Source organism: Stenotrophomonas sp. SKA14 (genome assembly GCF_000158575.1).
Classification (GTDB): domain Bacteria; phylum Pseudomonadota; class Gammaproteobacteria; order Xanthomonadales; family Xanthomonadaceae; genus Stenotrophomonas; species Stenotrophomonas forensis.
The window spans coordinates 3995455-4050994 of sequence record NZ_DS999412.1; the positions used below are offsets into that span (position 1 = coordinate 3995455).

General features: G+C 64.0%; 59 protein-coding genes (1 of these 59 cut by a window edge). 12 read left to right on the top strand and 47 right to left on the bottom strand.

Annotated features, from left to right (window positions below; genetic code table 11):
- Positions 1-84: 84 nt before the first annotated feature.
- Entirely contained in the window at positions 85-1467 is a 1383-nt protein-coding gene (locus tag SSKA14_RS18085; protein ID WP_197697522.1) for a YbhB/YbcL family Raf kinase inhibitor-like protein, read from the top strand.
- A gap of 44 nt (positions 1468-1511) precedes the next feature.
- Here SSKA14_RS18085 and SSKA14_RS18090 read toward each other — a convergent pair whose 3' ends face one another.
- Positions 1512-1889: a response regulator gene (locus SSKA14_RS18090; RefSeq protein WP_024957536.1), complete on the bottom strand. Its 378-nt coding sequence runs from the start codon at positions 1887-1889 to the stop codon at positions 1512-1514.
- Positions 1890-2050: 161 nt separating this feature from the next.
- Between SSKA14_RS18090 and SSKA14_RS18095 the strand changes: the two genes are divergently transcribed.
- Both SSKA14_RS18095 and SSKA14_RS18100 read left to right on the top strand, forming a co-directional pair.
- Positions 2051-3193 carry a PAS domain-containing sensor histidine kinase gene (locus SSKA14_RS18095; protein ID WP_008267080.1) on the top strand — a complete coding sequence of 381 codons (1143 nt, stop codon included), beginning with the start codon at positions 2051-2053 and terminating at the stop codon, positions 3191-3193.
- 1 nt (position 3194) lies between these two features.
- Entirely contained in the window at positions 3195-3557 is a 363-nt protein-coding gene (locus SSKA14_RS18100; RefSeq protein WP_008264577.1) for a response regulator, read from the top strand.
- Between the two features lie 39 nt (positions 3558-3596).
- On the opposite strand, the gene SSKA14_RS18105 is transcribed toward SSKA14_RS18100, so the two are convergent.
- Entirely contained in the window at positions 3597-4049 is a 453-nt protein-coding gene (locus SSKA14_RS18105; protein WP_040008429.1) for a BLUF domain-containing protein, read from the bottom strand.
- A 144-nt stretch (positions 4050-4193) separates the two neighbouring features.
- Here SSKA14_RS18105 and SSKA14_RS18110 point away from each other — a divergent pair, with 144 nt between their 5' ends.
- Positions 4194-5027 carry a hypothetical protein gene (locus SSKA14_RS18110; RefSeq protein ID WP_008267208.1) on the top strand — a complete coding sequence of 278 codons (834 nt, stop codon included), beginning with the start codon at positions 4194-4196 and terminating at the stop codon, positions 5025-5027.
- Here the strand turns inward: SSKA14_RS18110 and SSKA14_RS18115 are convergent.
- The 3 genes from SSKA14_RS18115 to SSKA14_RS18125 form a co-directional block, all read right to left on the bottom strand.
- Positions 5024-7225 (bottom strand): fimbria/pilus outer membrane usher protein, encoded by a 2202-nt coding sequence (locus tag SSKA14_RS18115; protein ID WP_040008432.1) that lies wholly within the window; start codon positions 7223-7225, stop codon positions 5024-5026. The genes SSKA14_RS18110 and SSKA14_RS18115 overlap by 4 nt on opposite strands.
- Before the next feature lie 9 nt (positions 7226-7234).
- Positions 7235-7891 (bottom strand): fimbria/pilus periplasmic chaperone, encoded by a 657-nt coding sequence (locus tag SSKA14_RS18120; RefSeq protein WP_157635963.1) that lies wholly within the window; start codon positions 7889-7891, stop codon positions 7235-7237.
- A gap of 116 nt (positions 7892-8007) precedes the next feature.
- Positions 8008-8505: a spore coat U domain-containing protein gene (locus SSKA14_RS18125; RefSeq protein WP_008266871.1), complete on the bottom strand. Its 498-nt coding sequence runs from the start codon at positions 8503-8505 to the stop codon at positions 8008-8010.
- Between the two features lie 352 nt (positions 8506-8857).
- Here SSKA14_RS18125 and SSKA14_RS24350 point away from each other — a divergent pair, with 352 nt between their 5' ends.
- Both SSKA14_RS24350 and SSKA14_RS18130 read left to right on the top strand, forming a co-directional pair.
- Complete coding sequence (locus SSKA14_RS24350) at positions 8858-9130, top strand: HNH endonuclease (protein ID WP_322888679.1); 273 nt, start codon at positions 8858-8860, stop codon at positions 9128-9130.
- Positions 9117-9938, top strand: coding sequence for a GIY-YIG nuclease family protein (locus SSKA14_RS18130; RefSeq protein WP_040008437.1), 822 nt, complete (start codon positions 9117-9119; stop codon positions 9936-9938). The genes SSKA14_RS24350 and SSKA14_RS18130 overlap by 14 nt, the downstream gene beginning before the upstream one ends.
- Before the next feature lie 89 nt (positions 9939-10027).
- Here the strand turns inward: SSKA14_RS18130 and SSKA14_RS18135 are convergent, their stop codons facing one another.
- On the bottom strand, positions 10028-10495 hold the full coding sequence (locus SSKA14_RS18135) for a hypothetical protein (protein ID WP_040008438.1): 468 nt from the start codon (positions 10493-10495) through the stop codon (positions 10028-10030).
- A gap of 369 nt (positions 10496-10864) precedes the next feature.
- Positions 10865-11377 (bottom strand): H-NS family nucleoid-associated regulatory protein, encoded by a 513-nt coding sequence (locus tag SSKA14_RS18145; RefSeq protein ID WP_040008444.1) that lies wholly within the window; start codon positions 11375-11377, stop codon positions 10865-10867.
- Positions 11378-11551: 174 nt separating this feature from the next.
- On the opposite strand from SSKA14_RS18145, the gene SSKA14_RS18150 reads away from it, so the two are divergent.
- The gene (locus SSKA14_RS18150) at positions 11552-12043 is read left to right on the top strand and encodes a hypothetical protein (protein WP_008266996.1); all 492 of its coding nucleotides are present in this window, start codon (positions 11552-11554) and stop codon (positions 12041-12043) included.
- A 38-nt stretch (positions 12044-12081) separates the two neighbouring features.
- Here the strand turns inward: SSKA14_RS18150 and SSKA14_RS18155 are convergent, their stop codons facing one another.
- From SSKA14_RS18155 to SSKA14_RS18260, 23 genes are all read right to left on the bottom strand, one after another.
- Complete coding sequence (locus SSKA14_RS18155) at positions 12082-12900, bottom strand: hypothetical protein (RefSeq protein WP_040008446.1); 819 nt, start codon at positions 12898-12900, stop codon at positions 12082-12084.
- A gap of 75 nt (positions 12901-12975) precedes the next feature.
- Complete coding sequence (locus SSKA14_RS18160; protein ID WP_008264601.1) at positions 12976-15627, bottom strand: DEAD/DEAH box helicase family protein; 2652 nt, start codon at positions 15625-15627, stop codon at positions 12976-12978.
- A gap of 2 nt (positions 15628-15629) precedes the next feature.
- Positions 15630-17147, bottom strand: coding sequence for a site-specific DNA-methyltransferase (locus SSKA14_RS18165; RefSeq protein WP_040009802.1), 1518 nt, complete (start codon positions 17145-17147; stop codon positions 15630-15632).
- Positions 17148-17322: 175 nt separating this feature from the next.
- Positions 17323-17736, bottom strand: a complete 414-nt coding sequence (locus tag SSKA14_RS18170) for a hypothetical protein (RefSeq protein ID WP_181503439.1) — start codon at positions 17734-17736, stop codon at positions 17323-17325.
- Between the two features lie 65 nt (positions 17737-17801).
- Positions 17802-18113, bottom strand: a complete 312-nt coding sequence (locus tag SSKA14_RS18175) for a hypothetical protein (RefSeq protein ID WP_152906578.1) — start codon at positions 18111-18113, stop codon at positions 17802-17804.
- 68 nt (positions 18114-18181) lie between these two features.
- A complete protein-coding gene (locus tag SSKA14_RS18180) occupies positions 18182-18496 on the bottom strand; it encodes a hypothetical protein (RefSeq protein ID WP_100437272.1) in 315 nt (104 codons plus the stop codon).
- On the bottom strand, positions 18493-18813 hold the full coding sequence (locus SSKA14_RS18185) for a hypothetical protein (protein ID WP_040008455.1): 321 nt from the start codon (positions 18811-18813) through the stop codon (positions 18493-18495). Before SSKA14_RS18185 ends, SSKA14_RS18180 begins: the two co-directional genes overlap by 4 nt.
- Positions 18814-19000: 187 nt before the next feature.
- Entirely contained in the window at positions 19001-19210 is a 210-nt protein-coding gene (locus tag SSKA14_RS18190) for a hypothetical protein (protein WP_008266166.1), read from the bottom strand.
- On the bottom strand, positions 19210-19794 hold the full coding sequence (locus SSKA14_RS18195; protein ID WP_024957517.1) for a hypothetical protein: 585 nt from the start codon (positions 19792-19794) through the stop codon (positions 19210-19212). Before SSKA14_RS18195 ends, SSKA14_RS18190 begins: the two co-directional genes overlap by 1 nt.
- Before the next feature lie 106 nt (positions 19795-19900).
- On the bottom strand, positions 19901-21661 hold the full coding sequence (locus tag SSKA14_RS18200) for an ankyrin repeat domain-containing protein (protein ID WP_080354581.1): 1761 nt from the start codon (positions 21659-21661) through the stop codon (positions 19901-19903).
- 361 nt (positions 21662-22022) lie between these two features.
- The gene (locus tag SSKA14_RS18205) at positions 22023-23036 is read right to left on the bottom strand and encodes a zincin-like metallopeptidase domain-containing protein (protein WP_008264731.1); all 1014 of its coding nucleotides are present in this window, start codon (positions 23034-23036) and stop codon (positions 22023-22025) included.
- A gap of 66 nt (positions 23037-23102) precedes the next feature.
- Positions 23103-23348, bottom strand: a complete 246-nt coding sequence (locus SSKA14_RS18210; protein ID WP_040008462.1) for a hypothetical protein — start codon at positions 23346-23348, stop codon at positions 23103-23105.
- A gap of 62 nt (positions 23349-23410) precedes the next feature.
- The gene (locus SSKA14_RS18215; RefSeq protein ID WP_008265409.1) at positions 23411-25060 is read right to left on the bottom strand and encodes a phage/plasmid primase, P4 family; all 1650 of its coding nucleotides are present in this window, start codon (positions 25058-25060) and stop codon (positions 23411-23413) included.
- A 46-nt stretch (positions 25061-25106) separates the two neighbouring features.
- The gene (locus SSKA14_RS23860) at positions 25107-25277 is read right to left on the bottom strand and encodes a ribbon-helix-helix protein, CopG family (protein ID WP_140222693.1); all 171 of its coding nucleotides are present in this window, start codon (positions 25275-25277) and stop codon (positions 25107-25109) included.
- 499 nt (positions 25278-25776) lie between these two features.
- Entirely contained in the window at positions 25777-26439 is a 663-nt protein-coding gene (locus SSKA14_RS18220; protein WP_049451765.1) for an N-6 DNA methylase, read from the bottom strand.
- On the bottom strand, positions 26432-27220 hold the full coding sequence (locus tag SSKA14_RS18225; protein ID WP_146256385.1) for a hypothetical protein: 789 nt from the start codon (positions 27218-27220) through the stop codon (positions 26432-26434). The genes SSKA14_RS18220 and SSKA14_RS18225 overlap by 8 nt, the downstream gene beginning before the upstream one ends.
- Positions 27213-27902 carry a phage N-6-adenine-methyltransferase gene (locus tag SSKA14_RS18230; protein ID WP_229298517.1) on the bottom strand — a complete coding sequence of 230 codons (690 nt, stop codon included), beginning with the start codon at positions 27900-27902 and terminating at the stop codon, positions 27213-27215. Before SSKA14_RS18230 ends, SSKA14_RS18225 begins: the two co-directional genes overlap by 8 nt.
- Before the next feature lie 86 nt (positions 27903-27988).
- Positions 27989-28555, bottom strand: coding sequence for a hypothetical protein (locus SSKA14_RS18235; RefSeq protein WP_008267292.1), 567 nt, complete (start codon positions 28553-28555; stop codon positions 27989-27991).
- Positions 28556-28717: 162 nt separating this feature from the next.
- Entirely contained in the window at positions 28718-29146 is a 429-nt protein-coding gene (locus tag SSKA14_RS18240; protein WP_146256386.1) for a hypothetical protein, read from the bottom strand.
- A 59-nt stretch (positions 29147-29205) separates the two neighbouring features.
- Positions 29206-29559, bottom strand: coding sequence for a hypothetical protein (locus tag SSKA14_RS18245; RefSeq protein WP_040008476.1), 354 nt, complete (start codon positions 29557-29559; stop codon positions 29206-29208).
- Between the two features lie 383 nt (positions 29560-29942).
- Complete coding sequence (locus SSKA14_RS18250; RefSeq protein ID WP_049446852.1) at positions 29943-30488, bottom strand: hypothetical protein; 546 nt, start codon at positions 30486-30488, stop codon at positions 29943-29945.
- A 168-nt stretch (positions 30489-30656) separates the two neighbouring features.
- On the bottom strand, positions 30657-31427 hold the full coding sequence (locus tag SSKA14_RS18255; protein WP_008266608.1) for a nucleotide-binding protein: 771 nt from the start codon (positions 31425-31427) through the stop codon (positions 30657-30659).
- Complete coding sequence (locus tag SSKA14_RS18260) at positions 31414-33243, bottom strand: integrase (protein WP_229298516.1); 1830 nt, start codon at positions 33241-33243, stop codon at positions 31414-31416. The genes SSKA14_RS18255 and SSKA14_RS18260 overlap by 14 nt, the downstream gene beginning before the upstream one ends.
- Before the next feature lie 317 nt (positions 33244-33560).
- Between SSKA14_RS18260 and mutS the strand changes: the two genes are divergently transcribed.
- From mutS to SSKA14_RS18275, 3 genes are all read left to right on the top strand, one after another.
- The gene (gene mutS / locus SSKA14_RS18265; protein WP_008266274.1) at positions 33561-36116 is read left to right on the top strand and encodes a DNA mismatch repair protein MutS; all 2556 of its coding nucleotides are present in this window, start codon (positions 33561-33563) and stop codon (positions 36114-36116) included.
- 324 nt (positions 36117-36440) lie between these two features.
- Entirely contained in the window at positions 36441-37952 is a 1512-nt protein-coding gene (locus SSKA14_RS18270; protein ID WP_187299810.1) for a catalase, read from the top strand.
- 108 nt (positions 37953-38060) lie between these two features.
- Positions 38061-38663 carry a DUF937 domain-containing protein gene (locus tag SSKA14_RS18275; protein WP_008267370.1) on the top strand — a complete coding sequence of 201 codons (603 nt, stop codon included), beginning with the start codon at positions 38061-38063 and terminating at the stop codon, positions 38661-38663.
- Positions 38664-38735: 72 nt separating this feature from the next.
- On the opposite strand, the gene SSKA14_RS18280 is transcribed toward SSKA14_RS18275, so the two are convergent.
- From SSKA14_RS18280 to SSKA14_RS18290, 3 genes are all read right to left on the bottom strand, one after another.
- Positions 38736-39923: a cellulase family glycosylhydrolase gene (locus tag SSKA14_RS18280; RefSeq protein ID WP_008265848.1), complete on the bottom strand. Its 1188-nt coding sequence runs from the start codon at positions 39921-39923 to the stop codon at positions 38736-38738.
- 113 nt (positions 39924-40036) lie between these two features.
- Complete coding sequence (locus tag SSKA14_RS18285; RefSeq protein WP_008267691.1) at positions 40037-40444, bottom strand: RNA-binding S4 domain-containing protein; 408 nt, start codon at positions 40442-40444, stop codon at positions 40037-40039.
- A 9-nt stretch (positions 40445-40453) separates the two neighbouring features.
- Positions 40454-40693 (bottom strand): hypothetical protein, encoded by a 240-nt coding sequence (locus SSKA14_RS18290; protein ID WP_008268326.1) that lies wholly within the window; start codon positions 40691-40693, stop codon positions 40454-40456.
- Positions 40694-40755: 62 nt separating this feature from the next.
- On the opposite strand from SSKA14_RS18290, the gene SSKA14_RS18295 reads away from it, so the two are divergent.
- Entirely contained in the window at positions 40756-42228 is a 1473-nt protein-coding gene (locus tag SSKA14_RS18295) for an MATE family efflux transporter (RefSeq protein ID WP_008264555.1), read from the top strand.
- A gap of 116 nt (positions 42229-42344) precedes the next feature.
- On the opposite strand, the gene SSKA14_RS18300 is transcribed toward SSKA14_RS18295, so the two are convergent.
- From SSKA14_RS18300 to ffh, 10 genes are all read right to left on the bottom strand, one after another.
- A complete protein-coding gene (locus SSKA14_RS18300; protein WP_008268147.1) occupies positions 42345-42755 on the bottom strand; it encodes a DUF1801 domain-containing protein in 411 nt (136 codons plus the stop codon).
- A 38-nt stretch (positions 42756-42793) separates the two neighbouring features.
- Positions 42794-43228 carry a DUF1801 domain-containing protein gene (locus SSKA14_RS18305; protein ID WP_008267627.1) on the bottom strand — a complete coding sequence of 145 codons (435 nt, stop codon included), beginning with the start codon at positions 43226-43228 and terminating at the stop codon, positions 42794-42796.
- 80 nt (positions 43229-43308) lie between these two features.
- Positions 43309-43689, bottom strand: a complete 381-nt coding sequence (locus SSKA14_RS18310; RefSeq protein WP_008265027.1) for a DUF6404 family protein — start codon at positions 43687-43689, stop codon at positions 43309-43311.
- A gap of 82 nt (positions 43690-43771) precedes the next feature.
- A complete protein-coding gene (rplS, locus tag SSKA14_RS18315) occupies positions 43772-44173 on the bottom strand; it encodes a 50S ribosomal protein L19 (protein WP_005408597.1) in 402 nt (133 codons plus the stop codon).
- A gap of 154 nt (positions 44174-44327) precedes the next feature.
- Complete coding sequence (gene trmD, locus SSKA14_RS18320; protein ID WP_008266530.1) at positions 44328-45086, bottom strand: tRNA (guanosine(37)-N1)-methyltransferase TrmD; 759 nt, start codon at positions 45084-45086, stop codon at positions 44328-44330.
- Positions 45087-45094: 8 nt separating this feature from the next.
- Positions 45095-45607, bottom strand: a complete 513-nt coding sequence (rimM, locus tag SSKA14_RS18325; RefSeq protein ID WP_040008492.1) for a ribosome maturation factor RimM — start codon at positions 45605-45607, stop codon at positions 45095-45097.
- Positions 45608-45651: 44 nt separating this feature from the next.
- On the bottom strand, positions 45652-45912 hold the full coding sequence (gene rpsP, locus SSKA14_RS18330; protein ID WP_005415733.1) for a 30S ribosomal protein S16: 261 nt from the start codon (positions 45910-45912) through the stop codon (positions 45652-45654).
- Between the two features lie 130 nt (positions 45913-46042).
- A complete protein-coding gene (locus SSKA14_RS18335; RefSeq protein ID WP_008268012.1) occupies positions 46043-46825 on the bottom strand; it encodes an aminotransferase class IV family protein in 783 nt (260 codons plus the stop codon).
- On the bottom strand, positions 46822-47940 hold the full coding sequence (locus SSKA14_RS18340; protein WP_198283633.1) for a nitronate monooxygenase: 1119 nt from the start codon (positions 47938-47940) through the stop codon (positions 46822-46824). The genes SSKA14_RS18335 and SSKA14_RS18340 overlap by 4 nt, the downstream gene beginning before the upstream one ends.
- A 48-nt stretch (positions 47941-47988) precedes the next feature.
- Positions 47989-49365 carry a signal recognition particle protein gene (gene ffh, locus SSKA14_RS18345; RefSeq protein WP_005408591.1) on the bottom strand — a complete coding sequence of 459 codons (1377 nt, stop codon included), beginning with the start codon at positions 49363-49365 and terminating at the stop codon, positions 47989-47991.
- Between the two features lie 122 nt (positions 49366-49487).
- On the opposite strand from ffh, the gene ccsA reads away from it, so the two are divergent.
- Positions 49488-50282 (top strand): cytochrome c biogenesis protein CcsA, encoded by a 795-nt coding sequence (gene ccsA / locus SSKA14_RS18350; protein WP_008265949.1) that lies wholly within the window; start codon positions 49488-49490, stop codon positions 50280-50282.
- A 101-nt stretch (positions 50283-50383) separates the two neighbouring features.
- On the opposite strand, the gene SSKA14_RS18355 is transcribed toward ccsA, so the two are convergent.
- The 4 genes from SSKA14_RS18355 to radA all read right to left on the bottom strand — a co-directional run.
- The gene (locus SSKA14_RS18355; RefSeq protein ID WP_040008497.1) at positions 50384-50848 is read right to left on the bottom strand and encodes a hypothetical protein; all 465 of its coding nucleotides are present in this window, start codon (positions 50846-50848) and stop codon (positions 50384-50386) included.
- A 92-nt stretch (positions 50849-50940) separates the two neighbouring features.
- Complete coding sequence (locus tag SSKA14_RS18360; RefSeq protein WP_008264630.1) at positions 50941-53247, bottom strand: tetratricopeptide repeat protein; 2307 nt, start codon at positions 53245-53247, stop codon at positions 50941-50943.
- A 48-nt stretch (positions 53248-53295) separates the two neighbouring features.
- Positions 53296-55152, bottom strand: a complete 1857-nt coding sequence (locus SSKA14_RS18365; RefSeq protein WP_008267744.1) for an ATP-binding protein — start codon at positions 55150-55152, stop codon at positions 53296-53298.
- Positions 55153-55327: 175 nt separating this feature from the next.
- Positions 55328-55540 carry the final stretch of a DNA repair protein RadA gene (radA, locus tag SSKA14_RS18370; RefSeq protein WP_006425111.1) on the bottom strand. 1164 nt of this gene lie beyond the right edge of the window, so only the last 213 of its 1377 coding nucleotides appear in the window; its start codon lies beyond the right edge, outside the window — the gene reads right to left on this strand; it ends in the stop codon at positions 55328-55330.

Genomic DNA, 55540 nt, shown 5'->3' on the forward strand with positions numbered 1-55540 from the left:
ACCGAAGGTGGTCTTCTCACGTCCAGGAGCGCACGGGCTGGCCATCGCCAACGGGCAGCTGTATGTCGCCACGGCCAACGACGCGTGTATCGCGCCCCCATACGCCCGGACGGCACGTTGGGTCCAGAGGAACGGATCATCAACGACCTGCCCGATGGCGGTCAGCACCCCAACCGCACGCTGGCCTTTGGCCCTGATGAGATGCTCTACATCAGCGTGGGCTCGTCCTGTAACGCGTGCAACGAGACCAATCCCGAGCATGCGGCGCTGCTGAGGTCCTCGCCGGATGGCAAGAGCCGGTCCATCTTTGCCAGCGGCCTGCGGAACACCATCGGCTTTGCTTGGAACTCCAAAACGGGGGAGCTGTGGGGGATGGATCACGGCATCGACTACTTGGGCAACGATGAGCAGCCCGAGGAGCTCAACCGCATTCAGAAAGGAAAGAAGTATGGTTGGCCCCACATCTGGGGCAAGGACGGGGTGAATCCCCAGAGCACCCCGCCAGGGCAGATCAGCAAACAGCAATGGGCGGCGACAAGCGAGCCCATGGTGCTCGGCTACACCGCCCACGCGGCCCCCATGCAGATGCTGTTCTACACCGGCCAGCAGTTCCCGGCAGCTTACCGGGGGGACGCCTTCGTGACGATGCGCGGTTCCTGGAACCGCAAGCCTGCGTCGGGCTACGAGGTGGTGCGGGTTCGTTTCAACGCCGGCAAGCCGGTCGGGTTTGAGCCCTTCCTGACAGGCTTCCTGGTCGACAACGGCCAGGCGCATATCGCAAGGCCCGTCGGTCTGGCGATGACGAAGGGCGGTGCACTTTTGGTCGGCGACGATGCCAACGGCGTCATCTACAGAGTGACTTACGGCCCAGGCCAAGCGTCCGCCTCCCCCGCGACCGCAGTGCCTAGCGGGCCCTTGATGGCCCAAGTCAATCAAGGCTCGGGCGTGCCGTTGGCCAAGGATCGGATCGGCAAAGCCGCCACGTTCGAGTTCCGCTCCCCGTCGTTCTCCTCGGGCCAAGCATTGCCTCCCCGCTTCAGCGCGTATCACGACGATGCATCGCCCGCTCTTTCTTGGAGCCCGGTGCCTGGTGCCAAGTCCTATGCGCTGATCATGGAGGATCCGGATGCAGCCAACGTCAAACCCTTCGTTCACTGGGTCGCTTACAACATCCCAGCGACCACGCAATCGCTGCCGGAGGGCCTGCCGGTCGATCCGCGACTCCTGAAGCCGGAGGGAATGCTGCAGGGGGTGAACAGCCGGGGGTCTGTGGGGTATTTCGGCCCCAAACCGCCAGTGGGCGATCGACCCCACCATTACCACTTCCAGCTGTTGGCCTTGGACACCGTGCTTGATATGAAGGCCGGGGCAACGCGGGACGAGGTGCTGAAGGCCGCGAAGGGCCACATCCTAGGCGTGAGCGAGACCGTGGGCACCTACCAGCAGGTCGAGGCCCCGCTGAAATAAAAAAGGGACCCGAAGGTCCCGACCGGTGCCCAAGGCCCGGAAACTCAATGAACCTCCAGTTCCTGGCAAAGGGACTGGAGGGCCGCGGCGATCTCTTTTAGGCGAAACGGCTTTTCAAGGAAGGGCGTGCCTTTGAAGCGTTCGGGCAGCCGGTTGGCCCCAAGGCCGGTCGTAAACAGGAACGGCACCCCCAACTCGACCAAGCGATCGGCCACGGGGTAAGACTCGACCCCGTTCAAGTTGACGTCCAGCACCGCAACATCGAAGGCCGCCTCCTCGGCGCATACCAAGGCTGTGGGCAAATCTTCGGCCGTCTTGGAGACGTCGTAGCCGACTTGGGCAATGGCCTGCTCCAAGACCATCATGAGAGTGGGTTCGTCCTCTACAAGAAGAACCCTTACTGCTTTGCCGTCCAATCCCATGACTTTCTCCCTACAAGCGCTCTGAGTGGATGTGCCACGATTGGACAGTGTGGCCCGAGGGCTCGCCCGATTTGTTAAGAGGGCGCAAAAGGATGACGGCCGTCGCTCTTCTACACTGCGCACTCTGTCGCCCTTCGGTGGCCCTGCCGAGAGGATGACCCATGAACCAACCAGCGAAAGCGAAAACCGATTTGAGGGACGAGAGCCGGCAGTTTGCCCTGCTGGTGAACTCGGTCACCGACTACGCCCTATACATGCTCGACCCCAGCGGGGTGATCCAGACCTGGAACCCGGGTGGGCAACGAATCAAGGGCTACCAGGCTGCCGACGTGGTCGGCACCAACTTTTCCCGCTTCTACCTGCCCGAGGAGGCCCAAGCCGGCCTACCAGAGCGAAACCTGCGGACCGCGGCCTTAGAAGGGCGCTACGTCGCCGAGGGCTGGCGATTGCGGCAGGACGGGACCCGCTTTCGTGCCAGCGTCGTGATCGATCCCATCTGGGAAGACGGGGAACTGGTGGGGTTTGCCAAAATCACCCGCGACATCACCCAGCGCCACGAAGCGCAGGAGCAGCTGCTCCAAGCCCAGCGCGATCTCCTGCAGGCGCAGAAGATGGAGGCCATCGGCAAGTTCACGCTCGGCTTGGCCCACGATTTCAACAACCTGTTGACCATCGTGGCCAACTGTTTAGACCTCATCAGCCTGCGGGTGAAAAACGGAGGCGTGGCCAAGCTCATCGATACCGCGCAGCGGGCCGCCGAGCGCGGGGCCCTTCTGACTCGGCAGTTGCTGACCTTCGGCAAGGGACAAACCTTGGTGCCAGAGGCAGTCGACTTGGCCGCCTTGATGGCCGAATGCGAAGCGATGCTGCGCCGCTCCGCCGGCGACGCGATCGCATTGACCGTCGAAGTTTCCCGGGGCCTTCCGACCCTGTCGCTGGACAAGGCACAGCTGGAGGCCGCAATCCTTAACCTGGTGTGCAACAGCCGCGACGCCATGCCGAAGGGCGGAACGATCCTCATCACGGCGTCTGCGCGGCAAACCCGTGATCCTACGTTGCCCAACACCAGTGAAAGACCTTACATCTGCCTGAGCATCCGAGACGACGGTTCAGGGATTGAGGCAGACCAGCAGGCCAGGGTATTTGAACCGTTTTTCACCACCAAACCCATTGGAAGGGGCAGCGGGCTGGGCTTGAGCCAAGTGTTTGGCTTCACGGCCCAGTCCGGCGGGTTCACCGAGCTCCAGAGCGAGCTTGGGAAGGGAACCCGCGTTAGCCTTTGCTTCCCCGCACCAGAGCATTGAGATGCCGATCCACGTGTTGTTTGTTGAAGACGAAGACGATCTCCGCAGCGTCGTCGTCGAGGCCCTGACCTCTCAGGGCTTCCAAGTCACTCCCGCCAGCAACGGGGACGAGGCCCTCGTCCTCCTGCGCGGCAGCGCCAAGTTCGCGGTGGTAGTGACCGACTTCAACATGCCGGACAGCGCCGACGGGCTGGAGGTCGCGGCGGAAGCCGCGGTTGCTCAACCCCAGGCCCGCGTCATGCTCGCGTCTGGCCTTCAACGCTCGCAGCTGCCCCCGCTGCCCGAGAACGTTCGATTTCTCCCGAAGCCTTACCGCTTCCGACAGCTTGTTACGGCGATCCACGAAGACTTGGGCTGCACGTAGGGGGCGGATTCCTTGCGCGGCCAGGCGGTCGCCACTGGTTCATCGTCCTACCAGTGCGCGTCTGCTCACTAGGAACAGCAGCCGGTCGATCGCCGTTGCGTTCAACGCTTCTCCATCCCCGCGCACCTTGAAACCAGCCCAGTCGCCCACCGCGACCTCGCTCAACTCTTTGACTTCCACAGGCAACCAGCGCATAGGCCAGTAAGGCAAGCGGCGATCCTTGATCGTCCCTCTTTGCAGTTCGATCAGATCGTGATGACTCGAGGCTCCGAGCACCCTTGAGAACGCCACGTCCAACCCGTCCGGGGGGCCTTCCATGTATTGGAGGAAGCGCGTGCCGTCGAACAAGAGCACCCCACTGACACCTGCGTCCCGGTTAAATCGAGTTGCGTCGTCGACCAGCTCCTGGAGCTTGCCGCTCCGGAGGCCAAGCAGATCGCCGCGCAACGCGTCGGATGCCTCGCTGACATACACCACGGCCCTGATGGGCATTGGGCGCTCCTTCTCAACTGGTCTGGCCATCCCCCCTTCCACGAACTCTAGTCCCGCCCACGCATTTAGGCAATCTCGTTGGGAGATAGTGCCTACAGGCGGCTGTTAACTTGATCCCGAGTTCCAATCGAGTAACCTTTGATTATGGCCCTTTACAACATCGCGGAACGTTTAAGCACGGCTAAAGAACTAATCAGCAGGGGCGATGACGCGTCATTCATCTACGCCGCGCTGGAACTACGATTCTGCTTGGAATCTGTGGCTTATCAGAACTTGGCTGCATACGGTGAAGACGTTTCCACCGAGCTTGCTCGCGAATGGCGACCGGACCAGATCATCAAAATGCTGGCCACGTTCGACCCCAACTCTGATCAAACAGCCAGCTTTTCCATCTCGGTCACGCCGCTGCCCGAAGACCTCGATTTCGCCTCAACTGACTTGAAGGCCGCTTTCAAGGACAAGGATTTTTTGCCGATAGGCGAGGCCAAACGCATTCCTTGGGGCAAGTTTCGCAGTTACTACAACTCGTTGGGGAGCTTTCTCCATTTGCGCAAAGATCTGACGAACGCACGGCCGAAGATCGAAAGGCTCCGTGTTCTCATCGGTGAGCTGGAAGAGGTTGCGAGCTCGACGCTGATCGCTGCCGGCAAGGATCTCGCGACGGGCAAATGCGTCGACTGCGGCCATGTGCTGATTCTCGGCCCGGCAGAGCAAGCGGGGGACAAGCCCGTTTTCTGCCCGAATACCAAGTGCAACTCGAGCTATTTGGCCATCAAGGGGGACCCGGAGCGACGGGTGCAGAAGGTCGAAGCCCTGGGGCTGCGCTGCGAATGCGGGGCCATCGTTCCTATCTTGCCAGAGAGGCTCCTCAAGCCTGCGGTTTGCCCGGAATGTGGGTTGACCGTTTGCGCAGTCATTGCTGCAAAGGCAAGAGTGCTAGGGGTGCCGCCCACTCGCGAGGGAGATCTGAGCGGCTAGTTGCACCTTAACTTCGCCACTTCGTCCACGCCCAGCAGTGGAGACGGCAACACGGCTTTGCACACGTCCGACACCTCAACGGCCATCCCCGGCTCGGGGTGTTCCAGGTAGAGCGCTCCGTCGTAGCCCACCATTGCTTGTTCGTTCGGCGTAGATGCCAGGGTGCCCGGCGCGATGCTGGCCCCTGTCAGAGTGAAGGCCCGGGCGTTCTGCGTCAGCACGGGGAAGGTCACCCGCACACCGCCTTGGCGGGGGGCCACCGATTGCTTTTCGGTCTCCCCGATCTCCACGCCCACCGGCAGCTCCTTGTCCTTGAGGCTGACGGTGGTGGGCAGCAAGGAGGGAACGTCGGTCACCAGCACGCGGCCTTGCTTGTTGGTCTGGCCGACCGGCGCTCCGTTGACCCGCACCGGCACGCCCGCCTGGCCCGGCACGTCCACGACCGCGAAGCTGGCGTAGGCAGGCCTTCCGAAGGCCACACCGCGATGGTCCAGGAACGCGGAGCCAGAGAAGTTGGCCGCCACCTGGGTTTGCCCGTCGTAGCGGTCCAGCATGATCCGGGCGTCGCCGTAACGGGTCATCGCGTCGGCCGTGGCCCGGGTGCTGCCCAGTTCGCCCTCAGTGTGCTCTGCAGCCAAGCGAAGGCCGCCCTCGGTGCGGTAGGTCGCTCGGGTGGTCAGGGCATCCTGGCCTGGGGCCTGGCGGGCCCGCACGCCCACGCTGGCCTTGCTGCCGAAGCGGTAGGTGTAGCTGGCGGACACTTGAAGATCGTCGCCTTGAAGGTCTCGGAGCACGTTGGCGGACACCTGGCCCGCGGTGCCCAGGTTCGCGCTCACGCTCAGGGAGGCGAAGGCCAGGCTGGAGCGCCCCGTGTCGATGGCGCTATAGGTGCCACGGACGGTTAAGCGGCGATCTGGGCGATAGGAAACGCTGGCTTGGGTGCGCGACGCGATGGGCAGCGCGGTCTCGCTCTGCAGTCGCCAGAACCCGTCGTTTTCCTCGTGTTCCAATCGCACGCCAAACGTGGGCCCTTTGTAGCCGTAGGCAACAGCCCAGCGCGTCCCGCCGTCGCTTGAGCGACCCACCTCGCCGTCGAGCACGCCCCAGGTGCCCGGGGCCCAGGTGGAACCAACGGTGACGTTGCCCTTGCCCTTCTCGTCCACCTGGCCACCGGCTCGGATGGTCCAGCGGTCGTTGACGCCCCTGGCCCAGGAAGCGCTGACGCCGGCCGTGCCGTAGCGGTTTTCGTCTTCGCGGACCTGGCCAGCGGCGATTTCCCACGCGGAGAGGCCCCGACGCAGCAGGGTCGGGGCGACGTAGAGCCGTGCAGTGGAAACGGCGGTTTCCCGGCCGTAGGCGTCACGCACCACCACAGCCGTTTGGCTGGCCCCCAAGGCCACGTTTCGCCCGTCCACGGTGAAGGGGCCGGCGTTGACGTCCTGGCGCGTGATTTCGGCCTGGTTGGACAGGACCTTGACCTGCCCCGGATCCAACGCGATGCCCCCCAAGGTCGGGACGGGCCACGTCGGCGTGAGCGGATCCAGCGCTGCCGGGTCCTTCGCGAGGCGAATGCCGCCCAGCGCCACCGGGCCGATGCGGGGCGTCGCGTAGACATCGCCGGCTTGCCAAGTCCGTTGGCGCGGCAGGTCGTCTTTCTGCCAAGCGGTCATGCCGCGGCGCATGCCAAACCCGTTGGGGGATTGGTTGAGCTGCCCGGTGGTGGAGACCACGCCCCAACGCCCTCCGGTGCGCGCGTCCAGTGCCAACGACGTGGCTTGTCGGCCGCCTGCAATCTGGGTGGCGAGGTTGTAGTTGACCAGCACGCCCCCGATGGCGGGCGACACCTGAGAAACCGGGGTGCCTCGTCGGGTGAGCTGCTGGGCTGGCTTGCGGTCGGCGGGGATGGTGAGCCGGACCGTGGCGTTCTCGGGGTTGTAAGCCACCGAGACGCCCAAGGCTTGGTCAGTCAGGTCGTGCCCCTCTTCGCCCGGGCGAAGGGTCACGCCGAGCTGCTGCCAAGTCGTGGCTTCCGCGACCCAAGCCCCGTTCTGCTGCCAGAGCAACACGGGGTCTTTGGCGGGCTGGCCGTTGGCCAGGATAGCCGCTGCAAGCACGGGTTCCACCCCGTCTGGGATGGCCGCGTGCGCGGTGCCGATGGACAGGGCCAGCGCGAGGCCCAGGACGCTTCCCCGCCGCATGCGTTGCCCTTAGTCTGCGGGGACGGTAGCGGGGGACCCGTTGGCCGTGATTGAGAGCGTGGACGCTTTCAAGCCGGGCTTGAGCTCAACCAGCTTGCTCTGACCAGGGAGCACCCACCCCAGCGCCCCTTCGCGCCATGCCGGCATGCCTTGAGGACCGACGGCGGTCAGGCGCGCGGCGGTCGAACCGGTGTTGGTCAGCAGAAGGCCGTCGGCGGTGAAGCGGGCCGTGAGCACCGGAGGACCGGCCTTGGCGTCTTCAAACCCCACCGGCAGGTTCTGGTGGATCAACAACTGCACCTGGCCCGCCGTGGACGGCTGGGGCAACTGGCGCAGCAGCACGCGGTAGTAGCCGGGCGTGCCGACGCCCTGGGTGCGGACCAACCGCACGGCCCGGCGGGACCCAGGTGGGATTTCGACAATGGACGGTGCCGCGATCACCGCCTTGGCGGGGCCGGTCACGTCCTGCCCGCTGGGATCTTGGGACCAGTCCAGCACCGTCACCTGAAAGCGCTCGGGGGTTTCCCCATGGTTTTCCAAGGTCAACGCCCCTGCCTTTTCTCCAGCCGGGGCCACGATGCTTGTGGGAAACAACGACACGTTGCCCGCCCACGCAGGAGCGGCGCACAGCATAAACAATGGAACCACCAACAAACGCTTCAACATCATTCCTCCAAATCGATCACCTCCTTTGATCCAACCAAAACATTTAAAGTTGTCAACCCACCCTCAAAAGAAAACCCCCGGAGATATCCGGGGGTTTGGTAGAAACCCTTTAAGGGTCAGTAAGTCAGGGTCACGGCGATGGTATCGGAGAAGGTCCCGCCGGGCACCTTGTTCAAATCATAGAAGGCATAACCGATGCCAATCATCTGCTGCTCACCGGTTCCCACGCCCTCCCAAGCGTCGGCCCCACTGCCCCACACTTGACTGGCACCAGGATCTTTGAAGAGGCCGTAGGCGACGAAGTTTCCGGCCCCATCGGACACGGCGCGGTGATTGGGACGAGCAATCGCGGCGCCGTAGTTCAACCCATCGCCAGGCACGATGCTGAAGGCGGTGCCTTGGTTGCAGCGAACCATCAACGCACCATTGGAATAGCCCTGCGTGCCGGACGCCAAGCCGTTGTATTCACCGCCGCCCAGCTGGGTCACGAGCAGGCTGCACTCGTTGTTCACGGTCGCAGAAATCATCAGGTCTTCGGTGACGTCAGCGGCGGACGCCGAAGTGGCAGAAAACGCGGCCATCAAGGCCAGAGAAAAAGAAAGGGTCTTGCGCATGAAAAATCCTCCTCGGATATTGGGGAAAAGGGATATGGCCCGGCTTGGGCTTACTTCACCAATACTCGATAAATCTATTTCCGCAAGAGGATCTGACAACACGATTTTGCAGATGCCAACCCAAGCGCTTGCACCGAAGACACGAGTAAGCTAAAAAGCAATCGCCGGTCGCAGAAGCGTCGGTGTTGTGCCCGCATAGCCAATAGGCTCCGGGTGCCCGAGGTCCACCCAATGGGGGCGCGGGAATCTTTTTTTGATTCCGGAGCCATCCATGACGACCAAGCGCCGCAAATCCCTCCGCACGTCTGCCTTCCATGCCCAGTTCGGCCGCTGCTACTACTGCGGCCTGCCGATGTGGCTCGCAGCTCCTTCAGAGCTCGGGCTGAAGCCCAGCAAGGCTCGAGCCTTTCAATGCACCGCGGAGCACCTGGTCGCCCAGCAGGATGGGGGCCGAGACGTATCCGGGAATGTGGTGGCCGCGCATGCCCGATGCAACCAGTGCAGGCACAAGCGAACGGGACCAGCTCCCTCCCCTGAAGCGTTCCGGGCCTTGGTTCAGAAGCGGCTGGCAGTGGGAAGATGGTGGTCCAGACTGCCGCCAGGGATTGCGCATGCTCCTGTATGACCTCATCAAGCTCTACGAACCCTCGTTTGAGCCGGCTCGCACCAAGGTTCACTTGGCCCGAAACAATAAGATCGAGGATCCGATCGATGTTTGGCTGGACGGCCGGTTTGACGACTGGCAGTGCTGGCAGCGGCAGCGGAACTTCGACCGGGACATGGTCTTGTCCCTCATCCAAATCCCCAATACCTACCGTTGGATGTTCGCCGGCCTCTTCCGATCCGTGGGAAGCAGGCCCGATGTGGATGCCAACGGAACGCCCCACGTTGACTACACCTTGGAACGCATCGACAGCACACTTGCGTTAGAAGGACGCCTCTTCGTGACAGGGAAATACGTCAGCCGCACTTCCTACCTCAGAGGCGAGACCCTCTCGGGGGACATGGTGGTGCACGAACTTCTGGCAGAAAAGCTGGGAGACGGAGAGTTCCCTGGGTTCGGTCAAGTGGACATCGACAAAGGCACCCTGGACCGCATCGTTGCCAGCGGCAACAACTCTTGGCGTGCGGCTCTTTCCAGTGTCAAAGGCATCTATCTCTTAACGGACAGCAAGACCGGCCTGCTCTACGTCGGAAAAGCAGACGGCGACGCCGGCATCTGGGGACGCTGGTGCCAGTATTCGAGCACAGGGCACGGCTGGAACAAGGCCTTGGTCCAAGAGTTCGGCATCAAGGCCACTGACCGTCAACGGGATCTCCGCTTCTCGATCCTCGAAGTCATGGACCGGCGCTCCCAAGAGAGCCAAATCGACAAGAGGGAGTCGCACTGGAAGCGGATCTTGATGTCCCGCAACGGCTACAACCGCAACTAGCAATGTTCAGCGGAGCCGCAGAGAACCGCCATCTTGTGATCGTTAGCGGCATGCCCGGGGCATGCCGTTCTCGGCACACGAATGCTCTTTCAGACAGGCAGGCGCTCGGCGATCCAATCCATCCATTCGGATTGTGCAGCCGTCGCATTGGCACTCAAGGGTCCACGCCCAGGGATGAGCTCAAGGGCGTCTGCTTCGGCGCGGAACTGAGGGAAGAACGGGCCGTTGACGCCCGTCACGAAGTAGTCACCCTGTAATACGCCGCAGGCTTGGCAATGGTTGGCCCAATAAGTGGCATTGGCGGTTTCCGAGCGCCCTGGCTTGAGCCAAGGCGCCGCCTCGCGCACATGCGCAGCGACTTGATCGTCCAAGTCCTGGATACCATGCAAAGTGGCCGCATCGCCTGCTTCCGGCTCGTCCCCCGGCTCATCTACGTCTGCGTAGTCCACGAAGGACGGCACCCACACCGACGTGACCGGCGTTGCCTCGCCGCACTTCCAACACTCCACGCTGGCCTGCAGGAGTGCATAGCTCGGAGCGGACAAGGTTCGTTTCATTTGAGCTGCCCCACGGCCGCCGCTCGCACCTCTTGAAGACGCGGGGACAGCTTGCTGCCAGACAACTTCCCTCCGCGGCTGCCCCACGCCTCACCGACGACCGCCAGGGCCATGACCACGGCGTGGAGGAGATCCGATTTCGTCCGCCCCTGCTCGCTCCACTCGCCCGGAAGGGCAGCCAATGCAGCGACCGCGTCCTTCCCTGACAAGTATTGGACGCACGTCAAGGCGGACCAGTGAAGTCCAAACTCAGTGCGCAATCGCGTTCCCGCCTCCTCTTGCAAGAGCGTTCCGTCGGCCATGTCGAGCAACACGTGTGCAGCGGCCAACGCCTTGGCACGGGCATTCGCAGGGCCTTTGTCCACGGGATTAAGCAGCCGGCTTCGGCTTGGCCTTCTTGGCAGGTTTCCGAATCGGCTTTGCCTTCCCTGCCTTCTTGGCGACTTTCCCCACCCTCGCAGCTCCCTTAGACGCGGCCTTCTTCACCTTCCCAGCGGCGGGCGGGAACTTGGCCCCAGGGTTGGCTTGCGCCCACGCCTTGCCCTCGACCGACTTGGCCCATGCCGTGAAAGCCTTGGGTGCCAGCCCTCGGCCTGCCCAGGTCTCTCCCGTCGGGAGTCGATACTTGGGGGCGACTTTGCCGAGCTTTCGGCCTTTCAGCGGCCCCGCAGAAGATTTCGGGGAACGCGCCGGCTTGACGTCGATGGCCTCGCCAATGAGCTTGGCAACCTGACGACGCTGGGCGGGACTGAGAACCTTCGCATACTTCTGAAGCACCGCAATCGCCTTGGGCACCTCCCCATCGCGCTTCTCGACCAGCCGCTTTTGGGCTTCGAGCTGCTTGATTTCCGCGTTGATCGACTGGAGGGTGGTCAAGGCCAAGGGAAATACTCCGTTGAGGGCAAGCAAGGGTTATAGCCCATTGGCGGGACAAGGGCCAATGCAGGACCGACCCGTCGACCCGCTTACTCACAATAGCGCCACCTTCCCAGCGACTAATCACGCGTTGCCGGGCCCTTTCATATTGGGATCGTAGGGCCGAGATATGATGCCGGCATGCCCGTTCGCCCTGACCTCGCCTACGATCTGCTCAAGACCTTCAGCAAACTGGAGTTCCAGCTTCGACGGCATGGAGATTTCTTCCGGAAGGATAGGCAAGGCGATCCGATTCCCGATGTGGCTTGGCGCAAAGTGGAAGACCGCGCCCGCTCGCTTGGCGACGCCTTTTTGGAAGAAGTCCCCGAATGGGCACGCAAGCGCCTTCTTGGTCAGCGCGACGAACGCCCCATGAAACAGAAGATCGTGGAGGAAGACGGGCGCCTGGTGGCCCGTTTCATGCCTAGCCCCTTGGATGCAGACTCAGATGCGGTGGCGCTGGTCCAGGCCATGCAACAAGTCCGCAACAACCTCTTCCACGGGGGAAAGGAAGATTCGGAAGAGGATCCATACACGGAAGACGACGACTGGGTGTATGCCGCGACTCAAGTTGCCCTCGCCCTCCAACGCGCGTTGGTGAACGGATGGCTCGATAGCAGCGGGGAGCAATAACTCAACGACCAGCCCCATGCCATCAACGGCTCGGCTAGTCAGGGGGAGTGGGGAGCGGTCTGCTGCGTCATGAAGGTCGGACACCCGTCTTGCCGCATTGCTTTGGCGTAGAAGGATGGAAGCTCCAAAGCAGTCACCCCCTCTTCCACTGCCAGTTGAAGGGGGATGGCCTCCCAGAAGCTCACGATGGCATTTGAGAAAGCATCCAAATGCTCCTCGGTCACGCACATGTGGGTGTAGTCCACGTAGCGCCACGACCCCTCATCTGACTCCAGTTGGGGAACGAATCGAGGGAAACGCTGCTTCAAGGCTTCGAAGGCCGGGCCTTCGCCATGCTTGAAGACGTTGACGACCAGCCGCAAGGCCTCGAGGTCTTGGTAGTGCGGCACTGACGGCACATCCCACCCGAAAGCGACCAACAGCGCCTCCAGCTGAGTCCATTCGCACCGCCAGACCTGATCCCGGGTCTTCTCTCCAATGACCCACCCGGCCTGGCGCAGTTCGCGAGCGACGCGGACGCGAAAGCTCTTTTCGAAGTGGTGATACATGCCAGCGGCGATACCCAGCAGGGTGCGCTCTCGCATTTCATGGAGCAGGTCGTAATGTTCGAGGCTCTGATGAAAGGCCGCCTCGTAGACCATGGACATGTCCCATTGCTCGGGGTCGAAGCACTCTGGCGGATTCTCCAAGCAGTCCTGCTCCATGGCTTCCGCCTCTGCTTCGATCGCAGCAAACGGCGTCAGGAGGCGGGCTTTGGCTTGAGCCAAATAAAAGCGCTGCTCTTTGACTCGCAAAGCGATCTCTTCTGCCATGAAGCAGAAGACGCCTCTGCGCCTGCGCGTGACCAGGACTTGCATTGTCGGCACCGTTTTCCCTTGAGGGCTTATGGGGTAGAACGTGAGGTATAAGGCCGGTCTTCCATGACTGCTTGCTTACCTCTTTTCCCGAATGGCAGCCTGAAGTTGCTCGGTCACGCTGTTGCCCTTCTCGTCCCTCAGCTGGGCCATGAGGTAAATCCCCCTGCCCTTGCTCTTGGTGGCCCAAAGCTCACCGATCATGCGCTTCTCCCTCTCGGAGTCCGCCGTGTATCGGTCGCCGCCCTTGTATTCGACGACCAGCAGGCGACCGTCCTTGAGCTTTGCTACAAAGTCAGGGTAGGTCCGCTGCTTGGACGTCGGCATCCAGAACTGGCTTTTGTCCACCAGGTTGCGGACCCAAAACTCCACCTCGTCCAGCTGATCGATGGCCTGGGCGCAGAGGAACTCCTCGCCCACCTTGCCCCCGGCGGTCTTCCATTGAAGATCGCCCACGAAGGGGTAGTAGTGCTTGCGGAAGCGATATGTGCCGCCTTGGTAGTAAGAATGCGCTGGATACTGGGTCATGTCCGCCGGATAGGTGAACATGGCATCGGGCTCGTCGCTGACCACGATCTCTGCGTCGGCACCAAACAGGGCCTGCTGGAAGCCATCCTTGAGTGCTTCTGCCTTGGCGATCTGGAGCTGTTCGCCGAGCTTCCGTCGGAGCACGAACTGGCCATTGAGCAGTTGCGATAGCGAGAAGCCCCGATCTTCGGACAGCCCGCTGATGGACCGGCGCAACCACTCCCGCAGCACGGGCTGCTTGACCGCCGGATCGCGGATCTTCTGGTCCAGCCAGCCGACCAAGTCCGCTTGAGTGCGGTCCTTGGCGAAGCCTGGCAAGTAGGTGTTCACGTCGTCATCAATCGGCGTGTAGCTGACCTTCTCTTCCACCAAATCGACTTCAAAGGTCTTGCTATCTGCGTTGAACTTGAGGCTGGTCAAGTCCGGGGGATAGGCCAGCAAGTCCCAGGTGAAGCCCGGCGGCGTGGCGCCGCTCTCCACGAACTCCAGCTCGCCCTGCTCCATGACGCCCAGCCGCGGCACGCTGAACACTGCGCCGTTCTGGCTGGGTGCCTTGACGGCCTTGGCGGCGATCTGGTGCCGCTGGATCGTAGCCGTCGCTTCCTCGCGCTCCTTGGTTGGCACAGCCTTGGTGATCGCTTCCACGGTGGACTCGTCCACCTCGCCCGTGATCTCCACCGAGCCGCCCTTGCCTTCCTCGTTCGGAGTGAAAACAACGCTGGCCTGGTCCCGAGCAGGGATGCCGGTAAGATCAGGCTGTTTGCTCACAGCAATGGTGGCCCTGGGCGTCACGGGCACCGGATTGACCTTGCCGCCTTGCAAGTCCAAGCCGGGACCAGGGGTGGGATCCGGCAGCACCGCGCCCACGGCCTCCAGAGGGTTGAACCCGATGTCGATGAGCGACTTGGTGAGCTCTGCAGCAGCCAGATTGAACGCCGCAGTGGTGACGTGCGCGTAGGCCTTGTTCATGGCCTCCTGCTTGCGGCGGGTGGCATACGGCATGCGCAGCACGCGGCCCAGCAGCTGCTGGATGTCCTTGTCGCTCTTGACCTGGGCCACCGAGCAAAAGACGTAGGCAAACGAGCAATCCCACCCTTCCTTGAGCGCTTGCTTGGTGATGATGACCTCGATGGGGCAGTCCTTGGCGAACAGGTCCACCCCGTCGATCTCGCGCTGATCGCCCGTGGCGATGGCGATGGCTTTTTCGGGCACCTTCTCGTTGTCGATGAGGTGCTTCTTGACCTCCTCGACCGTGGCAGTGCCCTTGGCGTTCTCAGCCTGAATCAGCAGGATGGGACGGATATAGTCCGGCTCGCCCAGCGCGGTCTTGCCCAACTCGTTGCGGCGGGCCACGGCGCTGCCCACGGCCACCTCCCATTGCCCGACGTGCTCCTTGAGCACGACCGGGAACTTGATCATGTTCGCGTTCTTCAGCTCAAACGCGCTGACGCTCACCAGCACGTTGCTCTTGCTGGCCTCGGGCGTGGCGGTGAGTTCCACCACCACCTTGGCGCCCAGGCGCTCGTAGACCTGGTAAGACAACGGCGTGTTGGCGTTGTGGGCTTCGTCGGTGATGACCAACGGGCCGTGGAGCTTGAGCAGGTTGGCAAAGGACGCAATGGCCTTGCCGGCTTTGTTCTGCTCCAGGTAGGCCAGATCGGACACGCTGCCGGCGAAGTGCGCTTCCAGGTCCTCGTGGTGCTCGTAGACCTTCCGGCCTTCCTGGTTCTCCACGCGCAACGCGGCCATGGTGGTAATGACCACGCACACCTTGGTGCCCAGATCGGCGGGGCGGATGTGGGTGAAGTCTTCCACGTCGAACACCGCGACCTTGCCCCCGAACGCCTCGTCCAGTTCCTGGCGGTAGGGATGGCGGGGATTCTTGAAGGCCTCCAGCGTCTGGGTCTTGATCTGGGTGGTGGGGACCATCCACATGACCAGCGGAAACTCGCGCTCGAGGTAGGCGTCGCCTGCCGCCTGGATGATGTGCGCGCCCATGACGGTCTTTCCGCCGCCCGTGGGGATGCGTAGGCACACGTAGGGCGAGGCCTCCAGATGAGGCATGGGTTTGTATTGGGTGACCAGACCGGCATCCGCGTTCTTCTCAAACGCGGATGCGGGGCCGGTCAGCCGGGCGTCTTCGAGGAACTGGGCCAGGCTGGACAACGCCCGCTGCTGATACACCTTGAGGGAAAGAGCCATGCTTAGCGTGCCTTGATGTCGTAGGGGGTTTGCTTGAAGGTGATCTGGAGCTCCTCCAGCCGCTCTTTAGGCAAATCGCAGGATTCGCCGTAGATCACCTTGGGACCCTCGAAGGTCTGCAAGCCTTTCAACACCCGCTTGGTCAGCACGTTGCCGCCGGTCTTGCTCTCATCGCCCAAAATACCGTTGAACAGCAGGTAGTAGCCGACCCCGTGGTGCTCGCCCAGGAACGGCTGCTTCGGTGCTCGAGTGGAGCGTGCGGCGCCAGTCTCGGCGAACCAGACGTGGGCGGCCAGGTGCTCGAACTTGATGCCCTCGCGGATGTGGCCCGCATCATCGAACACGGGCACACCGAGCTTGTAGAAGCGGAAGCCGCCACCGCCCCTCCAGTCGGCACTTTTTGAGATGCCTCCTTGCTCACCATCAACAACCTTTTTCATCCTGGGTTGACCAAGCAACCGAGCGTGCTCACCGACTTCTATCCCAATCCATTTCCGGCGCATCTTGTGAGCAACCGCAGAAGTAGTCGCAGAGCCTAGGAAGCTATCCAAAACAAGATCCCCCTCTTCAGACGCTATGTGAATGACACGTTGAAGGAGACGTTCAGGCTTCGGCGTCATGAAGTTTTCACTACCAAAAAGTGCGACGACCTCTTTTTTCGCTTCCTGCGTATTTCCGACATCTGAGTTCATCCAGATCGTCTGAGGAACTACACCTTGCTTGACTTCCGAAAGAAATCTTTTTATTCGAGGAGCGTTGTTCCCTGCAGCGCCCCACCAGATCCGCCCATCGGAATCCATTTCCTGAAACTTCTCCTTCGACACACGCCAATACATTCCGTTTGGAGGGCCAGGTATTACCCTGCCACTGGGGCAAGTAATCGGATATGTTCCAGCGCCATAGAAGTTGCGCGCTGAAAGGTCGCCTGAGGTCCACGGACCACGCGGATCTTCATCGGGGTTCTTGTATGTGGCAGTTTGCCTCTCAGACCGAGGCATGTCGTTCGGGCGCCAAATATCTGCGTCTTTTGCATAGACAAACAGATGATCATGGTCGACGGAAAGATGTCGAGCACTGTTCTTCGGAGAGAAGACCTTCTGCCAAATCGCGTTTGCAATGAAGTTCTTACGGCCGAACACCTCATCTGCAATGACTTTGAAGTAATGGGCCTCATTGTCATCCAGGGTTATCCAAATCGATCCATCTTCAGCCAACAGATCTCGCAACAGCTCTAGGCGCGGATACATCATCGACAGCCACTTGGCGTGCTCAAGGTTGTCGTCGTAATGATCAAAGGCGCTGCGAGTGTTGTAAGGCGGATCGATGAAGATGCACTTCACCTGCCCTGCGTAGTAAGGCAGCAACGCCTTCAACGCATCCAAGTTGTCGCCTTCGATCAGCATGTTCGGAGAGTCGACCTCCCCATAGGACAAGCTGGCCACCGGCTCCAGAAGGCGGTAGGGCGTCAGGGCGGAACGGGTCAGGTCTTCATCACGGTTAGACCAGTTGAGCAGCGGCATCGAATACATCCCATCGAACAGGCACCAAGTATCGTTCAGAGGGTGCATTTCGGCCAATGCTCCAAAGCCTAACGGCGGCTAAGCCTTTGATCGAAATGACCTTCCCGTGATCGGAGCCTGATCGCGAACTATATGCTGGGCCACTTAACGACCGCCGGGCCAAGAGGCAACTAGGCTACGGACGGCTGAGGCCCACCTTCCCGCAGTAGCGATAGACAGCCGAGCTGCTCACCCCAAGCTCCCGCGCCAACTGAGCCCGGCTGACCACCTTCAAGCGATCCCGAACCTGGTCCAGGCCCAGCCCCCGGAAGCTGCGCTGCTCCGGCCTTTTCAGGACACGCCCTAACCGAAGGGCTTGGCGGTCCAGGCCGATGGTGGCCGGCGACACGCCCAAGCGCTTGGCCACCTCGGCGGATGTGAGCCCGGCTTGGATCAGCCGCTGCACCTGCTGGCGGCGCTCGATGAGCTCGCGGGCTTGGCGGGCCCGAAAGGTCTGCCGTCCGGAACCCGCCAGGCGGTGCCGCCGGACAAAGCGGTTCACGGCTTGGTGGGTGACGCCCAAGCGTTGGGCCAGGGCGCGCTGGGTCATCCTTTCGTCCAGCAAGGATTGAACCTGGGCCGGGGATCGGCCGCCGAGGAAGCCTTTGCGTGGACTCATCGATCCATCGCCGCCAAGTCGCCCTGAATCTCGGAGGGTGACACACCAAGCGCCTGGGCGATGGCCCCAAGCGTCAGGCCTGCGGTCATGCCGGCGCCAATCGCATACCGCCGCTGACGTTCATAGGCTTGGCGACGAGCCTCCGGGTCGATGGGCATGGCATCGGACGGGTCTACCCGTCGGGCGTGCTCGATTTGATCCCGCTCACCACACGTTTGGCGGTGCGCGGCTAGGGCGTCGTCCACGTCCTTGCTGAAAGGCGTGTTGCGTTGGGCTGCGTCGTAGAGGGCCTGGATGTCCGGAGACATGGGGAGCAGCTCGAAGCTGCCCGGGCCGGAGAGAGGGCCTGGCTCAAAAAGGGTGGAAAGCTCGCGTGTCATCGGCCCACCCAGTAGCCCAGTCCCGCGCTAAGCAAGGTGGCCGCGTATAGAGCGGCGTCCTCAGCGCTGGAAATGTTGAGGGCCATTACCACCGCCCCGAATGCGAGCGTGAGGACGCAACCCGCGAAGATCCCCCCAAAAATCGCGAAATCCACGTAGCGCGATGCGTCGCGCTTCCCGGCGCAGAATAGGGCCAGCGATTGCTTTACGGTCGGGTAAGTCAACGCGATCATAAAAGAGAGAAACGCCGCCGAGCAGAGAAACACAGCAAGGACCAGCATGGAAAGGACCAGCATCGTCAACGCACTCATCCGCGCGACCTCCCCTTGCCCCAGAAAAAGGCCAGCAGACAGAGCACCGCGACCGTGCCGAGGACAAACAGGCCTCCCCCGGTGGCGAGCTGGTGCCAGACGCTGAAGGTGGCTTGGGCCAAGAACGCGGCGATGACCACCATCCCAACTCCAAACAGCCCGCCATGGATCACGACGCGGCCGTGCGTGCGAGCGTCTCGCTCACCGCCCCTCACCCGTTGCCAGGCTGCCTTGGCGTCGGCAAAGCGCTTCAGCGTCCAGAGAGGGACCAGGACCATGAGGCCGAGCAGGGTCAGCAAAAGAATCGCGCTCACCATGGGCGGCCCCCCGGGTGACTTCTGAGAGGGCGCGCTTGGAAGGTGAGAGGTTGGCCCCACTGGCTGGGCTTGAGATTCCACGCCATTGGCAGGTGGTGCAGCTCGTGAGGTTGCGCAGGGGAGCAATCCATGCCGTCTAGAATGAGGTGACCGTAATGGTGGGCAATGCTTTTGAATGTGGCTCCCATTAGCGCCGCCCTTTGCCGGTCGTTGCCGCGTTGGCAGAGCGCACGCCCCAGCCCTTGGCTTGGCGCAACCGATCGATCTGGGCTGCTGCTTCGTGAGAAAGGCCCAGGTATCCGCTCTCGTCCATCAAAACGTGGCCTGGAGATTGCTTGAAGTCCTCGATGCTCAGCGCGGCATCGGGGCGCTTGCGGAAAAATGCGAGCCATTTCATCAGCGCTGCCCTCCAACGGCTACATTTTCTCTGCCCGCACCGATGACTACGGATACGGAAGCTGCCTCAAGCTCTGTAATCACTGGCTGCGCGGTCCCTTCGGAGCGGAGAAAAACTTGATCCCCCACCTCAAAAGCCCCCTGCTCGTCGCCCTGCATGTAGAACGGCAGAATGCGGCCAGCGATGCGCAGCGCACATACGCTGTCATCCACACCGTTGTTTCGCGTGTCGCGGCATGGGACGCGCTCATACGTCACTCGGAGCGTGTAGTAGCGCTGCGCCTCGTCAATCACCCACAGCGTGACGCTTTCGCGTGTTGCGGGGTTCTTCTTCAAGATTGAGTTGTAAGCCGCGTATGGGCCACGGCCCGGCGCTTCCATGGGTTCGAAGGACTGAACCCCGGTGGCGGTTTCCGTGGGGGACGCCTCCCAGGCGTGTGTGACCCTTACTGCGATGGTGTGCGGCGTGATCACGGTGGCATTCACCCCGACGGCAACGGCGACCGAATCGCTACGGGGCTCGGCGGCGCTGGCGGCAAGGGGGAGCAGGCTGGCAAGGGCCAGAGAAAGAATCAACGCGCGCATGAGGCCTCCTTTTTTGAATGGGTTGCACTACCCATAACAAACGGTTTGGTTTGCGCAAGGGGATCGGGAAAAGAAAAGGCGGCTTTCGCCGCCCTTTCCCTTGGCCTTAGAAGCGCGCTCGCAAGCGAGGGGCTTCCAGGGTTTGGCCGTCCTGCCCATGGGCCTTCATGGCCGCACCGACCTGCCGTTGGGCGTCGGCCCCAAACCCGCCTTCCGGTGGTTTCCAAGCGTTGGCAGCGGGAAGAAGCTCGTCCAAGAGCTTGGATCGGTTGTGGCATCGCAGCTCGTTCTCAGCGTTGCTCAAGAACGACTTGGTCTCTCGTTTGCTCGCAAAATCGATGGGCTTCATGCCAGGCTCGTTTCGAAAGCCGTTGACGTAGTTGTCAAAGCCTTGCTCGCCGACGAGCTTACACTCTTTGTTCCAGTCCGCCCCTGCGAACACCAGTTCTCGGCAGAGTTCCGTGTTCCCCTGCTTCGCCGCTTCGTGAAGGACGCTGTAGCCGGCATAGTCGTTGTAAGCCCAGCCCTCGTCTCCGTCGATGTTGAACGTTCGGTTCCGACTGACCAGTTCTTCGTTGGGATCCACCTGCTCCAGCAGACGTTTGGCGTCGCCGGCCTCAATGAGTTCCACAATGTTGAACACGCGGTCTTGCGCCTCCTTCGTCTGCTCCGCCTTTTCCGCGGCCTGCTCTTTCGCTTCGGCATCCCAATACCGAGCCTCGTGGTAGTGATCCCGGGTCGCATAAGGGGTTTCCCCCCTGTCGTTCTCCACATGGTGTTGCGAAACGCCTCTCCCCACCCCATCGACCAACTCTTCCATCGCGCGCTCGTCCGCGGTATGGGCAGGAATGTTTCCCTCCATGTCTTTTGCGTCAACCTGGGCCCCGGCCAACACCAACGCCTGCACCATCTCCCCCGTTTTGACGTAATGAAGCGCGGTTCGGCCCAGCGCATCGGTGTCCCTCACACTACCGCCCTGCCCCAACGCAGCGACAAGCTCGCTGGGCGTCTCGGCCAGGAAAATCGGGTCGGTCGCCGCATCGACGCGCTCACGCGGCGAAAAATCGTCTCGGTGGTTCCGAATACTTTCTCGATAAAGCATAGGATCATGTTTTAGCGCTGGCTCGCCATTCGAGTTCAGCAGGGAGGGATCGGCCTTGGCATCCAGCAAGCGCAGCACAACGCTTGGGTCGCTGGCCAGGTGGAGCGGGGTGTCTCCCCCGTCCGTCCGCAGATTCACGTCGGCGCCGGCATCGATAAGCATGTGGCAATCGCCTTCAAGCCCTCGCTTCGCAGCAACATGCAGAGCGGATTGCCCTTGGCTTAGGGCATTGACATCCGCTCCGGCCTTCGCCAACAGCGCCAAACCTTCCGCAGTAGGTTTTTCGGACCAAGCGGGTTCCCTTTGGTATGTGCTCAACAGGCGATCAAAAGGCGAACGCCCTTGTTTGTCCAACGCGTGAACATCCGCCCCAGCCGAGATAAGCAGTTCCATCTGCCACGGCTCCTGACATTTATGCAAGGCGGAATCGCCGCGCGCGTCGCGATACCCTTTCACATCGGCGCCGTCTTCGATGGCCTGCCTTACCTCGTGCTCGAAGCGACCCTTCGTCTTCAGACCAGCGAAGGCCAAAGTGTTCCCCAACCGATCCGTTGCCTCATCGTTGAACGATGGGGGCACACTTTGAGGGCCCTCAACGGGCGAAAGGGTTGCCGGCTCCGCTGAAGCCACTGGCCGCTGGCTTGAATCATCCAAGCGCTCCCGGACCGGGGGTTCAAGCGGCTCAGAAGAAGCCACGCCTGGTAGTTCCGTGTCCTTTTGACGGATGAAGGGTCGAAGTAGATTTGAAAAGACATTGCCAGCCATGGTTCCTCCGCTTGGTGAGTGATACTCATGTCTTAACAAAGAAAGGGGGATGCGCAAGGGGCTGCAAAGAGAAAAGGGGCGGCTTTCGCCACCCCTCTCAACCCAGCGTAAGAAGCTCAAGAAAAAACATGGCGCCTAGTTATTGATTTCTCAGGTCGGTTAACTAAGCATTCTTTCCACCCCGGCGACAGCAACCACCGGAAACCACCAAAAACAGCAAGGATAACCACCCAACCACCTTCTAACCGCTCACCCTGGAAAAGTTCTCAGTTAGAAGTAGAGGAATCGGACCACAGCCGGGACTTCCCCCAGCACATTCATTTCTAACTCGAAACCTCAAAAGGTCAACCCCCTACCTGCGCTAAGCAACCTGGCGCTCCTTGCGTCGCGATGGGGACCTTCGGTCGGCTTCCGCCTTCCGCCTCTGGTCCATGCCCTGCTCCTTCTTGACCTGCGGCAGCGGTTCGCGCTCGAACGCGGGAATGTCGAGGAAGGTCATGACCTTCTCGGCTTGGCTGGCCGCGCGGAACAGGCATTTCGCGTCGTCTTCAAGCGCCCTCATCCAGCTCTGCAGGTAGCCCGCATGCTGCTCTTCGTGTTGCCTGCCTAAGCCAATGCCCAGGCGCTCGGAAATGAACAAACTGGACAGCTCTGCAACCAGCTCCTCTTTGGCGTAGTCCTGGCTGCCGAATCGCCCGGTCTGGTCTCGGTCGAGGCGGTGCTTCGCTCCAGTCCAATGGGCCAGTTCGTGGAGCAGCGTGGCCTGATAGCTGACGTCATCTCTGAAAGTGTGGTGCTTCGGCAGGTGGATTGAATCGGCAGCGACGCTATAGAACGCCCGGTTGCCACCGTCGTGGTGAACCTTCGGCTGGTGACGGTCCAGCAGCTCCCGCACACGCAAGTTACGGATCGACTCGGGCATGACGAAGGGCGGCGGGGGCTCCGGCATGCCGTCGATCTGGCTGGCATTGAACACCGTGGCGACGAACACCGATGGTCCCTGGTATCCGCTCTTCTCTTCGCCTTCGGTCAACGGCTCGGCACCGTCTTTGGCTTTGCCGGCCTTGCTGAAATCCCAGTAAGCGATCTGCTGGCCCTTTTCGCCGCGCTTGACTTGGGCCCCAATGCTTTCTGCCTGCCGGTAGGTCAGCCAGCGATTGTCGTTGTAGCCATGGGCCATCTGCGCCCCGAGAAGGATCAGTGTGTTCGAGCCCCTATAGGACTTGCCCGAGGTTGGATTCCACGGCCCGTTGATCGAGCCGTTCTTCGGGGCGTCGGGGTCGTTCCAGGGTCGGCGCCAGGGGATGGTGCCCTGCTTCATGAGGTCGAGCATTCGCTCGGCGGTGGCTTGGATGAGATCGGAATACTTGGACATGGGTGGTTGCCTCAAATCTTTTTCAACCTCCTGCGCCTCTCAACAGGTGGTTGTGGGTAGATGGGGTCAGAACTCGATATGAAGGGTCAGACTCTTGCGGTGATACAACGCTCGCCGCACCAGCTCGGCGATTTCGTCCTCGCTGCGCAATCCCTGGTCGCCGTCTTTTCCCAGACGGACGTGGAGACCAAACCCGCTTTGCACGAGCAAGTATTGCGGGTCCGCTTCCGGTGTCTCTGGGCTCTCTAGATCGGCAGCGGTGATAGCTTCTTCGTGGAAAGCGTCTTCGGGAATGTGGTCGGGCGATGGCATGGGGGCTCCGTCTTGGTTTGGATACCCCTTTGCAATAGCGCACCATCGCCGGTTGTAAAGGCCTACGCGGCTTCAGCCATCGGTGCGCCCGACAGGAGGGCGATGGCTTCCATGGCCTCTTTGCTCAGAGGGTCACCCAACGGAACCTCCTCGTCCGGGATGGCCTGGGGAGCCCCGCCCTCCAGGCGCGGCTTCAATCCCCCCACGCGCAGGTTGACCCAGCGCTCGGCCTTCGATCCCTTCGTCGCCTTCTTCTGCTTCTGCTGGAGCCCCGGCATCCGTTCGCGCACCCGCTTCCAAAGCTCTTCAGCACCCACCGGCTTGCGGCCCAGCTCATCCAGAACGTAGTTTCGGTAGTCTGCATAGATGTCGTTCTTGTCGGTCCACGTGCCTTCTTCTTCGATGACCATGCGCTCGGCGAAATAAGATGCCGTGGTGTCCGTCTCTTGCCGGGTCTGCTCGGCCAGCGCTTTGACGGCCTCGGGCATTTCCTCGGGCAGGCCGCCACGCTCAATGAGGCGCATGGCCCCCTCCAGCAGCCAGTCGATGATCACGGCCATTTCCGCCGGGTCCTCGGTCAGCTTCTTGTGGAAGTCCGGATCGCGGTCCTTGTCGTTCTCGGCCAGGCGCACATTGAACGGGATCATGCAAATCTTTCGCCAGAAGCCGTGTTCGTGACTCGTCACCGAGAACATGGCGTTCAGTGCCAGGAAGAGCGTGCCGCGCGGCACCGTGGTGTAGGCATCTTTGCCCTTGTTCTCCGCTGACATGGGATCGCGCGAGATAAGCGCCTTCAAGACCTGCTGGATGGGATCGGAGAGGACCTTGGGCGCCTCTGTCGCCAGATAAAGAGTCTTGGAAGCGAGAGGTGCCATGGCGAACTGCCCATCCAGCTTGTCGATGCGGACCGCAGTGTTCTTGGGGTGGATGGCTCGCAGGACGTGAAGCAAGGTGCTCTTGCCGTTGCTGCCGCTTCCCAGCAACAGGAAGGCTTTTTCCAGGCACATCGGCATGACCGACGACGCCATGGCTTCTTGAAGCAACCCTCGCACGGCCATGTCCGGCATGAAGCGATCCAGATATTTGGCCCACCGCGACTTGGGGTCCAACGGCTTGGGGGTGTAGCGGCCGGACCTCACCTGGTCGAGGTTGAGCTTCGCTGGGACCAAGGAAGTGATCCCGTGTTTGGGGTCGGCCGGCAGGTATTCGATGTAGGCCTTCTTGTTGGCGTCCTTGAGGATCTCCAGGTAACCGCCCTTCAGCGGCACGATGGCCCGATGCTGGCTTTCAGGCAACTTCATGCCAGGCAAGCGGATCATTTCGAGAATGGCCGTCTTGACGCAGCTGGTCGCGCTGCTCTGCTTGGCGTCCTCCGGGGCGTGCTTGCGCATCCAGTCCAACGCGTGGGCTTCTACTTCCCGGGTGGCTTGCGGGGCCCAGATGCCTTCGGACTCATTCCACTGATACAGCGAAAAATCGATCTCGCCGTTGTCCATCTTGCCGCCAATGCGGAAACAGTTGGCGCGGCGCATATCGTCGGCATAAGCCAGCTCAAACGAGAGGTCTTCCCCAATAACGCCCAGGTCATCCGTGGCGTCGTTGGGATTGGCATCGGCCCCAAAGGCCTTGCCCTTTTTCTTCGGAGCCTGATCAACGGCGTCGCCATTGGCCTCCCCGCCCTTGACAGGGCCAGTCTTCGACTTACTCTTCATGTTGTAATCCCTAGTAGTAAACGCCCCGGTTCGCACCCGGGGTTTTTTATGCCGCTTGACTGGGGCGATGCACCCACTCTTGAAGCGCCTGACGCATGGCCTCGGAAGGGGTTTGCCCACGGGCCACCGCCGTCTCCTCCACCAACGCCTTAAAACTTTTGCTGACCCGGGCCTTCAACAACTCATCCCGTGCGGTCTTTTCGCGTTTCGTCTTCACTGCCTGCTCCGTTTCTTGATTTGTGGTCCTGTTGTGGCCACAAATCCATCTAAGCAGGCTTTACGGAACTGGCAAGGGCTCGCGCCAACGGATGTTCGTTTCTGCTTTCGATGCTCCAGAAACACTTGAAAGTGTGAAATACCTCAAGCATCAGCCTGGGAGGTAGCAAGTGCTTGTTACCCACTTGTTACCCTTCAAACCCTTATGTTTACTGGGGGTAACAGGTGGTAACAAGGTAACAAGTGGTTTAAGAGATCCACGCAAGAAAAATCCACTCACCGCTCACAACATCCATGCATACACCCATCGGGAGCTCGCGATCCACCCGTTACCCTGTTACCCCTTGTTACCTCCTTATGGGACAAGGCTTTCACGGGTAACAAGGGGGTAACAGGTGCTTGTTACCTGTTAGGAAAAACAAGAGCAAAAGCGGCTTGAAGCAAGAGCCGGCGGCTGCTCGCCGCCGAGTCTTGAAGAGGGAAAGGCGGGCCTCCGGCCTCTACTCGTAGAGGTGGAAGCGGGACCAAAACCCGGGGCGCCTGGGACCGATCAGTTCGTTCCCCACCGTGACTTTGACCGCCCCAAGCGGCAAGAAATGAAACGTTTGATTCGCGTGGATCTGCAAAGCCGTCATCGCTGCGCACAACGGATCGATGTCCCCCGCCAGCACCAGGATTTTTTCGCTTGGAAGGTGTTTCTGTTGACTCCTGATCGCGGCAAGGGCAAGCGAACCCGCGCCGCAACAGCTGTCGTAGACCTTGGCTCCGCTCCCACCAGGCCGATGCCTGGTGGCAAGGGTTTGAACCAGATCGAGAAGATCGCCGGGAGTGAAAGACTGACCCAGCCCTTCCCCACCCTTCCTGGCCAGCAGCTCGGCATGGACCCGTCCCAGGACATCGTCAAACGGCCTGCTTGCGAAGACCGCTTTGATGTAAGCGTTGATGGCTGCTACCACTTCAGGCGCTTCTTCGACATTTTTTTTCAAGGGTCCAAAAGCAAGGACTTTGGTGTCGAGGTGACCCTTGGTGTCTGCGTGGATATGTGCCATTGACATCAGTGCGTGCTGAACGAACGTTTCGAATGCAACCCGCGGATTCCACGGCTTGCCAGGAGTGGAAGGGATGGCGCGGATGGCCTTCACAAGGTTGGCGACCTCATTCATCGTTGGCCGCCCCCATGTCAGCGCCCGTCACCCGGTTGGCCTTCTCGAGCCGGATCTCCTCATCCATGGCGATGAACCGATCTCGCGTGAGAGACCAAAACACCACCCGCGTTTCCAGGTATTGAGTGATGATGTCTTTGCACTCGACCACCACGCGCCCGATGGGCATCCGCCAGATCAACTGGTTTGACAGCAACTGAAGTGCGGTCATCGCAGCACACAACGGATCGCGGTCGTTCGCTTTCACGGTAAGCCCCCGAAGGGCCTTCGAATCCTTCCCGGCCAGTTCGTGAAGCTTCACAAGCAACAGCGTGCCGGCTCCGCAGGTGGGGTCACCCATGGGCCACTCGTCTTTTTGAGGCGCTTGAGCAAAGGCGTTCATCGCCCTCGCCAAGCCCCAAGGGGTGAAATGTTGAGCGTCGTTCTTTTTCCCTGACCACACCAACTCATTAAACAATCGGCCCAGGATGCATTCGAACGGCTCGAAGGTTTCCACTGCGCCGCCGTAGGCCTGGCCCGCTTCGTGGCACCAATCCTCGCTTCCTTGCACGTCAGTCCCAAGCAGCGTCAAGTCACACCAGGCGACCAAGGGCCCAAATCCCCGGGTGAACAACTCCTCGGCCTGATTGATCACGCAAACCTTCAGCGCAAACGCGGTGAACTTGCGCATCTTTTCCCTGGGCGATTCCCCGGGGATGGCTTGGATAGCCTTCAACAACCGCTGGTAAGCATTGTTGCGGGGATCGGTCGGCTTTGCCTTCTTCGAAGTGCCCTTACTCATCGTTGGCCGCCCCCACGTCAGCGCCCACCCCAGAACTCACCCGGGCAAAGTCCAGCTCCAGGAAACATCCGCGGATCTGCCCCTCCCTGACCGCCCGCTTCAAGCGACGGGCGCCCTCCTCGCCGTAGGCAATCCACGCAGGGCCAGCAGGGGGCGCGTCACCTACGTCTCCGTTGGCCCGGTGGAACTTCAAGCGGCCCTCCTGGAAGACCACCGCGCTGACATCGGGGTGGTTCAGCACGAAACTTTGGAACCAGCGGGTCTCGGTTCGCGCAAACACCAGGGCGATGCCGCCCCCCGGGTGGTTGGCCATCTTCTCCATCCAGGCCTCTTGCCCCCGGCCGAACGGCGGGTTCATGAAAACGAAGGCATCCGCCGGCCATTCCGACGCCAGGCCGTCATCGCTGGGCTTGAGCATCCGAGCCGCGGTGGGCCACGGCATCCCGTTCTCGGGCGTTGCCGGATCCAGGTCGAAGGGCCCCAGGCCCGTGAAGCCTTCCCTCGGGCTGCCCCAAATATGCTCCGGAGGGGTGAGCCAAGTGGTGGTTGTCTCGAACTGCGGCAAGCGGTCGAAACCAACTGTGGCTGCGGCGAGCTTTTTAGTCCGGGGGATGGAGGTGGTTTTGCGCTCCTTCGGCATGAAGAGGTTGTTCGGGTCAGACGAAGCGGAGAGGATGTTCAATGTGCACACCTTATGGTTGATAGGGAGTTGTTGTTAGTTCGAGGGATTCAGACCTGCGTAGCGGGTCCGAGGTACAGCAAGGGCATCTACGGCAGCTGCACGTCCAGGTGCATGGCAATGTCTTCCAGCGCGTCTTCGTCGGCTTCACCGCCCTCGACCAATGCCCCCACGACAAGGCTGACGTCCACGTCCAGATCAATTCCCCAAATGCTCCACGTCGGCGCATTGAGCTCCTCGGTGCTGAGCCCGTGAAACTGACTCAATGCGTCTTCCCATGACTCGGCTTCGAAGGTGTAGCGGCGGCTGGCGAGCCCCGTCGCCGTCAGCAAGAGGCGTTGCGGCAACGCGGGCGCGACGGGATCGGCGACACCATCGTGGTCGTCCTCCTCGTCCGATCCGAACTCCATCTCACCGGCTCGGTTGAACACGTAGTCCGGGATCGCCTCGTACACCGCGTCCCCCACGCCTCCGCATACCTCGTGTTCGATTCTTTCCAGAGAGTAGGCCGATGACTCAATCAGCCACTGTGCGGCGATTTCAGGATCAAGCGATTCAAGATGGTTGATCGCATCGGACACACACGTGACATCCATGGCGACGCTGTAGTCGACCCACACCGGGCCGGTGACGCTGATGGTGTATCGCTGTTTCATTGGCTGTTCCTTGATGATTTGGCAAAGCTCCGCCCTCACGGCCAAAGGGCCGCGTTGAACGTTTGCTTTATGGGGTTGGGTTACTGCGCGCCAGCAGAGAGGCAAGCGATGCCCGCACTGCCTTAGGCAAGCCCGGAAAGGCGATCGCTGCCCGGGTTGGGGTTACGACTCGGACTGCAAGCCGGGCAGCGGCGCCGTGCGCAGGAGGGGCTGGAAGCTGCCGAGCCACGAGGGAGGCTGCAAATCGCCGGGTGCATGCTGATCGTATGTATCCAGAACAAAGCCGGGCTTGGATGAATGGCCTTTCGTAGCGGCGCGGCACCCCACGGACTCGACCACAAACTGCGTGTCGAAATGGGTCACGACTGCTCGGTAAGAACCGTAAACTTGAATGCAGGACGTGACTTCCTCCGACGTCAGCAAGTCCGGGAGCGTCATTTCAAAGAGTTCCCTTTCAATGCTATCCATCCCCTCAATGAGGGAAGCCGCACTGGTCGTCAAATAGATCTGCGGAACGATCGCTCCATGAGATCGAGAGGAACGATTCGACTTCCGATTACGGCGGGATTTGCTGCTGGGCTTCTTGCTCACGATGGACTCCGAAGGTTGATGGATGCGGAAGGTTGGGTAGCGGTACGAGAGGACAGAGATCACCACCACGAGTCGTAGAAGACATTCCAACCCTGATCGATGAGGCGGCACGCTCCATCGATGAAGATCAGGTCGAAGTGCTGTTCTTCGGGAAGAGACTCGCCAAAGAAGTGCCCCTCCGTTTTCGGAAGCTGTCCGGAAAGCACGGCCTGCCGGAGGTCCTCCAGGTCCTGCCTAGACAGAAACAGGGGCTTCTTGTTGAACTTCATCGGGTCTTTGCAGCCGCTCCGGCTGGCATACAGCGCCTGCATGTAGCCATGCAGATCCGGGTGCTTGCGCCATTCCATGATCGGCACGGCGGTGTTGTCCACCACGTCTTTACGGGTTTTTCCTGCAAACATATCGAGTCCCACGGGAGCATCTCCTTGGTTTTTGGGTAAAGCTTCGCCGTCGCGGCAGATCTGCCGCGCGGAAGAAGTGATCGAAGTAGTGAGCCGCTTGGCCTGACCTACGCCCTTACTCGGAAGCGGTCACGCCCGGACTACAGGTTTCCTTAGGCACCGACCCAAAGTGCGTGCTGAGAGCAGTGCCACTGGGCGGGCCTGGTAGGCGGGGGAAGTGTTCAAGGGCGTCTCCGTTTCTTGTGCGCCCATCCTACCCACTCGCTGGCGACCTCCCATGAAGGGCTAAATCACTGAAAGTGATCGTTTTTCAAGGGCTTGCAAGCAATCATTTTCACGACAAAGTGCGCGAGGACCCGGCATTCGGGCATCCCATTTCGCGGTAAGCCTTTGCCTCAGCCGAGGCTTGCCTCACGCGCCCTGTTCAGCGCTTGGCGGACATCGCTCAGGATCGAGTCGACAGCGTCCATCAGCACGTCGTGCAGACGCCGCTCGACCCAGGGCATCTGGAGCGCCTCCAGGGTCGTGTGAGGCTTTGCGAGGTGGGCAGGGTAGGCCGCGGCAGAGCCAAGCACCCGCCCTCGATCATCCACCGCCCAAGGCAGCACGCGTTCAAGCGCCTTAATGCCAAGCCGCTTGAGTGCCTTTGTCAGGGATTCAATCTCGGCATCGGCCTCAGCGCGCCTGATCTTGGCTACAGCCAATGCTGCCGACAGCGCACTTGCCTCATCCTCTTCGATACGTTGGCGGCCGGCCGATATCCATCGCCCGTTCACCTCCGCCTCGCTGCAATCCAGGACGGATCTCCAGTTGTAACGGGTGCCACCTTTGTTGCTCTTCGCCCTCGTGAAATCAGGAAAGAGCCCCTTCCCCGCCCGGCGTCGACTGTTCAATGAGTCTAGGCTGATGCCCATCGTGTAAGCGGCGACGGCGCCGCTCACATCAGGCTCCAAGCCTTTTCTTGCTCGCGATAGCTCGTCCTGATGTTGCTCGCTCAATGTAACGAGCGGTGACGTCGGATCTTTTCGAGGCCGGCCACGACGCTTGCCCCCCATAATCCCTGGGTCTCGACCTTTAGCTGTTGGCTGGCGTTCTCTCACTGGGCGGCCTCAGAAGCGGAATCGACCGCCACCGACATCTTTTGCGGGTCGGGCAGGCTCAGGCAGAGAGTCGTCCAATGCGTCTTGGCGGGCAGAAGAACGCGCCACCCGCAAGACCTTTTCCACCTCGTCCAACGCAGCGCTCATGGCGGCGTCGTAGGGTTCTCTTGCGTCGACGCTGACCCAAGCCTCCAGCAGAGCCTCGGACAGCGATGCATCCCACACGTTGCCTTCGTCCAGGGCCCGGTCCAGCAGATCTTCCGAGACCGAGAGAACGTGACCGGCGATACAGCCGTCGCTCATTACCCACCCATGGCTGATCGACACGCAGTCTCGCAACGACAGGAAGGACACGCCCTTGCCGACCGCCTTCTTGAGCTTCTCCAACTCCGTCCGGCCCGTCTTTACCGCGAGCTCCCGCTCGAGCTCGCGGATCTGCTGGCGCAGAGCGTCTTCCTCTGCCACCAGCCGGCGCTCCTTGGCTGAGCGACCCAATCGAGCGCGCTGCCACTCGACGAGATCCTCGTACAGATAGCGGACGTGCTGATTGGCCCCGCCGTGAAGGCTGCCCGCGCCTTTTTGAAAGGGCGGCCCCAGCGGGGGCGACCGGCGGCGCCACTCGCCCAGCGTGTCGAAATGCACCCCGAGAAACTGGGCTGCGGCCTTGGTTGAAACGGTGGGCGTCAGGCCGGCTGCAGCGCGCGACAGCTCTTGGTCCAGCGCGCGTTGAAGCTTGGCGCGGTAGTCCTCGTCACTGCGAACCGTTTCAATCGTCTGCATGGCTCAGCGCCAACTTCCTGTTCCTTGGAGCGAACAGTTTAACCGGCTCCTCGCCGGCCTCGTCGAGGCGGGGCTTGTCCAGCCCCTTGAGCCGGTTCCAGACCCGGGGACTGCGGGCCACCATCATCTCCTCAACCTCACCAAATGCCTCGCGAAGGCGTGCCCACTCCTGCTGCGTGTAGCGTTCGGAGACCGGAGACATGCCATCGCCACCGGCCGTGCGGACGTGGTGGTGGAGCATCTGCGAGACAATGCGGCTCTCGCCAAACTTCAGGGCCGCATAACGCCCAAGGGTCCGCCGCAAATCATGCGTGGTCAGGCCCTGGTCGACGTCATCCCGAATGTCCCCCGTATCTCCCTGCTGCCCAACCAAGCCCGCGTCGCGACGCACATTGGCGAGGATCGATTTGCTATCGAGGTAATGGCCCGACTTGCTGCGGCTAGAGCGGGCGGGGAACACGAAGCGTGTCCGGTCCACCTTGCGCAACGCTTCCTGGACGCCTGCCTCCAGTGCAGCAAGGACCGTTCGTGCCGCCCCCTTGGCCTTGGCTGACTTCAGCAACGACTCTGCTGCAGCCAGTTCGCGCAGGGCACCGTCGTCGTCCAGCCGGGTTTCAAAGCGCAGTCGCAGCACCCTCTCCGCGAAGTAGCTGATCGGCAGGAAGCGCTCTTCGCCCGATTTGGTGTCGAACATGAAGACCTGCGGGCCCTCCCGCTTCGTATAGCGGTTGATCTCCCCGGGCTGGCCCAGCCAGACCCATGACACTTCTTCTTGGATCAACTCGCTGTGGGAACAGCGATCCATCCAGCGCAGTTGCGCGGCTTCGCTTCGACGCGTGCCCCAAAGCAAGGTCAGCAGCAGATAATCGGACGCGCCGGCGTTGTGGCCACCCTGCTCATCCCGGCGCCCCACAATCGACTGCAACACCTTTGGGAGCGTGTTGTCGGTCAGCGGATTGCGGACCGCCGCCTTCTCATAATGCTTGCGGAGGTTCCGGGCGCCTCTCAGCAAGTGCCTATCAAAGATGGCCTGCAGGGGGTTGTGCCTCAGCCTAGACTCTCGCCCTTCCCGTCCCGCCAGGACGCTCTCACGTTTCAGCACCATGGCCACCGCGCGATGGGCATCCGTGAAGCTGTGTTCGGTGGCGGCCAGGCCACTGGCCCGGACGCGCTGGACATACTTTCCCGTGATCCCCAGGCTTTCCAGTGTCCGCGTATCCAGCTCCGCCCAGTCCTCGTAGCCCGCCAAAGCTTCTCGCATCGGGGTCGGAATGCGGTTGGATCGGACCATCGCGCTCTTGCGCAACGCGTCGAACGCGGCTTCCACGTCGTCGTCGGTCACATCGGCCACGGCCCGCTGAGCGAACCCCACTTCCGGACGTGACAATCGAGCAAGGCTGTCCTCCAACGCCGTCAGGCTGGACTGCTTCACCAGTCGCTTGGTCACCCGGTCCTTCATGTCGGCGATGTAGACGTCGAAACAGTCGGCCACGGTGAGCCGAGCCAGTCGACCGTCCTCTTGCTGCTGCTGGCTAGCCCGCGCTGCCCGAGTCTTCGGGTTCTCGCCTGACGCCTTGAGCTCCTGAATCAGCTCCCGGGCCACGGAGTAGGCCTCTTCCAGCCCCATGTCCGTGACGTTGCCCAACGCAAAGCGGCGGACCCCCTGCGTTCCGCGCCGAACCACTTCATAGGTCGTCCGGGTCTTGCCCACGTAGAAGCCAAACCCTACCGGCGCCCCTTGGTTTCCATCCAGCACGCGATAGGCCTTATCGCCCTGCTCCGCCGGCCGCTCCACCAGCTTGGCGCGCTTGCCCAAGCCTCCCGACGCAGGGATGCGCCGAACTGAAAGCTCCATCACCTGTTGGTGGGTCAGACTAAACTTGGTGGCCTGGCGCCGGGTGGCGCGGTCCGTCGCAACATTTTTTGGCATGATCGTCCGTGTCCCGATTGGCGTCGCAACACGATCTTTGCCCAAGCAACCGGCCGTCGCAACACCATCGCAACAAAAAACCCCGTTACTTGCCGTTTCTGACGGCAACCCGCCTTCACTCACCGAGACGGACTCCATTGCAAGCCACTGATTCAAAAACAAAACGGAACGAATCCAAGGGGAGTCAAGAGCACACCCCCCTGATGAAGCAGTTCTTCGCAGCCAAGTCCGACTACCCGGACCTGCTGCTGTTCTTCCGCATGGGCGACTTCTACGAGCTGTTCTACGACGATGCGCGCAAGGCCGCGCGCCTGCTCGACATTACCCTGACCCAGCGCGGCAGCTCCGGCGGCGCGCCGATCCCGATGGCCGGTGTGCCGGTGCACGCCTACGAAGGTTATCTGGCGCGGCTGGTGGCGCTGGGTGAGTCGGTGGCGATCTGCGAACAGATCGGCGATCCGGCACTGGCCAAGGGCCTGGTCGAACGCAAGGTGGTACGCATCGTCACCCCCGGCACGGTCACCGATGAGGCATTGCTGGACGAACGCCGCGACACCCTGCTGATGGCCCTGTCGCGCACGAAGCAGGGCTACGGCCTGGCCTGGGCCGACCTGGCCGGTGGCCGCTTCCTGGTCAACGAAGTCGAGACCGACGACGCATTGGAAGCCGAACTGGCGCGGCTGGAGCCGGCCGAACTGCTGGTGCCCGACGAAGAGAACTGGCCGGAGTTCCTGCGCCAGCGCACCGGCGTGCGCCGCCGCGCGCCGTGGCTGTTCGACGCCGACAGCGGCCGTCGTCAGCTGCTGGCGTTCTTCAAACTGCATGACCTGAGCGGCTTCGGCATCGACGACAAGCCGCGCGCCACCGCCGCCGCTGGCGCCCTGCTCGGCTATGTCGAGGAAACCCAGAAGCAGCGCCTGCCGCACCTGACCTCGATCGCGATGGAAACCGCCGGCGAGGCGATCGCGATGAATGCCGCCACCCGTCGCCATCTGGAACTGGATACACGCGTCGATGGCGACACCCGCAACACCCTGCTGGGCGTGCTCGACAGCACCGTGACGCCGATGGGTGGCCGTTTGCTGCGGCGCTGGCTGCACCGTCCGCTGCGCCTGCGCGAGGTGCTGGTACAGCGCCACCATGCGGTGGAAACGCTGATCGACCGCGGCAGCGACGCCGACATCCGCGAGCAGTTCCGTCGTCTGGGCGATCTCGAACGCATCCTCACCCGCGTCGCGCTGCGCTCGGCGCGCCCGCGCGATTTCTCCACCCTGCGTGACGGCCTGGGCCTGCTGCCGGCAGTGCGCGAGGTGCTGGCGCCGCTGGATTCACCACGCCTGCAGGCGCTGCATGCCGCGCTGGGCGAACATGACGAATGCGCGCAGCTGCTGGCCAGCGCCATCGCCGAGATGCCGCCGCTGAAACTGAGCGATGGCGGCGTGCTGGCCGACGGCTTCGACGAAGAGCTGGACGAGCTGCGCCGCCTGTCCACCCATGCCGACCAGTTCCTGGTCGATCTGGAGCAGCGCGAGCGCGAGAGCAGCGGTATCGCCACCCTGAAGGTGGGCTACAACCGTGTGCACGGCTATTACATCGAAATCAGCAAGGGCCAGTCCGAGCGCGCGCCGGTGCACTACACCCGCCGGCAGACGCTGACCAATGCCGAACGCTACATCACCGAAGAACTGAAGGCCTTCGAGGACAAAGTGCTGTCCGCGCGCGACCGTTCGCTGTCGCGCGAGAAGTACCTGTACGAGCAACTGCTGGATACCCTCGGTGGGCAGCTGGAACCGCTGAAGCAGTGCGCGGCGGCGCTGAGCGAGCTGGACGTGCTGGCCGCCTTCGCCGAACGTGCGCAGGCACTGGACTGGGCACGCCCGGAACTGCAGGCCGAGCCGTGCCTGAAGATCGAGCGCGGCCGCCACCCGGTGGTCGAAGCGGTGCGCGAACAACCGTTCGAGCCGAACGACCTGGACCTGCATCCGGACCGCCGCATGCTGGTGATCACCGGCCCGAACATGGGCGGTAAATCGACCTACATGCGGCAGAACGCGTTGATCGTGCTGCTGGCCCACATCGGCAGCTTCGTGCCGGCCAGCCGTGCGCTGATCGGCCCGATCGACCGCATCCTGACCCGCATCGGCGCCGGCGACGACCTCGCCCGCGGGCAGTCCACCTTCATGGTCGAAATGGCCGAGACCAGCTACATCCTGCATCACGCCACCGCCCACTCGCTGGTGCTGATGGACGAGATCGGCCGCGGCACCTCCACCTACGATGGCCTGGCCCTGGCCGACGCGGTGGCCCGCCACCTTGCCTACCAGAACCGCTGCTACACGCTGTTCGCCACCCACTACTTCGAGCTGACCGCGCTTGCCGACGAACAGCACGAAGGCGGCCGCAGCGGCATCGCCAACGTGCACCTGGATGCGGTCGAGCATGGCGAAGCGCTGGTGTTCATGCATGCGGTGAAGGACGGCCCGGCCAACCGCAGCTTCGGCCTGCAGGTGGCGGCACTGGCCGGCCTGCCGCGCGCCACCGTGGCGCAGGCGCGTCGTCGCCTGGCCGAGCTGGAGCAGCGCGGCGGAGAAAGCCATGCCGCCGAGCTGGCACCGCATGCGCTGGATGCACCGCAGCAGTTCGGCCTGTTCGCAGCACCCTCCAGCAAGGCGCAGGAAGCGCTGGCGGCGATCGACCCGGACGAGCTGACCCCGAAGCAAGCGCTGGAAGCGCTGTACCGGCTGAAGGCGCTGCTGTAACCGCAGCGCACGTCCATGGCCTCCCACCTGGCCGCGGGGGGCCAATTGAAAGATTCCACAAATCCGATCCTGCTTTTCAATTGACAGAATCTATCAACCTGAACGAATCATTCGATTATTCATTTCATCTGGCCCTAGCTACAGTCGAGTGAAGATGTTTCCCACGTCTTCACCGCCACCAGGAGCCAGCCGATGAGCCAGTCCGACAACAACAACGCCAAGTGCCCTTACCACAGCGCCCCGACGCCTGAGGAAGGCGCCCAGCAGCAGCGCGAGCTGAGCACCACGCCGAAGCAGAAGCACGGTGACGACCCGGTCACGCCGATGACCACGGCCTTCGGCGCGCCGGTGGTGGACAACCAGAACAGCAAGACCGCCGGCCCGCGCGGCCCGCTGCTGATGGAAGACGTGTGGCTGCTGGAGAAGCTGGCCAACCTCAACCGCGAGATCATTCCCGAACGCCGCATGCACGCCAAGGGCTCGGGCGCGTTCGGCACCTTCACCGTCACCCACGACATCAGCAAGTACACCCGCGCCAAGCTGTTCGAGAAGGTCGGCAAGCAGACCGAAATGTTCGCCCGCTTCACCACGGTGGCCGGCGAGCGTGGCGCCGCCGACGCCGAGCGCGACATCCGCGGCTTCGCGCTGAAGTTCTACACCGAGGAAGGCAACTGGGACCTGGTCGGCAACAACACCCCGGTGTTCTTCCTGCGCGACCCGCGCAAGTTCGCCGACCTCAACAAGGCGGTCAAGCGCGACCCGCACACCAACCTGCGCAGCGCGCGCAACAACTGGGATTTCTGGACGCTGCTGCCCGAAGCGCTGCTGCAGGTGACCGTGGTGATGAGCGACCGCGGCATCCCGCGCAGCTTCCGCCACATGCATGGCTTCGGCTCGCACACCTACAGCTTCACCAACGCCGACAGCGAGCGCTTCTGGGTGAAGTTCCACTTCGTCAGCCAGCAGGGCATCGAATCGCTCACCGACGCACAGGCGCAGATCCTGGTCGGCCATGACCGCGAAAGCCACGGCCGCGACCTGTTCGCCGCGATCGACAAGGGCGACTTCCCGAAGTGGAAGCTGTTCATCCAGGTCATGCCGGAACTGGATGCCGAGACCTACCGCGTGCATCCGTTCGACCTGACCAAGGTGTGGCCGAAGAGCGACTACCCACTGATCGAAGTCGGCCAGTTCGAACTGAACCGCAACCCGGTCAACTGGTACCAGGACGTGGAGCAGTCGGCGTTTGCACCGAGCAACCTGGTGCCGGGCATCGGCCCGTCGCCGGACAAGATGCTGCAGGCGCGCCTGTTCGCCTATTCCGATGCGCAGCGTTACCGCCTCGGCGTCAATCACCACCAGATTCCGGTGAACGCCGCGCGCTGCCCGGTGCACAGCAACCACCGCGATGGTGCGATGCGCGTGGACGGCAATTACGGCGGCCTGCCGCACTACGAGCCAAACAGCTACGGCCAGTGGCAGGAGCAGCCGGAGTACCGCGAGCCGCCAATGAAGATCCGCGGCGATGCCGACTTCTGGAACTTCCGCGAGGACGACGCCGACTACTTCAGCCAGCCCGGTGCGCTGTTCCGCAGCTACAACCAGGCGCAGAAGGACCGCCTGTTCGCCAACACCGCCCGCGCCCTGGGCGATGCGCCGGACTTCATCAAGCAACGCCACATCGACAACTGCAGCAAGGCCGACCCGGCCTACGGTGCCGGCGTCGCTGCGGCCCTGAAGGCGCTGGCCAGCCAGCCGTCGGACCCGTTCAAGCCGGCACAGCCGGAAACGGACTTCCCTGCCGCCACCCCGGGCGCGGAAGACATCGAGCTCTGATCACCCTCCCCCGCGTACGGCACGCCGCCTCCCCGTGAGGCGGCGTCGCCGTTTTAACGGTCCGCGTCGTACCTTCTGCACGCCCCATCCCTATCGAGGATTCCCCTGATGAGCCTGACCGATGAACTTCTCGCCAAATTGCAGGGCGTTCCGCTGCAGCAGGTCTCGCAGCAGCTCGGCATCAGCGACACCCAGGCCTCCGGCGCGATCAGCGCCGCGCTGCCGGTGCTGATGGGCGCGCTGGGCAACAACGCTGCGCAGCCGCAGGGGGCGCAGGCCCTGCTCGGTGCGCTGCAGAACAACCACAGCGGCCTCGACCTGGGCAGCGTGCTCGGTTCGGTACTGGGCGGCGGCGGCGGTGGTGCCGCCAGCGATGGCGCCGGCATCCTCGGCCATATCTTCGGCGGCAGCCAGCAGAAGGTGGAAACCGGCCTGGCCCAGGCCACCCAGCTCGACAGCGGCCGCACCAGCCAGCTGCTGCAGATCCTCGCGCCGATCGTGATGGCCTTCCTCGCCCAGCGACTCGGCGGTGGTCAGGCCGATGCCGGCTCGCTCAGCCAGGCGCTCGGCCAGGAAAAGCGGCAGGTGCAGCAGCAGGGCGGCATTGCCGGTGGCCTGCTCGGCAGCGTGCTGGACCAGGACGGCGACGGCCAGTTCGGCATGAGCGACCTGTTGAAGCTGGGCGGCAACCTGCTCGGCGGCAAGCGCTGACCGACGCTGTCGCCGGGGATGACCCGGCATGATCTGCATCGCCAGGGATAACGCCGGGCCCTGCCCGGCGTCTTAGCGGTTCCCGGCCTTCAGCCGCTGCAGGATCGGCGCGAACAACGGCGCCTGCATCGAGCGCGGCGGCACCGGTGACTTTCCCTGTTCCTGTGCCTGCCAGTATGACCACGGCAGCGCCTTGTCGCCCAGTTCGTAGTCCATGCCGTCCCAGCCATCCTCGCGGAAGGCGTAGAAGGCCCAGTGAACCTTGTCCTGTTCCAGCACCTGCAGCACGTCCTGCAGGTAGCGGCTGCAGTCGGGCCAGCGGCGCATGCAGCCGAATTCACCTACCACCATGCGGTTGGCCTCCACCCCGTGCGTCTTCGCCCAGTCCATTGGCTGCTGCAGGTAGGTGCGTACGCGCGCCGCATCCCAGCGCTCGCTGTGGCCGCCGAACGGCACGCTGCCCGGGTAGCGCCAGGGCTTGGCCCGCTTCTGGTTCGGCGCGCTGGTAGCGGCGTACGGCTCGTACATGTGCACGCTGTACAGCAGCTTCGCGTCGTCCAGCGGTGCCGGCCAGTAGTTGAAGCCATCGGCGGCCGCATACCATCCGGCGTCCAGCATCAGCGGCATTTCCGCGTCGACCTCGCGGATGCGCGCGATCAGCTCCGAGTAGAAGCGGCGCAGATCACGCGGGCCGTCCTGCACCCCGGCGTACCACTGCTGCATCGCCTCGCTGGACGCATGTTCGGCCAGGCCGGCACCGTATTCCGGCACCGGTTCGTTGATCAGGTTGTAGGCGGCCAGTGCGGGATGCCCCTTCAACGCCACCGCCAGGTCATGCCAGAAGCGTAGCGCCGGGGCGTGATTGTCGAACGACTGCCACAGGCGCTGGTCGACCTTGTCACCGTTGTGCTGCTTCCAGCGCAGCAACGGCAGCGACAGCGGGGTGAGCACCACTTTCAGTCCGGCCGCGTCGGCATCGTCCAGCACGCGGCGCAATGTCGCCAGATCGGCCGCGACCAGCCCTTGATAGTCGTCCGCGTTGCCGATCAGGAAGTCACGGCCGCCCTGCGCCTTCCACTTGTCCGGCACCAGCCGCACCCAGGTCGCGCCGGTCGCACGCAGCGCATCGAAGTAATTCCGGTCCGGAGGCGACATGTTCATGCTGTTGCCCCCGCGCTGCGGAGCATCCCAGAAGGTGATATCGGCCGCGTGCAAGGGCGCGGCAGCAAGCAGGGACAGGCACAACAGCAGGCAACGCATCGGCAGGCTTCCAGAAGGTGAACATCCAGCCTGCCCCGCCGCTTCCGAACGCACCGTGACTCGCGCCTCCTTTCGCGCGGCGATAGGAACAACGCACCGGAATCGCCGTTCCGTCAGAGCGCGTCGATATCACCCAATGCCCGGATCAACCGCCGCGCGCGCTTGTCCGGCTTGTGCTCCGGTGGCTGGAAGCCATCGCGGGCGGCGATGCGCAGCGCGCGCTGTTCGGCACGACGCGCCTTCGAGGCTTCGCTCTCGGCGTACAGCTGCTGCGCCGCCGGGGCCGGCCCGCGCTGGTCGCTCAGGCCCAGTACCTGTATCTCGAAATGCTCTTCGCCGCGATCGACCTGCAGCTGCTCACCCACGCGCACTGCGCGCGAGGATTTCGGGCGCTGGCCAGCCACGCTGACCTTGCCGGTCTCGATGGCCTGCTTGGCCAGGCTGCGGGTCTTGAAGAATCGGGCCGCCCACAGCCAGATGTCCAGGCGGACACTGGGCGACAGCGGGGAAAGCTCATGCATCGGTGCGGACTACTCCGGTGGCTTGTTCAGGGGACGCGGGTTGTCGGGGTCGGAACGGCAACCGCTGCCCCCGATCAGGGTGGGCACGCCAGCGGACAGATCCTGGCGCTGGCTGCCGACCAGGCACTCGGGGCGGTCGGTCGGCCGCACCTGGGTATCGCCCAGCCGGTCACCTGTCGAACATGCGGCCAGTGCGGCGCCGATCAAGGCCAGCGCCAAAGCCCGAGTCACCTGCAGTGGTTGATGCATTGCCACATCCCGCAAACCGGCTTGGTGCTAGTGTGCGCCTCCCGGGAATCGATCACCACTCCATGGCCAAAGCGCCGCTTGACCTGACCTCCGGCCCGATCGGCCGCAATCTCCTGCTGTTTTCCCTGCCGATCCTGGCCGGCAACATCGCGCAGTCGCTGAATGGTTCGGTGAATGCGGTGTGGGTGGGGCGTTTCCTCGGCGAGGCGGCGCTGACCGCCACCGCGAACGCCAACAACATCATGTTCTTCCTGATCGGCTCGGTGTTCGGCTTCGGCATGGCCTCGACCATCCTGATCGGCCAGGCCATCGGCGCACGCGACATCGCCCAGGCGCGGCGCGTGGTCGGTACCAGCGCCACCTTCTTCATCGGCCTGTCGGCGATCATCGCCATCGCCGGCTGGTTCATGGCCCATCCGCTGCTGGCGGCGATGGGCACGCCAGCCGCCTCGCTGCCGCTGGCCGAGGCCTACCTGCAGATCATCTTCCTGGCGATGCCGACGCTGTACGCGTTCGCCTTCCTCACCGCCGCGCTGCGCGGTGCCGGCGATTCGCGCACGCCATTCCGCTTCCTGATGGTCTCGGTGGCGCTGGACATCGTGCTGAACCCGGTGCTGATCTTCGGCATGGGGCCATTCCCCGCGCTGGGCATCGCCGGCTCGGCCTGGGCCACACTGGTCGCGCAGACCCTGTCGCTGGCTGGCCTGCTGCTGTACATGCGCCACAAGCGCCACACGCTGTGGCTGGGGCGTGCCGACATGCGCCTGTTCAAGCTCGACCTGACCATCCTCAAGGCGCTGGTGCTCAAGGGCGTGCCGATGGGCCTGCAGATGGTGCTGATCTCGCTGTCGGTGATCCTGCTGATGACCATGGTCAACCAGTACGGCACGGCTACCGGCGCGGGCTATGGCGCCTCGCTGCAACTGTGGAACTACCTGCAGATGCCGGCGATGGCGATCGGTGCGGCTTGCTCGTCGATGGCCGCGCAGAACGTGGGCGCACAGCGCTGGGACCGCGTGCGCGGTACCGCGCGCCAAGGCGTGCTGTTCAACTTCCTGCTGACCGGCGCGCTGATCCTGCCGCTGGTGCTGTTCGATCGCCAGCTGCTGGCGCTGTTCCTGCCGCCGGCCAGCCAGGCACTGGACATCGCCCGCCACCTCAACCACGTGGTGATCGGCTCGTTCCTGTTCTTCGGCGTCAGCTTCGTGATCTCCGGCGTGGTGCGCTCGACCGGCGCGGTGATTCCGCCGCTGCTGATCCTGGCCGGCTCGCTGTGGGGCGTGCGCGTGCCGTTCGCCGAACTGCTGCAGCCATACTGGGGTGCCGATGCGATCTGGTGGAGTTTCCCGGTCAGCTCGTTCGTATCGATGCTGCTGTCGCTGGCGTATTACCGCTGGGGCGGCTGGCGCAAGGCGAAGATGATCGGCAAACCGTCGCACGCCGAGGAACTGGCCACGCCCTCGGAAATTCCGGCCTGCCCGCCCTCGCCGGTGGCCGACCCGGATGCCGCATTGGAATCCACGCCACCACGGTAGTGCCGGCCGCTGGCCGGCAACCTCATGGATCGGTCAATGCACCGTAGTTCCGGCCGCTGGCCGGCAACTTCATGCCGCTCCGGAAGCATCGTGCAACAGCCGGCCAGCGGCCGGCTCTACCGCTTCTTCTTTTTCGCCGCGTTGAACGTCGCCGCCTCGCGCAGCAGCGCCTTGAACGCGGCGGCATTGGGCATCACGCCTTCATGGATGTCGATCGCGCGCCGCGTGTTGCCGTCCAGGCTGGCATTGAACAGCCCCTTCGGATCGGCCAGCGCCGCGCCGTTGGCGAAGGTCAGTTTCACCGCTTTCCTGTAGGTCTCGCCGGTGCACAGGATGCCGTTGTGTTCCCACACTGGCGTGCCCCGCCACTTCCACGTCTCCTGCACCTCCGGCAGCGCTTCATGGATCAGCGCACGCACGCGCGCCAGCGTTTCGCCACGCCAGTCGCCCAGTTCGGCGATGCGTGCATCGATCAGTTCGGCCGCCGGGGTTCCGGCATCGGCAGGGTTGGGTGCATGCGTGGCCATCAGGTGCTCTCGTCGGGAAGGACATCGAAACGTCGGGCTTACATGCGCTCGCCGGGCAATGCGGCCGCCTGCCGCACCCAGCCGAGGAAGCGTGCTTCATCCAGCACGCCGTCCTGCGGGAGGTGCAGGTAGCGCGTATCGGCGCTTCTGGACGGCTCGGGCGGCACCGGCTTCAATGCAGCGCCGCGGAAGAAGGCCACCTTGATGTAGCGCGTGAAGCAATGGAAGCTGAGGAACCAGCCTGCGCCCGGGGCCACCGCATACATCGGCGAGTTCCATTTCACCGCTTTGTGCACGCCGGGCACGGCCTGCTCGATCAGCGCATCCAGGCGCTCGCCGATCGGTCGTTTCCAGTCTGGCATCGCCGCGATGTAGGCCTGCACCGTGGCATCGCCCTCGCCCTTGGCGATCTGCGGGTTGCCGCCGGACAGCAGCCTGGGAACGGCGGAAGGTGCGGTTCGCTTGGCAGGCATCGCACGGCACGTCCATCTGAGTGGAAAGCGCAGCCTAGCGCGGCGCCTGCCCGCCGGTCATGGCGCGCTGCGCCATCTGTTCAGTCCGTCTGGCCGGCCAGGAATTGGCGCCAGCCCGGCAGCTTGCGGTGACGCCGCAGCGCATGCATCAGCGCTGCCATCACCACACCGAACAAGGCACCAGCCAGCAGCCCGGCGACCAGCAGCAGGGCCAGCGGGCGCTCACTGCCCTGCCACAGCATCAGCCACATCAGCCCGGTCCAGAACAGCCCGAACAACAGGCCCTGCACCAAGGCGTTGGTACCGAAGCCGGCCAGAATCGGCGGCGGCAATGCGACGCCCACGCGCCACAGCAGCCGATGCAACAGCGGGGCCGATTGCGCACGCGCCAGCCCCTTGCCGTCGAGAAAGCGCAGCGCCGACTGGATGGCGGCGGGATAGCGCGGATTGATGTCGCTCATCACCTGATCGTGACCGATGCACTGCCGGAAACGCAAACGGCCACCCGAAGGTGGCCGTCGCGGCAACAACCGAAGTTGTTTATCAGGCCTTTTCGGCCAGACGGGCAGCCTTGGCGGCAGCAGCGGCAGCCAGGTCTTCCTTGATGCGGGCAGCCTTGCCTTCCAGGCCACGCAGGTAGTACAGCTTGCCGGCGCGGACCTTACCACGACGCTTCACTTCGACCGAGTCGATGATGGCGCTGTGGGTCTGGAACACGCGCTCGACGCCGTAGCCGTGCGAGATCTTGCGGACGGTGAACGAGGAGTTCAGGCCGGCATTCTTGGTGGCGATGACAACGCCTTCGTAGGCCTGCACGCGCTCGCGGCTGCCTTCCTTCACCTTCACGTTGACGACAACGGTGTCGCCCTGGCTGAACTTCGGCAGTTCGCGGGTGATCTGGGCGGATTCGAATTCCGCGACGATGGACTTGTTCAGCTTGCTCATGGGTTACACCGATTCTTGTTCGGGTGGGTGTGTCGTTTCGACAACGTAGGCTGATGCAGTCACTGGACTGTGCTGCACGTTTGTTGTGGGTACTGCGCGCGCCGGCCGAGGCTGGCGGGAATTGGCCATGATAGCCGATAAAGCCAGCCCTGCGCTAGGGGCCGGCCTTCTGTTTCAGGCCCTGCCGGGCCTGCTCCAGCAGTTTGCGGTCGGCCTTGCCCAGCGCCTGTTCATCCAGCAGGTCCGGGCGCCGCTGGGCGGTACGGACCAGCGACTGCTGGCGGCGCCAGGCAGCGATGGCCGCGTGGTTGCCCGAGCGCAGCACCTCCGGCACGTCACCCAGCGGATGCTGGGCCGGCTGGCTGTAATGCGGGCAGTCGAGCAGGCCGAGGTCACCCTCGAAGCTGTCCTGTGCCGCCGATTCGGCGTCGTTCAGGGCGCCGTCCTGCAGGCGGGCCACGGCGTCGATGATCACCGCCGCGCCCAGCTCGCCCCCGGACAGCACGTAATCGCCGAGGGAAATCTCCTCGTCGACATTGGCTTCCAGGAAACGCTCGTCGATGCCTTCGTAGCGGCCGCAGAGCAGGACCATGCGCGGCAATGCCGCCAGTTCCCGCACCTTGGCCTGGGTCAGCGGTGCGCCCTGCGGGCTGAGGTAGATCACCCGCGCCGGGGCCGGGTCGGCGTCGCGGATCGCCTGCAGGCAGGCCTGCAGCGGCTCGATCAGCATCACCATGCCCGGGCCACCGCCGAACGGACGGTCGTCCACCCGGCGGTAGTTGCCTTCGGCGTAATCACGGGGATTCCAGCCATGCAGGCTGAACAGGCCCTTCTCCTGCGCACGCCCGACCACGCCCAACCCAGCGGACTGGGCGAGGAACTCGGGGAACAGGGTGATGACATCGAAACGCATGCTCACACTCAGAACTCGGGATCCCAGTCGACCACGACCAGGTTGGCCTCGAAGTCGACCGATTTGACGAAGTCCGGCTGCACGAACGGAATCATCCGCTCGCGGTCGCCACGGACCACCACCACGTCGTTGGCGCCGGTGCTGAACAGGTGCGAGACCTGGCCCAGGGCAACGCCCTCGGTGGTCTTCACGTCCAGGCCTTCCAGGTCCACCCAGTAGTACTCATCGGGCTTCGGCGGCGGCAACGCACTGCGCGCCACGTAGACCTCGGTGCCGTGCATTGCTTCGACGGTATCGCGGTCCTCGACGCCGGGGAAACGGGCGACCAGGTGCTTGCCGCTGTCGCGGCCACGCACACCCTCAATCGTGGTTTCCACGCCGGACGGGCTGCGCACGATCCACGGCTGGTAACGGAAAATGGCGGAACGTGGCTCGGTCCAGGACTCGAGCTTGATCTCGCCGCGCACACCAAAAGCGCCGACAACCCTGCCCAGCAGGATGCGGCGCTCGATATCTTTCATCTGCTTCAACCAAGAGGGCCACGCCGAAGCGTGGCCCGTCAGGATCAGGCCGCAGCGGCCTGGGACTTGGTCGCTTCCTTGATCAGGTTGCGGACCTTGTCGGTCGGCTGGGCGCCGTTCTTGACCCAATGGTCAACGCGGGCCAGGTCCAGCTCGATGCGCTTCTCGGCGCCCTGGGCGACCGGGTTGTAGAAGCCAACGCGCTCGATGTTGCGGCCGTCGCGCGCGCTGCGCACGTCGGTGACGATGATGTGGTAGAACGGACGCTTCTTGGCGCCGCCGCGGGTCAGTCGAATCTTGACCATGGTGTTTTTCCTATTGCCCAGTCGCCAGGATGGCGAGGTAAGCGGGCGATTATAGCGGCAGTGCCCGGCCGAGCCAACCCCGGCGGTCCCCGACCTTCACGGTAGCGCCGAACCATGCCCGGCGGGGCTTTCAGCCCAGCTCGTCCCAAGCCACCCCTGCCAGCACCGCCCTGACCTGTTCAGCCAGCGCCTGCGAACCCGGCAGGACATGCCCGTCGATGGCCTCCAGCGCCCACAGGCCACTGGCATTGCAGGCAAAGGCCGCCTTCACGCCGTCCAGGGCCGCCCGCGGGAGGGGCCGGGTGACCTGCGGGCCGGGCCAGTGCTGCATCAGCAGGCTCTCGGCGGTACCACGCAGGGCGGGGGCGCGCGGCCAGAGCAACTGATGACCGTCGTGGACGGCCAGGTTCCAGGTCGTGCCTTCGCTGATGCAGTCGTCGCTGCCGACCAGCAAGGCATCGTCGAACCCTTCGGCCATCGCCGCACGCCGCTCGGCGAACAGACCGAAGGTGCCTACGTGCTTGATCTGCGGCAGCTCGCGCTGCCAGACCACGCTGCGCACCCGCTTGGGTGCGCTCAGCGCCACCGGCGCCGAGACGGCCACCAGCACGTCCACCGGCACCGCCGCCAGCGGGCTGCGGAAATCGAAGTGGCGCGAGTACACCGTCACCCGCAGCGAGGCATCGGCCCGCGCCGCCTGCTGCAGCGCCTGCGCCATCCACGCCTGCACCTGCGCCGTATCCAGTTCGCTGCCAAACAGTTCGCGCGTGGCCTGCGACAACCGCGCCAGATGCAGGTCGAGCCCCTGCACGGCACCGCCACGCACCTGCAGCGAGGTGAAATGGCCATAGTTGACCAGTGCCGGCAGCAGATCTTCGACCTGCGCCGGCTGGCCGTTGCAGGTCACCGTCATCGCAGCAGCGCCTGCGCCTGTTGCCACATGCCACGCAGCACGTCGGCGGCCGGCTGTGCCGGGGCCATCCATGCCGACTGCCCGGCCCAGGCCTGCATCGCCGCCAGCCGGTTTTCCTGTACGGCCTGCCTGCGCATCGGTGCGGTCAGGCCGCGCTGCACCGGGTACGGACGCGGCGCAGGTGCGCCATCCGCGGCGGCGGCACGCACATAAGGGGTGGCCAGGCCACGGCCGAGGCGGCCACTGAAGGCACGCGTCGGCCAGGTATCCTCCGGCTCGCTGGCGGCCAGCCCGTCGGCCCACGCCGAGGCGATCGCCGCTTCGGGCGTGCGCAGGAAGGCCGTGCCGATCTGCACGGCGCTGGCGCCGAGGGTGAGCGCGGCGGCGATGCCACGGCCATCGGCGATGCCACCGGCAGCGATGACCGGAATCCGCAGGTGATCGGCCAGGCGCGGCAGCAGCGCGAACAGCCCGACCAGCTGGCGCTCGGCCATCGCCGGATCAAAGGAACCGCGATGGCCGCCCGCTTCCACGCCCTGCGCCACCACGGCATCGGCACCGGCGTCCTGTGCGGCGCGTGCTTCGGACAAGGTGGTTGCACAGGCGATCCAGGCAATGCCGGCATCCTTCAGCTGCTGCACGTGGCGTGGCTGCAGCACGCCCATGATGGTCGAGGCCACTGCCGGGCGCGCCGCCAGCAGCGCGGCAAACTGTTCTTCGAAGTCGGCAGGCGTGGCATCGGCGGCACTGGCCGGCACGTCCGGCCCCCACTGTGCAAGGAAGGTGCGGCTGGCAGCCTCGGCGGCAACATCACGGGTCGGCGCCGGGTCCGGCACCCACAGGTTCACCTGTGCCGGACCGGTGGAAGCGGCACGGAAGTCGTCCATCCAACGGCCGATGTCGGCCGATGACGACAGCACCGCGCCCATCGCGCCCATGCTGCCGGCGTTGGCCAGCGCGGCCGACAACGGCACCGGACAGGCGCCGGCCATCGGTGCCAGCAGGATCGGAAGCTGCAATGAAAAACGCCGACAGAAGGTGTCGGCGCGTTCAAGAATCGGCGATGCGTTCACGCGACATACCTGTGGGAGAAGTCGCTGCCCAGCATACGCCAGTCGTTGCAATCGGGGCCGGATCCCAATCGGTTCAGGCCCTGATCCGGATCAACGGAACGGCATGCCGCGGCCGCCCATGGCCCCCATCATGCCCTTCATGCTGCGCAGCATGCCCTTCATGCCGCCGCCGGCCATCTTGCTCATCATTTTTTCCATCTGCATGTACTGCTTCATCAGCTTGTTGACGTCGGCCGGGGTCACGCCCGAGCCCTTGGCGATGCGCGCGCGGCGCGAGCCGTTGAGCAGGTTCGGGTTGCGCCGTTCCTTCTTGGTCATCGAGCTGATGATGGCGATCATGCGCGGCACTTCCTTGCCCTGGCTGACCTGCTGCTTCAGATGGTCGGGGATGTTGCCCAGGCCCGGCAGCTTGTCCATCAGGCCGCCGATGCCGCCCATGTTCTGCATCTGCTCCAGCTGGTCGCGCATGTCGTTCAGGTCGAACTTCTTGCCCTTGGCGACCTTCTCGGCCAGCTTGGCGGCCTTGTCCTTGTCGACCTGCTGCTCGACCTGCTCGACCAGCGACAGCACGTCGCCCATGTCGAGGATGCGGCTGGCGATACGGTCCGGGTGGAACACGTCCAGGCCTTCCGGCTTTTCGCTGACACCGACGAACTTGATCGGCTTGCCGGTGATGTAGCGCACGCTCAGCGCGGCACCGCCACGGGCGTCACCGTCGGTCTTGGTCAGCACCACGCCGGTCAGCGGCAGTGCATCGCCGAAGGCCTTGGCGGTGTTGGCCGCGTCCTGGCCGGTCATGGCGTCGACCACGAACAGGGTTTCGGCCGGGTTTACTGCCGCGTGCAGGGCCTTGATCTCGGCCATCATCGCTTCGTCGATGGCCAGGCGGCCGGCGGTATCGACCAGCAGCACGTCGACGAACGACTTGCGCGCATCATCGATGGCGGCGCGGACGATGGCTTCCGGCTTCTGGTCGGCGCTGGACGGGAAGAACAGCACGCCGACCTGCTCGGCCAGGGTCTTCAGCTGCTCGATCGCGGCCGGACGGTAGACGTCGGCCGACACCACCATCACCTTCTTCTTGCGCTTTTCCTTCAGGTGCTTGGCCAGCTTGCCCACGGTGGTGGTCTTGCCGGCGCCCTGCAGGCCCGCCATCAGGATGATGGCCGGGGCCGGAACATTGAGGTTCAGGTCGCTGGCTTCAGCACCCATCACCGCGGTCAGTTCGTCGCGCACGACCTTGATCAGGGCCTGGCCCGGGGTCAGCGACTTCAGCACTTCCTGGCCGACCGCGCGCACCTTGATGCGCTCGATCAGGGCCTGCACCACCGGCAGCGCAACGTCGGCTTCGAGCAGCGCGATGCGGACCTCGCGGGTCGCCTCGCGGATGTTCTCCTCGGTCAGGCGGCCACGGCCACGCAGGCGCTCGATGGTGCCGGAAAGGCGCTGGGTCAGGGACTCGAACATGCGGTACGACCTGTCTGAAAACGGGGGACAATAAGGCAGACAGTATAACGGGTCCGCCCCGCCTGCCGGGCTGCGACGCCGCGGCCGTCGCCACCACCGCGGGGGTATGCGAAACTGCAACGATGACAATCGTTCTCATCGCCGTCCTGCTCTACCTGGCCGCCAGTGCCCTGCTGGTGCGCGCGCTCGGCCGCGATGAAACCACCGGCTCCCCCACCTGGCTGTGGCCGGCCCTGCCGGCGATGCTGCTGCATGGTGGCTACCACGTGATGGTGGCGATGCGCACCAATGGCGGGCCGGACATGCACTTCTTCGCCGCGCTGTCGCTGGTGGGCCTGGGCATGGCCTGGCTGACCTCGCTGGTCGGCGCGCGCGGTCGGATGTCGGCGCTGGGCGTGGTCGTATTTCCGCTGGCCGCGGTGCTGCTGCTGGCCTACCACGGCTACGGCCACGAACCGAGCAGGGTGCTGGGCTGGCGCCTGGCCAGCCACGCTTGGCTGGCGCTGCTGGCCTACGCCACGCTGAGCATCGCCGCACTGCTGGCGATCATGCTGTGGCTGCAGGAGCGCGCGCTGTGCCGCCGCGAGTTCCGGCCGTGGTTGCGCGCACTGCCGCCGCTGGCCGACCTGGAATCGCTGCTGTTCCGGGTGATCACCGTCGGTTTCGCGCTGCTGACCCTGACCCTGGTCACCGGCGTGCTGTTCGTCGACGACCTGCTGGCGCAGAAGCTGGTGCACAAGACCGTGCTCAGCGTGCTGTCGTGGATCGTGTTCGGCGTGCTGCTGATCGGCCGCCGCCGCTATGGCTGGCGCGGCATGAAGGCGGTGCACTGGACGCTGGCGGCGATGCTATTGCTGTTGCTGGCGTTCTTCGGCAGCCAGTTCGTGATCGAACTGGTGTTCGGGCATTCGCGATAGCGGCGTGCCGACCCACGGTCGGCACCCACCCCAACATCGCATGGTAGTGCCGGCCGCTGGCCGGCAACTGGACAGCACCCTGCGTGGATGCCGTAGGCGGTTCAGGGCACCGGCTGGGCGAGGATCTTCCGCACCGACTGGCCGCGACGGGTCACGATGTCATCGACCTGCCAGCAGCCGTTGCCCTGCCGGACCATCGGTACGCGGGTCAGGCGCGCCTGCTTCCACACGGTGTAGCGCATCTCGACCACGCCGGCACTGGCCGAATCCTGCCGCCATTGGTAGTCCACCGCGCTGTCGATGTCACCGTCCTGGCCATCCAGCCAGGGGTCGGAATCGATCGTGCAGATGCCCTCCTCGCGCACCTGGCAGGCACGTTCGCCGCGCAGCGCCTTGCCGAATGCCGGGCTGACCAGCGCAGGCGGCGGCTCCAACAGATCCCCCTTGCCCGTCGTCGCCTCGTAGAACGCGCGCGCCACGGCCACCGGCGCCTGGCAGGCCGGCGCGGCCTGCACGGCAGGGGCCAGCAGCAGCCCGGCGATCATCCACATCCCTGTCTTTCGCATAGGTCTCTCCTTGGGGTAGTGCCGGCCGCTGGCCGGCAACACAGCATCGCATGGCGCTGCCGGCCGGCGGCCGGCACCACCCGACGCCGGGCTTACAACCCGTAGCGCTCGATCACATCCAGATGCGGCTGGCGGTCCTGGTCGCAGGCTTCGGCCAGGCGCAGCCAGCAGTGCGGATGTGGCCACGTCGCGGTCTGCTGCTGCAGGAAGCGATGCAGCGCCAGCGGCGCATGGTCCTGCGGCTGGGCCACGGTGAACAGCACGCCCGGCAGGGTGCCCTCGTCCGCGTCCGGATCGGTCACGGTGTAGTCCGGGCGGCTGTGCGACCAGACCTGCCAACCCTGCGCTTCGGCGCCCTCAACAAAGGCGTTCCAGGCATCTTCGCCCGGGTGCGCGCCATCGATCAGCCAGCTGCGGGCGAAGCCGCCGCGCTCCAGCACATGCACCTGCGCGTAGGTCGGGATGAAGTGCTCGCGCGCTTCCTCCTCTTCCGGTGCCGGATGCACCAGCGCAGCATCGAACACCACCCAGTCGCCGACCTGCTGGGCGCGGTTGGCCGGTGCGTTCTCTACGATGCGCGCGGTGACCGGGCCGCTGCGGCGTGCGTAGTACTCCATCGGCTCGCCATGCTCTTCGCTGCGGATGATCACCCAACCCCACGGCTCCTCGACCACGCCGTCCTGGCTGGACAGCTCCATGCCGATCGCCGCCGCCGAGCGGCGCACTGCGTCCCAGTCGCGTGCCGCGCTGGCGGCGCTCATGTGATCCCAGTGCGCGGCGTTCGGTTCTTCCAGCAGCTCCACCAGCTGCGCATAGCAGGCCTGTGCTTCGCTGAAGCGGCCGGTCTCCATGTACATCCGCGCCAGCGTACCGCGCGCACCGTGCGAACCCGGCGAGGCCGCCAGCAGGGCCAACGCGGCCTGCTCCAGCGCCGGCCAGTCGGACACGCGGCGGGCACGTTGCACCTCGCACCAGTGCGCGAACACCGGCACGCTGCCGCGATAGACGTCGGCCAGGCAACGCAGGCCATCGTCGTCGCCCTGCTCGGTCAGCCAGCGCATCAGGGTGTAGGCCACCGGGCCGTCTTCCTGCGCGTGCGCCTGCACGAACTGCCACAGCAGCGCGCGCGCCTCGGCCTGCGCACCGCAGGCAGCCAGCGCGGAGGCGGCCGTCTCGGCCAGCGCTTCGTCATCGGGCAATTGCGCCTGCGCCTGCAGCAGCCATTGCGCCTCGCGTTCGGGGTCACGCGACTGGTTCTGCTCGCCCTGCTCGCTCAGCCACGCCAGCAGGTCGCCCGCGGGAACCGGCAGCGGCGCCACCTCCGGCAACGCCTCGATGCGCGCGGCCAGGCCAGCCACCAGCGCCGCCGCACCGCGGTCCTGGCGCAACTGCGCCAGATGAGTGCGGGCCAGTGCCAGCTGGCGCTGCGCGACCCAGCGCGCACCGCGCTGCAGTGCCAGCTCCAGGCTCAGCGCAGCCACTTCGATCAGCAGGCGGTGAGAACCCACCTGGGCGAAGTGCTCAATGATGGTGGAGTAGCGCGTGCCCAGATCCCAGGTGTTGCGTGCCGGATCGCGCTGGCACAGCACGGCGGCGGTGTTCGCCCACAACCGCCAGTAGGTCGGGGTCAGTTCACTCCAGGGCACCAGCTCCTGCAGCGCCTCTTCATCGCGTCCCAGCTGGGCCAGCGCCCAGGCCTTGGACAGGCGGCGCGGCACCGTGCAGTTGGCCGGCTCGTACTCACCGGACGCGGCCACTTCGGCCTCGCGCTTTTCGATCAGCACCAGCGCCTCCTCGGCGCGCCCCATGCCCAGCAGGATCTTGATCTGCATCTCCGGGAAGCTGTCGAACACTTCCTTGCCACAGGCCTCGATCGCATCGGACTGCACCTGCAGGTAGTCGAGCGCATCCTGGCCCCGGCCATCATCGAGCAGCGCATCGGCCTTCTCGCAGCTCAGGCACTGGAAGCAGGCCCAGCCGGGATTGATGCGCGCCAGCGTCTCATCGCACACCTCGATGCGCTCGGGCACCCAGCCCGGGCCATCGATGTTGCCGTAGCAGGCGGCCAGGTCCTGGGTCACGCAGATCGACTGCGGGCACTCCAGCGTGTCCTCGCGGTGCGCCCGCTCGAACAGCGCCACCGCTTCGCCCAGCGCGCTCTCGCCCTCGACACGATTGCCGACACGGTTGCGCAGCGCCCAATGGCCGACGTAGACGTCGACCCACGGGTTGTCCAGCGCCTTGCCCAGCGCGCGCGCCTCGGGCAGCAGCGCGTCGACGCGGTCGACACGCAGTTCACTCACCTCGTCGGCGAGGCGGTTCAGCAGGTGCGCGTTCTGCGCCTGGCCGGCCTGGCGCAGGTCGCCCTGCAGTTTTTCGACCCAGTTCCAGATGTCCATGGGGTAAGTGCTCCTGTCTAGCGAAGGCTGGATGAGAGGGGGCGGTGCTCAGCGCAGCATCTGCTGCAGGGCACCGGCAATATCAGAGAATGCGCCGTTGAGATCCGGGCCCGGCGTAGCGGTCGCGCGGGCCAACGGACGGCCCTGCGCGGCAACGATGATCTTCAGCGAGCGCAGCAGGCGCGCCGCAGCTTCGGCCTGCGGATGGCCCTCGCGCTGCGCGCGCAGCAGCGCCTGCACCGCCGGATTGTCGAGATTGAGATACAGCCGCGACGGCGCGCGCGATTCGATGCGCGCGGTGAACTGCCGCGCCAGGCGCAGCGCCGCCATCGACACACGCTTGTCGTTCTCGTCGTCTTCCAGCCGCTGCTTCAGCTCGGCCTCGCGGTCGGGCACCACCACCACCGGCAGCGCCTCCGGGCTGAAGCGCGCCGGCAGCAGCTGCTCACCGTCGCCCAACTGCTCACGCAACCATGCCAACTGTGCTTCGTCGAGGCTGTCGTCGCTGCGGAACAACGCGCGGTTGCCCTGCTCGGTGCCGAGTTCGACCAGGCGCAGTCCCTTGGCCTGGGCCCAGCGTCGCAGGAACGGCACCACCGCATAGCGATGGCCATGCGCGACCGGCACGCCCATCGCGCGGAACAGCATTTCCTCGAAGCCGCCACCGTTGTCGAGGATCACGTGCACGGCACCGCGCGCCGGCAATGCACTGGCCGGCAGGTCACCCTGCGAGGTCGGCACGCGCACGTGTTCCAGCAGCAGGTCGAACAGGCGGTCATCACACAGTGCCGCGCCCAGCAGCGCCTCGTTGTGACGGGTCAGTACGCGCCGCCACGCTTCCGGCTGCTGCAGGGCGACGTCGGCCAGGCCGTCGATCAGCGCTTCCAGCAGCGCGTGCTGCACGGCGCGGTACTGGTCATCGCGTTGCAGGTCTTCGCGGCTGGCGGTGGGCGTGAGGCGGGACGATTCGATCACCCCGCCGATGAACCCGGCCCACGGCGGCAGCAGGTCGCGCGCATCGTCGTCCAGCAGCATGCCGCGCACGAACACCGACAGGTTGCGGTTGTCGCTGGTGCCATAGGTGGCACCGTCCTGCACCCACAGCAGGCCGGTGGCATCACTGCCGCCATCGGCACGCAGCGGCACGGTCACGATCGGTTCGAAATCGTGCTCGAAGCGCGCAGCAAACTGCAGCGCCTGCCGGCGCGCCTGCACCGGATGCAGCGCGACATCATGCTGGCCACGCCACGGCGGCGGCTCAGGGTTGAGCGCCTCGGCTGCGGCGCCGATGAAGATCGGCTCGGACAGCAGCGCGCAGTAGCGGCCCAGCACCTCGTGCAGGCGCGCCTCGTTGGCCAGCGGCAGGAAATCCGGATGCAGCTCCAGCTCCACCTCGGTGCCGACCGCACGTGCCGGCACTTCGCTGACGGTGTACTGCTCGGCGTTGCTGGACACGTACAGATGGCCCAGCTCGGGCGTCTGGTAGGAGGTGGTGCGCACGCTGACGCGGCGCGCCAGCACGAACGCCGACAGGAAGCCCAGGCCGAACATGCCGATCAGGCCATCGTCGTCCTCGCTGCCCTGGCGCAGGCCTCGGGTGTAACCGACGCCGACAGTGGCGAGGTAGTCATGGATTTCCTGGCGGGTCAGGCCGGCGCCGGTATCGGTGATGCGCAGCATGCCGGCACCGGCATCGACCTGCACCGCGATGCGCGAGGGCACATCGACGCCGGGCTGCTCGATGCGGCGACGGATGATCGAGTCGTGCGCGTTCTGCACCAGCTCGCGCAGCGCCACCATCGGGGTGGAATACAGGTGCTTGCCCAGCACCGTCATCAGTCCATTGAGATCGACCCCGGCGCGACGGATTTCGGCGTTGGGGGCGGTGAGCGCGGTGTCCTGCATGTAATCGTTTACTCCTGGGCACGGAAAGGCGCCAGAGGGCGCCTTCGACGAGCGGGAAAAACTAGCACAGCAAGCCTGACCGGTGCCGTGTCGACTGCCTCATCCACGTAGCGTCGAGCTTGCTCGACTGCTGTTCTGCCAGCAGTCGAGCAAGCTCGACTCTACGTAACCTGCATCACGCCGCGTCGATGGCCTCGGACAACCGCTCCACCGCGATCACTTCCATGCCCTTCACCGATCCGCCCTTGGGCGCGTTGGCCTTGGGCACGATGGCGCGCTTGAACCCATGGGTGGCGGCCTCGCGCAGGCGGTCTTCGCCATTGGGCACCGGACGGATCTCGCCGGACAGGCCGACCTCGCCAAAGGCAATCGTCTTCTCCGCCAGCGG

Bases quoted from the DNA above. Each gene is read 5' to 3' on its own strand.
- SSKA14_RS18190 (WP_008266166.1), bottom strand. From the start codon at position 19,210: ATGAAATGGCTCGCATTTTTCCGCAAGCGCCCCGATGCCGCGCTGAGC.
- SSKA14_RS18120 (WP_157635963.1), bottom strand. From the start codon at position 7,891: ATGTTGAAGCGTTTGTTGGTGGTTCCATTGTTTATGCTGTGCGCCGCT.
- trmD (WP_008266530.1), bottom strand. From the start codon at position 45,086: ATGCGTTTCGATGTCATCACCCTGTTCCCCGAGTTCCTCGCCCAGTCC.
- ccsA (WP_008265949.1), top strand. From the start codon at position 49,488: ATGACAATCGTTCTCATCGCCGTCCTGCTCTACCTGGCCGCCAGTGCC.
- SSKA14_RS18310 (WP_008265027.1), bottom strand. From the start codon at position 43,689: ATGAGCGACATCAATCCGCGCTATCCCGCCGCCATCCAGTCGGCGCTG.
- SSKA14_RS18295 (WP_008264555.1), top strand. From the start codon at position 40,756: ATGGCCAAAGCGCCGCTTGACCTGACCTCCGGCCCGATCGGCCGCAAT.
- SSKA14_RS18175 (WP_152906578.1), bottom strand. From the start codon at position 18,113: ATGTCTCCGGACATCCAGGCCCTCTACGACGCAGCCCAACGCAACACG.
- SSKA14_RS18205 (WP_008264731.1), bottom strand. From the start codon at position 23,036: ATGTCCAAGTATTCCGATCTCATCCAAGCCACCGCCGAGCGAATGCTC.
- SSKA14_RS18360 (WP_008264630.1), bottom strand. From the start codon at position 53,247: ATGGACATCTGGAACTGGGTCGAAAAACTGCAGGGCGACCTGCGCCAG.
- SSKA14_RS18170 (WP_181503439.1), bottom strand. From the start codon at position 17,736: ATGACCCAGCGCGCCCTGGCCCAACGCTTGGGCGTCACCCACCAAGCC.
- SSKA14_RS18125 (WP_008266871.1), bottom strand. From the start codon at position 8,505: ATGCGCAAGACCCTTTCTTTTTCTCTGGCCTTGATGGCCGCGTTTTCT.
- SSKA14_RS18225 (WP_146256385.1), bottom strand. From the start codon at position 27,220: ATGAGTAAGGGCACTTCGAAGAAGGCAAAGCCGACCGATCCCCGCAAC.
- SSKA14_RS18160 (WP_008264601.1), bottom strand. From the start codon at position 15,627: ATGGCTCTTTCCCTCAAGGTGTATCAGCAGCGGGCGTTGTCCAGCCTG.
- SSKA14_RS18215 (WP_008265409.1), bottom strand. From the start codon at position 25,060: ATGAAGAGTAAGTCGAAGACTGGCCCTGTCAAGGGCGGGGAGGCCAAT.
- SSKA14_RS18185 (WP_040008455.1), bottom strand. From the start codon at position 18,813: ATGGTGAGCGCGATTCTTTTGCTGACCCTGCTCGGCCTCATGGTCCTG.
- SSKA14_RS18130 (WP_040008437.1), top strand. From the start codon at position 9,117: ATGCTCCTGTATGACCTCATCAAGCTCTACGAACCCTCGTTTGAGCCG.
- SSKA14_RS18300 (WP_008268147.1), bottom strand. From the start codon at position 42,755: ATGGCCACGCATGCACCCAACCCTGCCGATGCCGGAACCCCGGCGGCC.
- ffh (WP_005408591.1), bottom strand. From the start codon at position 49,365: ATGTTCGAGTCCCTGACCCAGCGCCTTTCCGGCACCATCGAGCGCCTG.
- rplS (WP_005408597.1), bottom strand. From the start codon at position 44,173: ATGAGCAAGCTGAACAAGTCCATCGTCGCGGAATTCGAATCCGCCCAG.
- SSKA14_RS18335 (WP_008268012.1), bottom strand. From the start codon at position 46,825: ATGACGGTGACCTGCAACGGCCAGCCGGCGCAGGTCGAAGATCTGCTG.
- SSKA14_RS18100 (WP_008264577.1), top strand. From the start codon at position 3,195: ATGCCGATCCACGTGTTGTTTGTTGAAGACGAAGACGATCTCCGCAGC.
- SSKA14_RS18235 (WP_008267292.1), bottom strand. From the start codon at position 28,555: ATGAAACAGCGATACACCATCAGCGTCACCGGCCCGGTGTGGGTCGAC.
- SSKA14_RS18200 (WP_080354581.1), bottom strand. From the start codon at position 21,661: ATGGCTGGCAATGTCTTTTCAAATCTACTTCGACCCTTCATCCGTCAA.
- SSKA14_RS18285 (WP_008267691.1), bottom strand. From the start codon at position 40,444: ATGCATGAGCTTTCCCCGCTGTCGCCCAGTGTCCGCCTGGACATCTGG.
- rpsP (WP_005415733.1), bottom strand. From the start codon at position 45,912: ATGGTCAAGATTCGACTGACCCGCGGCGGCGCCAAGAAGCGTCCGTTC.
- SSKA14_RS18090 (WP_024957536.1), bottom strand. From the start codon at position 1,889: ATGGGATTGGACGGCAAAGCAGTAAGGGTTCTTCTTGTAGAGGACGAA.
- SSKA14_RS18305 (WP_008267627.1), bottom strand. From the start codon at position 43,228: ATGCCTGCCAAGCGAACCGCACCTTCCGCCGTTCCCAGGCTGCTGTCC.
- SSKA14_RS18290 (WP_008268326.1), bottom strand. From the start codon at position 40,693: ATGCATCAACCACTGCAGGTGACTCGGGCTTTGGCGCTGGCCTTGATC.
- SSKA14_RS18105 (WP_040008429.1), bottom strand. From the start codon at position 4,049: ATGCCCATCAGGGCCGTGGTGTATGTCAGCGAGGCATCCGACGCGTTG.
- SSKA14_RS18255 (WP_008266608.1), bottom strand. From the start codon at position 31,427: ATGCAGACGATTGAAACGGTTCGCAGTGACGAGGACTACCGCGCCAAG.
- rimM (WP_040008492.1), bottom strand. From the start codon at position 45,607: ATGAAAGATATCGAGCGCCGCATCCTGCTGGGCAGGGTTGTCGGCGCT.
- SSKA14_RS24350 (WP_322888679.1), top strand. From the start codon at position 8,858: ATGTGGCTCGCAGCTCCTTCAGAGCTCGGGCTGAAGCCCAGCAAGGCT.
- SSKA14_RS18355 (WP_040008497.1), bottom strand. From the start codon at position 50,848: ATGCGAAAGACAGGGATGTGGATGATCGCCGGGCTGCTGCTGGCCCCT.
- SSKA14_RS18115 (WP_040008432.1), bottom strand. From the start codon at position 7,225: ATGCGGCGGGGAAGCGTCCTGGGCCTCGCGCTGGCCCTGTCCATCGGC.
- SSKA14_RS18165 (WP_040009802.1), bottom strand. From the start codon at position 17,147: ATGCCGCTGCTCAACTGGTCTAACCGTGATGAAGACCTGACCCGTTCC.
- mutS (WP_008266274.1), top strand. From the start codon at position 33,561: ATGAAGCAGTTCTTCGCAGCCAAGTCCGACTACCCGGACCTGCTGCTG.
- SSKA14_RS18220 (WP_049451765.1), bottom strand. From the start codon at position 26,439: ATGAATGAGGTCGCCAACCTTGTGAAGGCCATCCGCGCCATCCCTTCC.
- SSKA14_RS18270 (WP_187299810.1), top strand. From the start codon at position 36,441: ATGACCACGGCCTTCGGCGCGCCGGTGGTGGACAACCAGAACAGCAAG.
- SSKA14_RS18180 (WP_100437272.1), bottom strand. From the start codon at position 18,496: ATGAGTGCGTTGACGATGCTGGTCCTTTCCATGCTGGTCCTTGCTGTG.
- SSKA14_RS18135 (WP_040008438.1), bottom strand. From the start codon at position 10,495: ATGAAACGAACCTTGTCCGCTCCGAGCTATGCACTCCTGCAGGCCAGC.
- SSKA14_RS18280 (WP_008265848.1), bottom strand. From the start codon at position 39,923: ATGCGTTGCCTGCTGTTGTGCCTGTCCCTGCTTGCTGCCGCGCCCTTG.
- SSKA14_RS18195 (WP_024957517.1), bottom strand. From the start codon at position 19,794: ATGCGCGCGTTGATTCTTTCTCTGGCCCTTGCCAGCCTGCTCCCCCTT.
- SSKA14_RS18275 (WP_008267370.1), top strand. From the start codon at position 38,061: ATGAGCCTGACCGATGAACTTCTCGCCAAATTGCAGGGCGTTCCGCTG.
- SSKA14_RS18095 (WP_008267080.1), top strand. From the start codon at position 2,051: ATGAACCAACCAGCGAAAGCGAAAACCGATTTGAGGGACGAGAGCCGG.
- SSKA14_RS18155 (WP_040008446.1), bottom strand. From the start codon at position 12,900: ATGCAAGTCCTGGTCACGCGCAGGCGCAGAGGCGTCTTCTGCTTCATG.
- SSKA14_RS18210 (WP_040008462.1), bottom strand. From the start codon at position 23,348: ATGCCATCGCCCGACCACATTCCCGAAGACGCTTTCCACGAAGAAGCT.
- SSKA14_RS18365 (WP_008267744.1), bottom strand. From the start codon at position 55,152: ATGCAGGACACCGCGCTCACCGCCCCCAACGCCGAAATCCGTCGCGCC.
- SSKA14_RS18110 (WP_008267208.1), top strand. From the start codon at position 4,194: ATGGCCCTTTACAACATCGCGGAACGTTTAAGCACGGCTAAAGAACTA.
- SSKA14_RS18150 (WP_008266996.1), top strand. From the start codon at position 11,552: ATGCCCGTTCGCCCTGACCTCGCCTACGATCTGCTCAAGACCTTCAGC.